Genomic DNA, 57,671 nt, shown 5'->3' on the forward strand with positions numbered 1-57,671 from the left:
CCCGACGCCCCGGGCAGACGCACCGATCAGTTACGGAGGAGCCATGGCAGACCTCACCCATCTCGACGCAGGATCCGTGACGCAGTTCGCCGACAACGAACTGCAGACCTTCCTCGGCGACATCAGGAAGATGCGGCACGACACCTCCGACGAGCCGCCGGTCGAGGCGTTGTTCACCCTCTACTCGGCCCTGAGCGCCACCCCGAACAAGCAGCTCGCCATCGGCCCCATGGGCGCTGCCGGCACCGTCCACGGCGACGCCCTGCGCACCAACCTGGTCTCGCTGGCCGACACCGTCGACGGGGTCTTCGTGAAGCAGCAGAAGCTCTTCGGCGACATGGACATGGACCTGAGGGACACCGTGACGACGCTGCTGAACACCTCCGGAGCGTCGCTGCAGTCCATCAACGGCAGTCGGTTCATCTCCGCCCTGGCCGACGTCGGCCAGGACCTCGGCGGCAGCACCACCACCCTCTGACCGCGTCGCACATATCAGGAGTCACCCACGATGGCAGAAGAGAGCGGACCCTGGGAGCAGACGGTCTACCTGGCGACCGGGTACAAGGTTCCGACCCGGGCCTCGGTCACGACCGATCTGCAGGGAAAGGGCAACCGCGGCGGCGCGGGCGAGGACAGCGCCGTCGACATGCCCTGGATCTCCGTCACCATCTCGAACGTGGGGAAGACCAACGCGACCACCGTGGCCCAGAACCTGGCCGGGGCGGGACTCACCTCCGTGCTCTTCTTCGCCGGGACCGGTGACGGCGGCCCCATGGAGAACGCCAGGAACCTGGACCTGTACGTCGTGCGGATCGGCTATCCGTGGCAGCGCGGCGAGGGCGTGGCCGGCACCAACTTCAACAAGTACTCCCTCGGCGTCGGCTCCGCCCTCACCCAGCTCTCCGCCGCACCGTGGAAGACCACCGGCTTCTCCTTCGACGGGCTGACGGTGCCCGAGGCCGACGCCGTCGATCTGGGCACCTTCTCCTACCGTGCCAAGTCCCTCGATCGCGCCGAACTCTTCTTCCGGGAGCACGAGGAGCGCCTTGAGGGCTGGGTGAACGCCATGGGGCGGGACAACGCGGCATGGCAGGGGAACGCGGCGGGTGTCTTCGTCAACCTCCTCGACACGCTCCGCAAGCAGTACAAGCACTACCACGAGCAGTTCGCGCCCCGGAACTTCACCACCTCGGCCGCCAGCGTGGTGGACGGCTACGTCAGCAGGACCTTCCAGGGCAACGGCCTGATCCTCGCCGAACAGGCCCTGGGCAAGGCCGTCAAGACGCTCAAGGACGCCCACGACAAGTGGCGGGGCGACCAGAACGGACCGGTCGCCGGAAAGGCCCCCGACGGCTCCGCCACCACCCCGGCCGCCCACTGGAACCCGGAGGCCGTCATCACGGACGTCCTCAACGAACTCAGACAGTGGATCGACACCAACAACGCCGCCAAGGTCGTCACCAAGGAGGCCCACTACGGTACGGCCTACGGCGGCGCGAACTACTCGTACGACCTGCTGGAGGGGTTCAAGGAGAACGTCCCCGCCTACGGTCCGCTCACCGACCCCAACTCCTGGGCGAAGGTCGCCCAGGAGGCCGTCGCCCGCTGGACGAACAACATCACGGCGAACCTCGACCCGGCCGCCGAGACCGCGCAGACCACCTTGAGCGCCACCTGGTCGCAACTGCTCAACTCCGACTGGGACCCCTCCTACGGCTTCGAAGAGGCGCCCCCCGCCAGTCTCACCAGCACGAGCAGCACGAGTGACGACACCAGCGGCTCGAACTTCGACGTCAACGACATCGCCAACATGTTCGGCAACCAGAACGCGTCGGTCAACAGCGCGCTGAACGACATCGCCTCGTCCACCAACGACGCCCTCAACGGGCAGAACGACGCGCTGAACGACGTGGCCTCCTCCACCGACGACGCCCTGAACGACGTGGCGTCCTCGACCAACGACGCCCTGAACGACGTGTTCTCCGGCGCCGGCGCGAACAGCGACCTCAACGGCGGCCTGGATACCGGGAGTCCGCTGCCCGACGGCGTCACCGGCGACGGTACCGGCTCCCTGACCACCGACTCCGGCCTCGGCACGTCACCGGCCTACACCTCACTGCTCAACAGTGCCCTCAACGGCGGCCTCGGCACCACGAACACCGGAACCACCAAGGTCGACCCGGACGGCAGCATCACCGTCACCAACCCCGACGGCAGCACGACGACGACCAGGCCGGACGGCACCGAGGTCACCACGTACCCGGACGGCAGCACCCTCACGACCGACCCGGACGGCCTGAGCACCCTCGTCGACGCCGACGGCAGCACCTCCGTGCAGAACGCGGACGGCTCCGTGACCACCACGTACGACGACGGCGGCCGGAGCACCGTCGACCCGGACGGCTCGTACACCACGACCAGCGCCAACGGGCAGCTCAACCAGGGGCAGTTGCGGCCCGGGGAGACCCTGACCAACGCGGACGGCAGCGTCACCACCGTCGACGCGGACGGCAGCATCACCACCACCTACCCGGACGGCCTGGTCAGCACCCTCGACCCGGACGGCACCTACACGGTCGACATGGCCGACGGCAGCACGATCGACACCTCGTCCCTGAACCCCGGCGACACGGGCACCACCGTGAGCGGCCTGAACGGCTCCTCCGATCTGTCGTCACCGTCCTACACGTCCTCGACGTCCACTCCGAACAGTCTGCTCGGCAGTGGCACCGACTCGGCCACGGACGGCGACTTCCTCTACGACGACGTCCCCTACACGTCCTCGCTCGCCGGCGCGCTCGGCGGGACGGCCACCACCGACGCCGGTCCCACCTCCCCCGCGAGCGTCAACCCCGGTGCCCTGGCCGCCGCCTCCAGAACGGGCGGGCTGAACGGGGAGATGACCGCGGCGGCCGAACGCGTCCGCTCGGGATACGCCGACACCGACAGCGCCGTCACCGGAACCTCCCGTACCGGCGCCAGGACCGCCGCCGTCGCCGACCAGGCCACCGCCAGGACCACCACCAGCTCCGGCATGCCGTTCATGCCCATGGGCGCGGGCGGCGCACCGGGCGGTCAGTCCACCCAGAGCGAGGACCGCAACCGCACCACCTGGCTCGCCGAGGACGAGGAGGTCTGGGGCACCGACGTGGCCGCGGCTCCGGCGGTCCTCGGCCGGGACGACTGAGGCGATCGGGCGAAGCCCAGCAGGCCCCCGTACCGACGCGAAACACGAGAGCGCGAGAGAAGGAGACGCAGTCATGGAACCCGTCGAAGAGCGACTGGCCAAGGCGATGGAAGCGCTGGAGACCACCAGGGCCGCCCTCGCCGGCGCCGAGCGGACACTGCGGCAGGCGTCCGTCGTCGTCATGGCGAAGGACCGCTCCGTGGAGGTCACGGTCGGAGCGCAGGGCGAAGTGACGGCGATGCGGTTCCACGACGGCAAGTACCGGTCCATGGCTCCGGCACAGTTGGCCTCCGTACTCCTGGAGACGATCGGCCGGGCGCGCTCCCTCATGGCTCGCCAGGTGCTCGACACCTACCGTCCGATCTCCGAGAGCGTGCCCCAGGTCGGCGGGGTGCCCGGCGCGGAGATCGACTGGGACGGCCTGTTCGGTTCGATGGTCGGCGAAGGCGGGGCCGGCCCCAGAAAGAACCCGGGCGGTCGACTGCGTGACGAGATCGTGGAGGACACCGCCTGAGGTGCCCGCCGCAGTACTCGGCAGACCGGTCCCGCGCGGGCACCGGACGTCCCCTCGGCACCAGCCCGACCCGGAGGAAGCATGTCCCACAGCTCGTTCGAAGCCGACCCGAACCTGACCCGCAGAGGCGCGGAGGTCCTGGCGAACATCGCGGAACACGCGCACGCCCTGGTCAACGACCTCGCCCACCACAGGTCCGCGCTCAGCGGCTGGGCCGGCCAGGACGACGACTACGCCCAGCAGGTGGGCCCGCAGATCAGGACGACGTACAAGCGGACGCTGAACTCGGGGCGGCAGATCACCGACGCCATCGTGGCGGTGGTCGACAACACGGCGGGGTCGGCACGACACGTCGAGAAGGCCCGGACGGAGGCTGTCGACGGCATCGTGGACGCACAGGCGGCGTACGACGGCAGGCACTGAGTCATGGGCGATCTGCGGGTCTCTCCCGAGTGGAACGCGTTCATCACGGCTCTGATCGGTGCCGGCTTCATCGAGGCGAGCGAGACGGGCGCGAAGGTCAGCGGCGAGACGCTGGACGGTTTCGGACGTCGGATGGCGTCGCTTGAGGAGGAGATCGCGTACTCGGTGCGGCACATCGGTGACTCGTTGCCGGGTGACGCGGGCCGTGAGTACGTACGCGCGATGTCGGTGCTGACGGGCTCGGACGGCGGCGTGAACCACCTCCAGCTGCTGGAACGCAGCCTCAAGGAGGTGGCGGCCGGGCACCGTGACCAGTCGCTGAACATCCAGGAGAGCAAGTGGCAGATCGTCGCGGAGCTGATCCGGCTGCTGATCGAGCTGACGATCCTGGCGGCGACGGCATGGTTCAATCCGGCGGCCGGTGGTCAGGCGGTCGCGGCGAAGGTGCGCAGCCGGGCCGCGTTCCTGACGGCGCTCGATCTGTTCCTGCGGCGTTCGCACCTGCTGCCGAGTCTGAGCGAGGCCCTGGAGGAGGCCTTCCAGACACTGATCGTGCGTCTGGGGCTGATGGCGTTCAACGAGCCGGACATGAAGCCACACGGAGTGGACTGGAAAGCGGTGTGGCAGAGCGCCGCGTTCGGCGGGGCGGCGGGCTGGCTGTCGGGGCCGCTGCGCGGACTGGCGGAGAAGTTCAACGGGCTGTTCGGCAAAGGGCCGGGGCAGGGGCTGACCAAGAACCTGTCGGACGACGTCGCGTCGAAGTCCGTGCGGAATCTTCCCGCGGGGAGCAACAACAGCCGGTCGGTCCTGGACTCGGTGACCTCCTCCCCGAGGAAGGTCTCGGAGTTCGTCGCGGACGGTCTGACGGAGGCACTTCCGGAGTCGCTGCTGGCGATGGCGTTCTTCGGTACGCCCTGGTCGTGGAGTGCGTTCGGGATGGCCTTCGCCCTGTCGGGGACGAGTGAACTGACGACCGGCATGCTGCACCAGGGGGTCGCGAGCGGAGTCGGCGACCTGCGGCAGGCGACGGCGGGGAACCGGGGAACGGCATCCCCGACTCCGGTCGCCAAGAGCGGGACGGTGTCCGGATCGGGCGGCCACCGCCGGAGCGCGGGCCGTGACAGCACGCCGGGCGCGGTGAACAGCCTGGACGCCCTCGACTCCCTGGGAAGGGGGTCGAGCATCGGCACGGTGCCGGATGCCGCAATGACGCAGGTCCGGACGCCACCGGCCACGACGCCCGCCTCGCACACACGGACCGAATCGGCGGAGTCACCCCGCCAAGCCACCGCCTCCGGGAGCCGGAGCGGCGCGACGTCCACCACCGACACCTCTGCGGACTCCGCCCGTCGAGCGGGCGTCACGGAAGCCGGTCGCCCTCCTGCCGCTGCCGCTACCGCTACCGCTTCGGAGACCGCCCGTACGACGACCGGCTCCGCGCCCGCCGAGGGGAGCCGCTCTCCGGCCGCGTCCACCTCGTCCACCTCGTCCACCTCGTCCGAGAGAACGCCTTCCTCCGCGACGACGGCCGGAACGAACCGTCCCGTGCCCGGAGCCCCCGCGGAGACCCCTCGACCGGCGACCGCGTCGTCATCCACGTCACCCGCGTCACCCGCGACCGGCGCCGAACCGCCACGCTCGGCGCCCCAGTCCGGACCGAACGCCGCACGGACCGGGACCACGACGACGGGAACGGCGACGGCCACGACGACCTCTGGGTCCGGCCGCCCGTCGGCCGCTTCCGCACTCCCCCCGGAAGCAACGCCCACCGACACCACCGCCACTCCCCCACCGGTTCGTCCCGCGGTCACCGAGACCAAGGCCGGAGAGGCCTCGCCGACGAACACACCCACGCCCGCTTCCGACCCGGACCCGAACCCGGACCTCGACCACGACGCCCTGCGCCGCAGGCTCTCCGACGAGTGGCGGACGAACACCCCGGGGCCGGACGATCTCGCCCTCGCCCACAACATCGTCCGCACCCACCAGGTCCTGACAGCCTTCGAGCCCGCGCTCCAGCCCGCCTTCGACGCCGTGGACCCGGGCCACCTGGCCGTCTACGCGGTAGCCCTCGACCTGCGTGTCGACAACGACATCGAGCAGGCCGAAGCCCTGTCCCGCCGACTGGCCGCGGGCCGTCCCAGGGCCGAGCGCGGCTATCTGCCCGGCGGCAGCGGCCGGGGCCTGCCCGGCGAGGCGCGAACCGCGCGGGGTGCCGGCGGTTCCGACGACACAGCCCGTACGCGCGGGCCCCGCGGCCCTCGGGGGACTCAGGAAGCCTCGTCCCGCAGGGCCGTCACCGATCCCACGACCGGGGAGCCGAACCGGCTCCCATCGGAGGCGGTGGGTGCGCCCCCGGTCGCCGCCCGGCCCCTCCCGGCCACGCCCGTACCGCCTCGGTCGCTCGAAACGACAGCGGACGTCACCGAAGCCGGACGGACGCGGACGACCCCAACCATCGAGCCGGGACGTGGCACAGCGGCAGCCGCGGCGGAGCGCCGCCGGCCCGCCGAGTCGAAGACGGCACCGACCGGTCCTCGCAGCGCCACCCGACCGGTCACCGAACGACCGTCCGCCGGAGCGGGCAGGCGCAGGCCGGATCCCGCTCTCCCCGCCTTCCGACAGCGCGATGTCGTCCGTACGGTGTCGGTCGAGGACGCGCGGTACCAGGTGCTCCAGGTGGAGCCGGACGGTGACTGCTTCTTCACCTCGGTCCTCGCCAACTCCACTCGGCAGCTTGCCGGTTCACCGCTGAGCGAGCTGAACGTCCAGCAGCTCCGCGAGCAGGTGGCCGGCTGGCTGGCCGGCGACACACCCGCCGCCGAGGCACAGCGGCAGAACCTCGACTCCGGCCCCACCCCACTGCTCACCCTGCTGAACGACCTCCCTCTCAGCCCACTCGAAGACCTCCTCGGCCACCGGGCCGCCGAGCTGACGCCGGCGCAACTGGCCAGGATCGAGGAGGATCTGATCCGTCCGCAGTACGCCCGTGAGCTGGCCCGGAGATTCGACGACCCCGCCGACCGGGCGATCGTCGGGGACTTCACGGCCGGTATGGCGGCCCGGCTCCTGCCGGATTTCACCCCCGACCCCGCGCTCGTCCGGCCGCAGGACCGCGCCCGGTTGGCGGCCGACCACCGCCTGGCCGCGCTGCGTGCCGAAGCGGCGCGGCTGCTCTCCGAGGTCACCCCCCGCAGCGAGGCCGCCTACAGCTTGCTGGCCGGCCGCTACCAGGGCATCGCAAGGCTCAAGCCCAGGCTGCGGGACCTTCTCGATCTGACGCCCAGCGCGGCGGCCCAACTCGCGCTGCACCACACCGACATGTGGGCGACCCCGTTCTACGACCAGGTGCCACAGCTCACCGCGGTCGCCCTCGGCCTCAACATCACCACCGTGCAGACGATCGAGGACCTGCCGGGTGACATGGCCTTCGCGAACCCGCTCAACCCGTCGGCGCCCCAGTCCCTGTACCTGTACTACGAGGGCGACCACTACTCGGCGATGACACAGGTGGGCGGGCCGGTCCCGGTCCACCGGACCCAGCTGGCCGCCGAGGACGCCCAGCCCACCGAGAGCCCGGAGAGCGAACTGGCCCCCGCGGCTCCGTGGAACTCCGCTGTACGGCCCGAGCTCGACGCACTCGCGGAGGCGTTGCGCGCACATGAGGCCAGCGAGAGTCTCGTCGCCCGTCTGAACGACCTGTCACCGGACGCGGTCGAGCAGCTCGGCGCCATCCTCGCGAAGGGAGCCGCGGACACCGCCGGGCCCCGCTCGCAGGACATGAAGGCCGCATCCCTCGGTGCGGCCGCGACCGCGCGCCGACGCCGTCGCGACCGCAGCCGACCCGCCCCGGCCTTCACTCCGGATCCCGTCACGATCGCCTTCCCCGAACGGTCCGCGACGATGGCCTCACAGGACCGGCCACGACTGGACGCCCTGGTCGAGCTGATCTCGGAACAGGCCCTGTTCAACCGGCTCGTGAGCGTGCCGCTCCCGGTGATCCGCCTCGCCGTCTCCCGACCCCGGCGCTCCCGCTTCGTACGGTCCGGCACGGATCCCGGGGTACTGGCCGACCTCCGTGCGCAGGGCACCGCACAATACGTGCGGGACCGGCTGACAGCCGTACTGGACGACAAGCAGCCGGCCACCCGCCGGTTCAGACTCACCGGCGACGACTTCCGCATCGAAACCGGCGCTCCCTCCGATCCGGTACCGAAGGACACGGCCGCCGTGCCCGCACACGCCGTCGCCGTCACGGTCCAGTACAGCCCCGACCTCACGCCGGCCCAGGAGGAGGCAGCTCCCGGAGTCGTCCGGGACGAGTGGGACCACCTCGCCCACGCGGTCAATCCCCGCCGGGACGCGGCTCTTCACATGGCGCTCACCCTGGTGCGCGGTCACCAGCGCGTCGAGGGATTCCGGTTCGATGCCGACCCGGACTTCGGGGAACTGCCGCTCGCCCACCGAGCCGTGTACGCGGTCGCCGTCAGTATCGTCCGCGACCCACACGACGTAGCCGCCGCGAAAGAACTCTCCCGCGGCCTGGCCGTGCATCAGCCTCAGCCACGAAGGACGACCCCGGGAGTTCCTGCTGCTTCGCCCGACCTCCCGGCCTCCTCCGAACGAGCCGCCGGCCGTTTCCTGCCGGTCTCGCCCCCGACCTCGCCGGGGGTGGCCGCGGATGTGGACACGGAGGGGGTTTCCGGTGGTGTGGTCTTCGGCAGTTCGTCCCCGGGCGTGACGGTGCACCAACTCCCTGCGGTGCCGGGTTCCGGCGAATCGACGACGGCTCTTCCGTCCCTCCCGTCGTGGGCCGATGAGCTGTCTGCGCGGGTGCGGAGCACTTCCCCCGCGGAGTTGGTGTCGTCGGTGGCGATGCTGCGGCAGGAGGAGCGGGCCTGGCTGGCCTCCGACACCGGACTGGTCTCCTCCCTGCGGAAGTCCCTGCCGGGCGCGGAGTTCACGAAGATGGCGACGGCCCTGCTGCTCGACGTGCATCCCGGCGTGCATCAGCCCGTCTCGGCGCGGCTTGAGGCATACCGGCTGATCTCCGCACTGCTCGTGAACGACGACGTGGCGACCAGGCTGCTGGCAAGCGGGTCACGGGTGGTGATCGTGCCCAGGGACACACCCATGACCGCGCTGGAACCCTTCGCCTCCCTGACAGGCCGCCCGCTGGGCGACGGCCGCGTCTGGGACGACGTACGAGGCGGCTCAGGAAAGGTCACGGCGATCACCGAGGAGAACCTCCTCGGTGAGACGACACCCTTCGCGAACAGCGTGTACGAGGACAAGTACTCGACGACGGTGCACGAAGTCGTGCACGCCGTCGAACGACACGGACTCACCGACACCGACCGCCGCCTGATCAACGAGGCCTTCGCCTTCCGACTGGCCCAAGGCCCGGACTCGGCGTGGCCGGACGGCCCACGCCGTGACCCGTCGGGCCGCGAAGTGGACAACTACTCCGCCAAGAACGCCCACGAATACTTTGCTCAGTTGACGAACGCCTATCTCGGCGTCAACCACGGACACGACCCCTTCACCGGACAGCCCCGCAACAACGGGGCCCATTGGGTCCGCACCCACGAGAAGAAGCTGCTGCCCCTGTTGCGGCGGCTCTACGGAAACAATCCTCGGGTCGTTGCGACAGCACCCGCCAATCCGGTCGCCACCACACGCGAGGAGAACGAGAAGTACGCGGCCGTCCGCGCGCTGTTCGGTGACACGTCCTCGCAGGACATGGGGGCTCCGTCCGGGCAGCCGACCGCTGCCGGGGGCGCCGGTGCGAGGCCACGCGGTGCGCGGCCGGGCACGGCGGAAGAGGGTGTGACACTGCCGCCTCCCCCGGTGTACTTCTCGTATCCGACGCAGGACATGTCGGTGGGCGATCTGACCAGGTGGAACGGACCGCTGACACCAGCCCAGACCAATTCCGTCCAGTTGCAGGTGCAGACGTTCCTCGGCACCGCGCGGCTGAGTGCCGCGCGGATCATGCTGCACCGGCTCGCGGAACGCCGTGCGGCTCTGATCCACACACCGTTCGAGGCCGAAGCGCAATGGCTTGAGCAGTGGGTGAGCCAGTCGCTGGAGGCCAGCAATCACAACCCGGTCATCTCGGCACCGCCCAAGATAATCAATTTCTTCTGGATCGGGCGTCCGATGAACCTTGGCGCCGTCGGGAACGTCCTTGACTGGGCTCAGCGGGCCAGGGACCACGGGTGGGTGGTCAATCTGTGGACGGACAGCCACCCGGCCTATCCGGGCGGACCGGCGCTGAGCACCTGGCACGAACCCACATACGAAATGCTGGTGCGCGCCGGAGTGCGTTTCCGTGATGTCGATGAAGCTCTGCCGCCCACCATTTCGGTGACACCTGGGCACCATGCGCTCACCTTGGAACAGGCACAACTGGTGAAGCTGCGCAGAATCTACAACAACGCCCGGACGGCATCCAGGGCGTTCCCCATCGGCAAGGACGTGGCGCAACTGGCGATCCTGCTCCGTCAAGGTGGCGTCTTCAGCGATGTGGACATCACGCCGGGAGAAGCGGAGATGTTCTCCGCGCCTCGCAGGATGGGCCGCTCCGACATACCGCTCATCGGACCCATGTTCCGGGACGACAAGACGTACCAGGACCAGCGTGTCGCCATGGCCGCACTGCTGGGAGTTCCGGTCGGTGGCCTGACGTCGACCGACGTGGCTCTGCATGCCATGGCGGACGGCCGGTACGGCAACGCTTTCATGATGACCGTCCCGCACACCTCCTTCTTCTCACGCGCCATTGATCTGATCGACAACGACGTCATGAGCTGGAACGGCCATGAACTCGCGAGCAGCGGTGTGATCGCGACCGGCCCGATCCTGTATGTGCGGGCGGCCGTAGCGCAGGCGAACACCTATCAACTCGACATGGCGGAAGGCGAGTACGCCAAGGGCGTCGACCTCTACGAGATGCGGCGATGGGCACGTGTCGGCTGGATCACCGACGAGAGTGAGAACCAGGTCGATCTGCCCGGCCCTTCCGGCACCCAGAACCAGTTCTCGTTCCTGCCTGTGCCTCCGCCGTCGTCGGGTGCGGGGGTGCAGGAGGTGTCCGGTGGTGTGGTCTTCGGTGCCGGGGAGTCGGGTGGTTCGTCGTCGGGTGTGACGGTGCACCGGATCTCCGCCGAACCGGCATCGGTGTCCGGGGACGCGATGTCGGGGCATGTGGCTGTTCCGTCGTGGGCCGATGAGCTGTCGGCGCGCATACGGAGCACTTCCCCCACGGAGCTGGTGTCGTCGGTGGCGATGCTGCGGCAGGAGGAGCGGGCCTGGCTGGCCTCCGACACCTCCGACACCGGACTGGTCTCCTCCCTGCGGGAGTCCCTGCCCGGCGCGGAGTTTACGAAGATGGCGGCGGCCCTGCTGCTCGACGTACATCCCGGCGTGCATCAACCCGTCTCGGCGCGGCTTGAGGCATACCGGCTGATCTCCGTACTGCTCGTGAACGACGACGTGGCGACGCGACTGCTGGCAAGCGGGGCACGGGTGGTGATCGTGCCCAGGGACACACCCATGACCGCGCTGGAACCCTTCGCCTCCCTGACGGGCCTCCCGCTGGGCGACGGCCGCGTCTGGGACGACGTACGAGGCGGCTCGGGAAAGGTCACGGCGATCACCGAGGAGAACCTCCTCGGTGAGACAACACCCTTCGCGAACAGCACCTACGCGGATAGTTATTCGACGACCGTTCACGAAATGGCTCATGCCGTCGAGAGGTACGGGCTCACCGCTGACGAACGCCGTCTGATCGGAGAGGTTTTCGCCGCCCGCCGGGCCGGGGGCCTTGACGTGCAATGGCCTGACGGCCCACGCCGTGACCCGTCGGGCCGCGAAGTGGACAACTACTCCGCCAAGAACGCCCACGAATACTTTGCTCAGTTGACGAACGCCTATCTCGGCGTCAACCACGGACACGACCCCTTCACCAAACAGCCCCGCAACAACGGGGCCCATTGGGTCCGCACCCACGAGAAGAGACTGCTGCCACTACTGGAACGGCTCTACGGCACCAACCCGCAGGGCGGCGTGACGTCACCGGCGAACCCTGTCACCACCACCCGTGAGGAGAACGAGACCTACGCGGCCGTCCGTGCGCTGTTCGGCGAGACCTCCCCGGACGAAACCGAAACGGTGTCCGGGTGGCCGACCGTGCCCACGAGTGCCGACAGCCTCTCGCACGGCGCCGGCCCGGCCACCCACCGCCAGGAAGCGGAGATACTGCCGCCACCACCCGTGGTCCATTACACGACTCCGGCACCGGATGCGTCGGTGGGCGATCTGACGAGATGGAACGGTCCGCTGACGCAGCAACAGACGGACCTCGTCATGGCCCAGGTGGGAATGTTCCTCGGCACCGCGCGGCTGAGTGCCGTACGGATCATGCAGCGCCGGCTCACGGAACGCGGTACGGCACTGGCCCGCACACCGTTCGGTGCCGAGGCGCAGCGACTTCGGCTGTGGACGGAGCAGCAGTTGATGGCCCCCCACCACAACCCGGCTCTCGCGGCACCGCCCAAGAAGATCCATTTCTTCTGGATCGGGCGTCCGATGAGCCCCGGCGCCATCGGGAACATCCTCGACTGGGCTCAGCGGGCCAGGGACCACGGGTGGGTGGTCAATCTGTGGACGGACACCTCTCCGGCCTATCCGGGCGGACCGATGCTGAGCAATTGGCACCAGGAGCCGTACACCATATTGCGGCAGGCGGGCGTGCGGTTCCGTGACGTCAACGAGGCCTTGCCGCCCGGCATCCAGGTGACTCCCGGAAACCATGGGTTCACTCCGGACCAGGCACAACTGGTGAAGCTGCGCTCGATCTACGACAACGCCCGGACGACCCCGACGGCGTTCCCCATCGGCAAGGACGTGGCGCAACTCGCCATCCTGCTCCGCGACGGCGGCGTATTCAGCGATGTGGACATCACGCCGGGACGGGCGGACATGTTCTCCGATCTCCGCAGGATGAGCCGTTCCGACATTCCCCTCATCGGGCCCATGTTCCGGGACCAAAGGACGTACGACCATCAGCGCGCCGGCCTTGCCCGACTGCTGAGAACGCCGGCCGGTCGCCTGACTCAGGCCGACGTCGCCCTGCATGCCATGGCGGACGGCCGGTACGGAAACGCTTTCATGATGACCGTCCCGCAGTCCGCCTTCTTCAGGCGTCCATCGACGCCATCCCCGACGAGGTCATGAACTGGGACGGCCAGGAACTCGCGAGCAGCGGTGTGATCGTGACCGGCCCGGCGCTGTACGCCCGGGCAGCGACGGCACAGGCCAACACATACCAACTGGACATCGCGAACGGCGAGTACGCCAACGGCGTCGACCCCTACGAGATGCGGCGATGGTCGTACGTCGGCTGGATCACCGACGAGAGTGAGAACCAGGTCGACCACGGCGTCGCCCTGGGTCCCCACGACGCGGCCGGCTTCCAGCCGCCACCGCCCGTCGACGCGCGGTCCGGTTCGCCGGTGTCGGGGGGATCGGTGTTCTCGGCGCGGGAGCCCGCCGGGGACGGCGGCGGGAACCGGAGTCCGGTGCCCGACGTCGACCCGGTCCTCATCCCGGAGACGACCGAGGAAGCCGTGCGCTCCGTGCGTCGCGCGCTGGCCGAGGGCTCGATTCCCCAACTGCCCGCCGAGCAGCGGCGGATGATGGGCGCCGACCCTCTCCTGATGGACGCCCTCATGTCGGCGCTGGGTCCTCACGGATTCGCGCGGCTGGCAGCTCAACTCATGGTCGTCGTCCCACCCGGAGCGCAGCGCGCACCCTCCGCGCGACGCGTCGCACACGACATGGTCGCCCGGGTGCTGAGCAACGCGTACGTGGCCAGGCACCTGTTGCAGAGTGGTGTCCAGGTGCTCGTCCTGCCGAAGAGCACACCTGTCACCGACTTCCCGGAGTTCCGCCACCTCCGGGACCTGACAGCCGACGACGGTCGCCCCTGGAACGGGATCAGAGCTCTTCAGGACGGTGGCCTGGTCGTGGTCTCCGAGGAGAACCTCCTGGGTGAACTCGGCCCTGACCGCGCCAGATCGCACGGCGCCTCGGATCTGCCACACGAGTTGGCTCACGCGATCCACCGACTCGTGCTGGGAGATGCGGCGAAGAGACTGATCGAGACGTCCTACGCGAACCGGCAGCAGGCCGGGTACGACGCGCCGTGGCCCGACGGTATCCGGCGTGATCTGTCGGGCAACCCGAAGGACAACTATTCCGCGACCGACGTCCTTGAGTACTTCGCACAGGTGACTACCGCCTACTTCGGAGTCAATACGGGACGCGACGGTGACACTCTGCGTGTCCGGTCGAACGGCGCCGACTGGGTCGAGGCGAACGTGCCGGAGTTGATGCCCCTGCTCGTGCCTCTCTACGGGCCGGTGGCCGAGGCACGCTTCGAGGAGGTGGCGAACCCCGTCGACCGTACGGTGCGCGAGGACGAGGCCTTCGACGGTGTCCGCGCTCTGTTCGGTGACGAGGCGCACGGGGTGAACGAGGTGGACGAGATGGACGGAGTCGTCGGACCGGACGCCCTGTCCCGGCAGTTGCGCCAGACCGCGACGCCTCCGCCGGACGCGGACCGGCTGCTGCGTGAGCTCCCGGACATGGACGGGCCGGAGCGCCTGCGGACACTCGCCTCGCTGGCCCCGGAGCACCGGCGTTGGCTGTCCGTGCACCGAGAGTTCGTGGACACGCTGCGGTCCCGCCTCCAGCCGCCTCGATTCGCCGAAACAGCTGCTCAGTTGATGCTGGACGCGCCGGACGGTCTGGCGGCCCCGGAGACGTCGACGGCGGTGGCGCGAGCGTTGTTCGCCCGCCTGCTCATGGATCCGGACGTGGCGTCGCGGCTGTTGAGCAAGGGCTCGTACCTGGTCGTGCTGCCGGACCGGATGCGACTGACCGAGGTGCCGCAACTGCGGCACCTGCGGGGGAGGTCCCACAGCGGTCTCCGCTACGACGACGAGGCCGCTCTGGGCGGCGTGATCGGCATGGTCGTGCCCGAGCGGCAGTTCCTCGGGGGCGGCGCCGAGGCCTCCGCCGAGGATCGTGTCCGCGAACACGGCAACGTCGCGCTCGCTCTGGCCGGCACGGTGTTCCTGCACGGGATCACCGAGGACGATCAGTTCCTGGTCGACTCCGCGTACCGGGCGCGAAGGGACCGGGGACCCGACGCGCCGTGGCCCGACGGCATCCGACGCGACCGGAGCGGAGCCGCGCAGGACAACTACGCGTCCATCAACCCCGCCACGTACTTCGTGCAGTTGTCCAGGACCTACCTGGGACTCAACGCGGGGCACGACCCGAACACCGGGCGTCTGCGGGCGAACACCGCCGCCTGGGTCACGGCCCACGAGCCGGCACTGCTACCGCTCCTCAACCGCCTGTACGGTTCCGCGCCCACGTCGGCTCCGGCCACGGCGAGCACGGAACCGCCACAGGACCCGTCCGCCGCGTCCGGCTCCTCGCGGCAGCGGACCCGCGACACCGGACAGCCCGGCGGTACGACGTTCACGGGCGAGCCCGTGACACACCCGGCCGCGGAGCCCGCCACCACGCCGGAGGAGCCAGCCGCGGTGGCGGTACCCCCCGCGGACTCCGTCGGGCGCGTCCTCGCCGCTCCGACCGCGGGCAACGACAACGACAGCCGGGCCGCCGTGTCCGGCGGCACGACGTACACCTCACCACCGGCCGCGGTGACGACCGGACGGACGACGGCGCCGGCTCCGGTGCTGACTCCTCTGCAGGAATCGGATGTCGCTCGCGCCGCACAGGTCACGCGTGCGCTGGCGGCGCGAGGGGAGCTGGTCGCACTGTCGGTGGAGCGCCGACGACAGCTCTCGCTCGGCGCAGGCCTGGTGGACCGTCTGAAGGCGGACCTGCCGGCCGCGGAGTTCGCCCGGCTGGCGGCGCAGTTGATGGTCGAGGTGCCGGCCGCCGTGGAGCGGGCGGCTTCGGCCCGGGTCGAGGCACACCGCATCGTGGCGCACATGCTGGCCGACGCGGATGCCGCGGCGGCACTGCTCAAGCGTGGCGTACGGGTCGTCGTCCTCCCGAAGGACATGAAGATGACCGATCTCCCGCAGACGCAGTCGTTGCGTGGACGCAAGTCCCCCACCGGCCGGTCCACAGACGGCATCAGAGGTGTCTCGATCGGTACCACGGTGGTCGTCTCCGAGGAGAACCTGCTCGGTGAGTTCTCGGCCGTCGGCGAGGGCGCCGCCTGGTCCGGGGACTCCACGACGGTCCACGAGATGGCCCACGCCCTGATGGGGCACGCCCTCACCGCGCACGAGCGCGACGTCATCGACGCGGCGTATCTGGTGAAACGCGCTGCGGGGCCCGACGCGTCCTGGCCTGACGGCATCAGACGGGACATCCTCGGCAACCCGACGGACAACTACTCCTCCCTCGACGCGGACGAGTACTTCGCGCAGGTGGTCACCGCCTACATGGGCGCTCACGCGGGATACGACCTCTCCACGTACCGGCCGGTCAACAACGGGGCCGACTGGGTCAGGGCGAACGAACGCGCGCTGCTGCCGATCCTCCAGCGGCTGTTCGGATCCGCGGACCAGGCCCGCCTGGACGGACCGGTCAACCCGACCGACCGGACAGCCGCGGAGGAGCAGGCCTTCGGCGCGGTGAGGGAATGGTTCGGGGACACCCCGGAGAACTCCACTCGCACGCGGAACGACGTCGTACGTCCCGCGAACGCCGACGAACTCCTGCGTTCGCTCCCGCAGCGCAGTCCCGACGAGCGTGCGGGCGTTCTGGCCGGCCTGCGGCCCGAGCACCGGCGCTGGCTGTCGGTCCACCACGGGTTCGTGGACGCCCTCGCATCGCGTCTCGACGCACACGAGTTCGCCGCCACGGCTGCCCGGCTCATGGTCGAGGTCCCCTCGGGATCCGAGACCGCGGGACACCAGGCCCGGGATCTGCTCGTCCGGCTCTTGGCCGATCCCGAGGTGGCCGCCCGGCTTCTGAAGAGCGGCACGACGGTCACCGTCCTGCCTTTGGGGACCCGGCTGGTGGATCTCCCGGCGTTCCAGGACCGACGCGGTATCACCGAGGCCAACGGCGTTCAGTGGGACCGGGCCAGGTCCGCCGGGGGAATCACCGACACGGTGATCGCGGAGGAGTCGCTGTCCACCCCCGCGGACGCGCTGCGGATGCTCACCCAGACCCTCTACTCGTTCGCGTCGAGTCCTGACGACCGCCGTCGTACGGCCGCCTCCTTCAGGGCGCGGAAGGCGCTGGGCCACGACGCGCCCTGGCCCGACGGAATCCGCCGTGACACGCACGGAACGCCCACGGAGAATCTGTCCTCGCGGCTCCCGCTCACCTATTTCATCCAACTCACCAGCGTCTACCTGGGGCTGAACGCCGGGACGGACGCCCACACCGGCCGTCCGCGCGAGAACGGCGCCGCCTGGATCGCGACACACGAGCCGAGGCTGCTGCCCCTCTTCCGACGCCTGTACGGTCCCACCCCGGCGGCCGGGACCGGCCGTGCCGGAGTCCCGCCCGTGCGGGAGCCCTCCGTGCCGACGGGCGGTGCCGCACCGGTGACCGGACGCTTCCTGCCCGCCCCGGAGCCCGCGACGCGGGACGGCTTCCTCCCGGTGTCCGACGGCACCGTGTTCCTGACACAGCCGGACGAGCCGGACGAGTCGAACAAGCCCGACGAGACACCGGGAACGCGGCCCGCGCCTGGGACCGACCGCCCGATCGGCAAGCCGCTGACCGTGCGCTTCCCCCGCGGGTCACGGTGGATGCAGGCCGACCAGGACCGGGACATCCGCGCACTCGCCCGGCGTACAGCGGTTCAGGCGCTGAAGGACCGTGCCGAAGGGCGGCAGCCCCAGGCCATCCACGTCAGCGGCCGGGGCAACAGCACCGACCACGCCGCCTACACGGGAAGAACCCGGGCGAAGAACACCGCCCGCGTACTCGAAAACCACCTCGCCGCCGCGCTGCGGGAGTTGCAAGGCGCGACCGCCGATCCGCTCACCACTCGCGGGCTCGACATCCGCTACGGCTTCGAGGACACCTCGGAACAGGACCGGGTCGACCCTGCCACGCGCCGTACGGCGACCGTCGTCCTCGGCGACGACGTTCCTGACGGCATCGAATGGACGTCGCTGCGCGAGCCCGGAAGCAGGGACCGTCACGAGCGCGCCGAGACAGCACTGACCGTAGTGTTCGGCAAGGGCGGCAAGGACGTGTCGGCGCGGGAGGCGCGGCATATCGAGGACCTCGCCCGGCGGATCGCGGTGCGCGCGGTGCGGGACCGGGCACGAGGGCTCCGGCCTCCGGAGATCCAGGTGGCCGGACGCGGCAACGGCCGCGACTCGGCGGAGACTACGGGCCTGCTGCGTGCGTCCAGTACGCGGGCGGAGTTGCAGCGGTGGCTGGACCTCAAGCTCGCCGAACTGCAGCCGGACGCGACCGAGCCCCTCACCGTGCGGGACCTGACCTTCAAGGACGTGTTCGACGACGCGCCGAGGGCCCTGTACGAGGATCCGCTGACCCGTCGCACGGCGACGGTCACCGTCGACTGGCCGGACGACGAGGCGGCCGACGACCGGTCGATGAACCCCGACAGCGTCATCGGCCGGCCCGCGGAGCCGGACAGCGTGGTCATGCGGGACGGCACCGTTCTCGCACTCCGCGCGGTGCTGGGTGCCGGCGACGGCTTCGTCGAGGCGGCCATGGAGGCCGTCCGGGATCCCGAACTGGAGACCGTCTGGTATCGCGCGGACGGCACCCCGGATCCGGACGTCGTCGACTCGCTCCGCGCGAGCATGGCCGCCGAACTGACCGAAGTGGACCTGCCGGAGCCTTCCCCGGATTCCCCGCCGGGGCCCTTGTCCGCCACCGCTGAGGAGCTGCGGCAGATCGGCATGACACCCCAGGAGGTACGGCTTCTGGAGGAAGAGAACGGAACCGTCACCCTCGGGCCCGCCGAGCTGACACCCCTGCGGGCCGCACGCCTGCGGCTGTTGCGGTCCGGCGGCTGGGACACGGCGACCACAGCCCTTGCCGTGACCGCCCTGGCACGGCTGTTGCTCCTCGACCTCACCGTCGTCGGCCGGGACACCGGCACCGAGACGACAGCGAACGCGGGACGTACGCGTGCGGTCCTCGTACAGGACGACGGCCGTTTCCGCTTCGCCGTGCCACACCCCGACGAGGACGAGAACCACGCACCGTCACGTCCGTAACCGGCCGTCGACCCAGCAGAGTCGACCCAGCGACAAGGAAAGACCACATCATGGCTGACAGCACGCCGCAGACCGGCGACACCCTGCCGGGCGGGCCGCCGTACCTGCTCCGGAGCCCGGGAGAGACGGCGGACGGCTCGGCCCCCACGCCGGCCGAGGCCTACGAGGACGCCATTCCCCCGATCCTCAGCCGGCCGGTCGTTCCCGAGGACCTCGCCCCGGAGCGGGAGGACGCCCTCACCGGGCCGGACCCGGTCGACAACGCCCTCGCCCAGGCCGTACCGCCGCCGCCCGAACACATCGCGCAGGCCGCCCTGCTGGCCGGTGACCACTGGTTCGCCCTCGTCGATCCCGCCTGGACCCAGGCCTGGCCTCCGCCCGAGTGGACGGTCGTGGGCGAGTGGCGTTCCGACGCCTCCGGCGAGATCGTGGAGTGGCGGCACAACCCGTCCTATGTGCGGTCCCCGGCTGCCCGTGGCTGGGCCCGGCCCACCGATCCGATCGACGCCGCCGTGCAGCGAGCCGCCGCGGGGTACGGGCGCGAGGACGAGGTGCCCGACCTTCTCGCACCGGCGGACGTGGCCGTGCTCGTCGGCCCGGACGGACGACCGGTGACAGCGGTCGCGCCGGACGGCACCCCCGTGATGCTCGTCTTCACCTCGCAGGCGCACCTGGCCGGCGCCGGGCGTCTCCTGTACGAGATCCACACGGTGTCGGACCTCGCCGAACAGCTGCCGGAGGAGCATCAGCTCTATCTGAACTGCTCCGCGCCGGTGTCCATGTGCGTCGAACCCGACGCACTCGACCGGGCACTCGACCGGGCACTCGCGAGAGTGCGGGCGAAGGCCGGGACGCCGGACACGTCACAGGACGCGGACCCCGCCCCGGAGCCGGACGGCGGACCGGAGGAGGACAGCGAGCCATCGGTCGGACCCGCTTCAAGTATCGAGACCACGGGATCCACACCCGGCCCTCTGGCGTCCACGCCCCGGTCCGAGCCGTCCGAGCCACTCCAAGAGCCTGAACAGCCCGAACCGTCCGCGGACGTCACCGAGGCGCGGTCGGCCGACAGCACCGACGTTCCGGAAGTCCCCGAGCCGCCGAACGCTCCGCCGTCCAACACCCTCTCCGAGAGCGTGGCCTCGGCGCTGATGACGACGAGGGGACGCTGACCGACAGTGTCGAGTTGGTCCCCGCGTACGTGGCAGGGACCACCTCGGCCCACTCCGCCCGACGTCGCCCACTTCGGACCGCGTCGGCGCCAGGAGTACGAGGCCGGCCGCGGCCCCTGCGCTCAGACGGACAGGTGCCGGCCGGGGTCCTGCTGAGCGGATCGCTCGGCCCGTGTCCACGCGGTGCTCGACACGTCGGGTACGTCTTCGGGCAGCAACTGCTGAAGCTCCTCGATGCCCGGGGACGTCAGGCCGCCGAGCCGCCGGGCCTGGCGTGTCGTCATCGACTGGAAGAGTTGCCGGGCGGTGCGGGCGTTGCCGAAGGACCGGTCCCGGGGCAGCGCGTCGAAGTACCGGTGCAGGACCTCGACCGTCCCGGGAACGCAGGTGTAGCCCGACTCGGTCGCCTGCGCGCGGACGATGGTGACCAGTTCCTCGGTGGTGTAGTCCTCGAAATGCACATGGCGGGAGAAACGCGAGGCCAGCCCGGGGTTCGAGGCGAGGAACCGCCGCATCTCGTCGCTGTACCCGGCGACGATCACGGCGACCTCGTCCCGATGGTCCTCCATCAGCTTCAGCAGGGTGTCGACCGCCTCCCGGCCGAAGTCCGACGGCGCGTGCTCCGGCGTCAGGGCGTACGCCTCGTCGATGAACAGCACGCCGCCGATGGCCCGTTCGAACACCTCGCGCGTCAACTGGGCGGTGTGGCCCACGTACCGGCCCACGAGGTCGGCCCGGGCCACCTCCACCAACTGTCCGCGTGGCAGCACGCCCAGCGCGTGGAGCAGGTCCGCGTACAGGCGGGCGACGGTGGTCTTGCCGGTACCGGGGGGCCCGGCGAAGACCAGGTGGTGGCCCAGTCTCGGGGCGGGCAGACCGACGGCCTCGCGCTGCTTGGCAGCGGCGAGGACACTGACCATGTCGCCGACCTCCCGTTTGACCGCGCCCAGGCCCACCATCGCCTCCAGCCCGGCGAGCAGTTCCCGCGGGTCGCCGGGGCCCGTCGCGCCCTGCCCGTCCTCGTCGTCGCCGACATCGGCCGGAAGCAGCAGCGTGAGATCGCTCTCGGCGGGGTCGACCACGGTCGCGAGCCGCACGGCCTGCCGGTCGACCATCTCCTCGAACACACGGCGCGCGGCGCGGCCGTTGCCGAATCCGGCGTCGCGTGGCATGCGCTCGTAGAGACGGACCAGCGCGTCACGCGTACTCGAATGCAGCGCGTAGCGGTGGGCCGTGCACATGTTCTCGGTGATCGTCACCATGTCGGCGTCGGAGTAGTCGGCGAACTCGATGCTGCGGGTGAACCGTGAGGCCAGCCCGGCGTTCGCGGTGAGGAAGCCTTCCATCTCCGCGGTGTACCCGGCGACCACGACCACCACGTCGTCACGGTGGTCCTCCATCAGTTTCACCAGGGTGTCGATGGCCTCCCGCCCGAAGTCGGCCCCCGAACCCTTGCTGTCGGAGAGCAGTGTGTAGGCCTCGTCCACGAAGAGCACGCCGCCGAGTGCCTCCTTGAAGGCCTCGGTGGTCTTGATGGCCGTGCCGCCGATGACCTGGGCCACCAGATCGGCCCGGGAGACCTCGACCAGATGTCCGGAGCGCAGCACGCCGAGTTCGGCGAGGATTCCGCCGTAGAGGCGGGCCACGGTGGTCTTGCCCGTGCCGGGTGGCCCCGCGAAGACCAGGTGCCGGCTCATGGGCGGTACGGGCATACCGAGTTTCGCCCGGCGTTGTGCCAACTGGTTGAGGTTGACCAGCGTGGCGACCTGCCGTTTGACGCCCTCCAGGCCGACCAGGGCCTCCAGTTCGGCCATCGGTCCCTTGGCCACCGGCGGCTGCGACCGCCGGTCGGCGAGACCCCCCGGGGCGTCGCCGCCGCGGGCGGCCGGTGCCGCGTCCCGGGCGCCTTCGCCGGTCGGTTCCGTGCCCCAGAAGTCCGGTACGGCGTTGTCACCGCTGGACAGGTCCTCGACGGCGAGCCGCTCGGTGGCACGGGTCAGGCGCAGGCCCGACCCCCGGTTCTCACGGGTGACGCAGCCGGTGACCGACACCGCTTCGGCGCTGTCGACCCGGATGCCGTCACCGAGGCCGCCGGTGATCTCGCACTGTCCGAGGGCGGCCCGTGCCCCGGCCGAGACCTGGACTCCGTGTGCGCCGGAAGCGGTGATGCGGGCCCGGGTGACGGTCACGTCCGCGCCGGTGCCCGCGACCACTCCCGAGGCGCCGCTCGCGTGGATCGCACCGTCGCGAAGCGTCACCCGGCCACCCTCGGAGACGAGGACCCCGCTCTCCTTGGCCGCGCGGAGCGTGCAGTCCCCCAGGAAGATGTTGCCGCCGTCGGTGATCCGGACGGCGTTCGCGCCCGCGTCCTCGATCAGGCAGCCTTCGAGCCGGCCGCGCCCGCCGTCGCAGACCTCCACGCCGTCGGTGCCCGGGGAGTGCACGGCCGCGCGGTGGAGCAGGGGGTTGGCGCCGGAACGGATCGAGACGGCGACCCCGGCCGCGTAACCGATCTCCAGCCGGTCGAACTCCGCGGCGGAGTCCTCGGCGAGCAGGACGGCCGCGCCCGTGTCGGCGCAGTCGCGCACCACCGCACGGTCGAGAACGGGTGTCGCTCCGCCCAGCACATGGATGGCATGGCCGGTGGACGACAGGAACTCGCACTCCTCGAAGGTCCCCCGCGACCGCTCGCCGACGAACAACCCGGTCGCCGCGGTCTGCGAAGTGCGGCAGCGCCGCAGGGTCGGATCACTCCCGGCGGCCACGACGATCCCCGCCTGCGAGGTCGCGGTGACGGTGACGTCCTCCAGCACCGGGCGGGCGCCGGAGGTCACGAAGACTCCGGTGGACACGTCGTGGACGGCGGTGCGCAGCACCGTCGTCGAACTGAGTCCCTCCAGAGCCACGGCAGGCTTGTCGGTGTCCGAGATCTCGCAGTCCTCCACGGAGCCACGGGCCTCGCCGTTGGCCAGCACACCGTTGCCGCGGGCGTCCCGCAGACGGCAGCCGCGGATCGTGGCGCGCGACTGCTCGCCGAGGACGATCGCGGACGATCCGACATGCTCGACCACGCAGTCCTCGACCACGCTCCCGCTCGAAGCGACATCCACGATGCCCGCGCCCGCCGGGTTGCTGATCCGGCAGCCTCGCACCGCCAGCGACCCCGACAGCCGGGCCAGTACCGCCGTCCACCCGGAACCCACGACGGTGCAGCGCTCCATGGCCACCTGCCCCCGGGGCACGTCGACCACCGGCATGTCCTCCTCGCCGCCGCGCAGGAGCAGGTCGGTGAGCATGACCTCCTCGGCCATGAGAACCAGGGCGCTGCCGTGGCGGGGGCAGATCTCGGCGCTGTCGCGGCCGCCGGAGGCGACGATCGTCACCCGGGTGCGCACGGTGAGGTTTTCGGGATAGCGCCCCGGAGCCACGCTGATGACGGCACCGGCACGTGCCTGCGCCAAGGCTTCGCTGATGGTGCGGTACCCGTCAGGGTGGTCCGGGCAGACGGTGAGCACCTGCCGTGACACTGTTCAAAACCTCCTGAGCCACGTACACGCGGTACGCGGACGCCGCGGTGGACCGGGGCCTTGGCCACGGAGCCGCGCCGATGGGGTCGGCTGTGGGCACCAGGATCATAGGCAGCCCGTTGTGCGTAGGAAGTGACCGCGGGACCGGACTCCCGCGGTCCCGCAACTCACGTACGCTGCCGCTGACTTGCCCGAACCGAACGCCGTCGGGCGTTCGCAGCCCCTTCGCGAGGATCCACTCCGTGCACGAGCCACTCACGCCTGCTCCCCTGCCGTGCCACAAGCACACGACTCCCCTGGTGCGTACCTCCTTCTCCGACGAGCGGTCGTGGCAGACCCTGCTCGTGCACGTGGGAACGCCTTCCGAGGACGACTTCCTGGCGAACGTCGACATCGTCGACGACGTCGCGTACGCGGACTGTTCGCCGGAGCGGATAGCGGGCCTGACACCACCGGAGGGGCGGCTGGTGGTGATCGCCGACGAGCACGCACTCACCGCGCCGGGCAATCCGCTTCTCGTCGTCCGTACCGGCTCCGCGCGGACTGCGGAACTTCGCGTCGTCGCATCGGAGTTGTGGTCGATCGAGAACAACCTCACCTGCGCCAACATGGACTGGGACGAATTCGTCGAAGCCGCGGACGAGGACGGCGTGTTCCGGGGCTTCTGACCGGACATCGGGCCGAAAGATTGAATGAGCTCGTACCCGACGACACGGACCGTCCGTGCCTCTTCGTGGCGGACGCCGTCACCTTCGCGCGGCCGACGGCGGCAGCGCGTGAGTGCGTTCTCCTCGTCGTCGATGTCGACGACGAGGGCCCGGACGGGAGCTTCCGGGCGGCTGCGTCGGCCCTCGCGGAGATCGAGGCGAACCTGTCGCCGGCGAACACGGACTTCGGCGACTACGTGGAGGGGGTCAACCCCGACGGGGTCTACCGCGGACTCGTCGGCATGTGATCACCGGCGGCGCGGTGGCCTGTCCGCCGGCCCGCCTCCGGCCGGGTGCGCCGGAGTTCTTCCGGGGGGCAACTCCGGTACATTCCCGTCCGTGCTGCGAATACGAGTCCTGGGTTCCCTGGGCGCCGACGTCGAGGGAACACCGGTCGAACTGGGCTCCCCGCGGCAGCGGGCCGTCTTCGGACTGCTGGTCGCGGCCCGGGGCGCGGTGGTGCCGGTGGACCGCATGGTGGACGCCGTGTGGCGCGGAGTTCCCCCGGCCAAGGCCATCGTCTCCCTGCACGCCTACGTGTCGAACCTGCGCCGCCTGCTCGAACCGCGGCGGCCCGCACGAGCACCCGCGACCGTTCTGGTCACCGCCCCGCCCGGCTACGTTCTGCGGTTGCCCCAGGACTCCGTGGACGCCTGGCGTTTCGAGGCCCAGGTGGGCCGTGCCCGGAGCGCTCCGGTGGACCGGGCCCGCGAACTGCTGACCGAGGCCCTCGGATGGTGGCAGGGCCCCGCGTTCCTTGAGCACGCGGACGAGGTGTGGGCCTCGTCGGAAGTGAGCCGGCTGACCGAGTTGTACGCACAGGCGCGGGAACTCGCCGTCGACGCCGATCTGCGCGCGGGGCACCCCGACGAGGCGACGCTGGCCGCCCAGGCCCTGGTCACGGACAACCCGCTGCGGGAGGAGGGGTGGCGACTGCTCGCGCTCGCCCATTGGGCGTGCGGCCGACAGGCGGGCGCCCTCTCCTCGTTGCGCCGTGCCGCGCGCATACTGCGGGACGAACTCGGCTGTGATCCCTCGCCCGTCCTGGTCGAGCTCGAACAAGCCGTGCTGGCCCGGCGGCTCGACGTGCTCCGGGTCGTCGTGCCCGAGTCGGTCACGGTGCCGCCGACTGCCGCGCAGGGCACCGGCGTCGCGTACCCCGTACCGGCATCCGCCGCGCCTGCCCACAGCGCCGCGGATGTCACTGCGGCTGCCGACTCCGTCGCCGTCACCGACCTGTCCGCGAACGGACGCGCCCCTTTCGTCGGCAGACACGACGAGTTGCGCGCGGTCGCCACCGCCGCGCTGGCCGCCCGGCACACGGCCAGCACCTCGCTGGTCACCGGTGAAGCCGGCGCCGGGAAGACGGCGCTGCTGGCCCGGTTCGCCGAACACCTGCGATCCGACGGGTGGTTCGTGGTGGTCGGCCGCTGCCCCGAGTACGAGGGAGCGCCGCCCGCCTGGGCCTGGGTGGAGGCCCTCGGCGCACTCGCCCGCGACATCCCCCCGGCCCAGCCGGGAGAACTGGCCGCGCTGTTGGGCGAGCCCGGTGCCGGGGAGGCCCCGACGGGCGACGCGGCGACCGTCGGACGCTTCCGTACGCACCGCGCCTTCGCCGCCTGGCTGCGGGACGCGGCGGGCCGACGGCCGCTCGCCGTGGTCCTGGAGGACCTGCACCGTGCCGACGCCGAGACGCTCGCCCTGCTCGAAGCCGCGGCAGCGGTCACCGGCGTCCCCCTCCTCACCGTCGCCAGCTACCGTCCGGCCGAGGTGGGGGAACTTCTGGGCAAGACCCTCGCCCACCTCGCTCCCGGCGCTCCGCACCGGATCGCGCTCACTGGTCTTCCACCGCAGGATGTCGCGACCCTCGTCGAGGCCGTCTGCGGCCGGCCCGTGGACGCGAGGACCGTGACGGCGCTCACCGACCGCACCGGCGGAAACCCCTTCTACGTCCTGGAGAGCGCGCGGCTGCTGGCCCGAGAAGGCGCTCTGGTGGCCGTCTCCGAGGTCCCGCAGGGCGTGCGCGACGTGCTGCGCAGACGTCTGGCTCTGCTGCCGGCCGACGCCCGCTCCGCCCTGCAGCTCACGGCCGTCGTGGGACTGGAGGCCGATGTCTCGCTCCTGATCGATGCGGCCGACCTGGACGAGGACACACTCCTGTGCGGACTGGAGGCCGCCCTCGCCGCGGATCTGCTGACCGAACCCGGCCCGGGACGCGTCCGCTTCGTGCATGCCCTGGTGCGCGACACCGTGTACACGGACCTGCCCGTCGTGCGGCGTTCCCGTCTGCACGACCGCGTGGCTCGGCGACTGCGCTGCCGTCGCCCGGACGATCTCGCCGCGCTGGCCCACCATTTCGCCCGCTCGGGCAGAGGCTCGACCGCGCCCCTGGCCATCGACTACGCACTGCGCGCGGCCGAGTTGGCCGAGCGGCGGTACGCCCACGACGTGGCCGTGGACCTGATCCAGCAGGCGCTGGGGGCGCACGCCGCCGCCGCATCCGACTCCGACGGCCATCGTGAGGCCACGGTGGTGCTCCTGGTGCGGCTGCTGGGTGCGCAGGTACGGGCCGGCGCGACCGACGCCGCTCGCATAACCCGGCAGCGCGCGGTCGACCTGGCCATACTCGCCAACCGCGACGACCTGGTGGCGGCGGTCTACGGCGCCTGGACCGAACCCTCGCTGTGGCGCAGCAGGCTGGAGGGCTTCTTCGACCGGACCGCGCTGACCCGGCTGGAGCACCTGGCACAGGACAGCACCCTGGACGACCCGACGCGCGCACGAGTGCTCCAGGTCCTCGTGGACGCCGTGGCGGCCGAGGACGCACCGCGGGCCGCCGAGGCCGCGCACGCCCAACTGGCCCTGGCCCGCGCGGACGGCGACCCCCGTCTGCTGGCCTCCGCCCTCATGACATCCGCGCGCCTCATGCCGCATGAGGCGCAGGACACCGCCCGCCCGCCCCTCGTCGCCGAGTTGCGCCGGCTCGCCCTGACCCACGATCTGCCCGCCTACGGCTGGGTGTGTGAGCACCTGGACTCCCTGACGGCCGCCGCACGCAACGATCCGGACCTGGTACACAGGCACACCACCGACGGCCTGGACATAGCGCGCCGCTACCGGATGCTGTGGGCACAGGGCATCAACACCCTCGCCTCGGCCATGCTGGCCACGATCACGGGCCGCTTCGGCGTGGCGGAGGCCGAGTACGCCGAAGCGGACGTGCTGTTGCAGCGCATCGGAGCGCACCAGGCCGCGGCCCCGCGCACACTGGGTCTGATGACCATCCGGCTCACGCAGGGCAGGACGGCCGAGATCGAGCAGGACGTCCGGGATCTGCACGCGGCCGTCGGTGACCCCGTCGCCGTGCTGCACGCGCTCGTACTGGCCCGTCTGGGCCGCATGGACGAGGCGCGACTGGTGTCCTTCCCGTCCCGGCCGGTGACGGACCATCTCTACGGGCTGGAGCTGGACTACCGCAGCGAACTCGCCGTTCTGCAGGGCGACACCGACACCGCGACCGTGCTGATCGGGCACCTCCTGCCCGTCCGGAACCAGTTCGGCGGCACCGCCGGCGGTGCCTACGCCAGTCGTCCCCTCGCCCACGCCCTCGGCGACCTGTACCGGCTGCTGAACGAGGAACAGGCCGCGGCCGACTCCTACGCGCGGGCCGAACGGGTCGCGCTCGCCTGGAACTCGACCCATCACCTGACCGCCGCCCGCCGGGCCACAGCGGAACTGCGAGCGGCCGGAGACCGGCACCGGACGTTCGCCCCCTAGGAAGGCGTCGGGGCCCGGAGTGCGCGGCCAACGAGGAGTGACCGCTCCTGGATGCGATCCCCTTCGCCACCACACCCCGATTTCACCGAGCCGGCCCGCGCACGTATCACTCTCCGTACGGCCCGTCCCGGGACGCGGTCGGCACCGTAATTCCTCGGGGTCCGCGTCGTCCAGGGCGGACAGGGCGACCTCCGGCTTTCCCGCAGCAGCCGGGCGTCCCGCGCCGTCTCCGCCGGAATCTCTCCCGGTCCCACTGGTCCGCGGGCTGCCTCTGCTGGATCTCTCACACTTTTTCCCACGGACTCCGCGTCCATCCAGAGGTAGACGCTGTGAACCCCGCTGGCCTCTACCTAGACGATCGAGACTCGCGCAGAGACCCCCGTACACAGCGGGTATGCTCCGTTTACGTGACTGCGCCCGCAAAGCCTCGTATCCCGAACGTCCTCGCCGGCCGCTATGCCTCGGCCGAGCTCGCCACCCTGTGGTCCCCCGAGCAGAAGGTGCGGCTGGAGCGTCAGCTGTGGCTCGCCGTGCTGCGGGCCCAGAAGGACCTCGGTATCGAGGTGCCCGACGCCGCGCTCGCCGACTACGAGCGGGTCCTCGACCAGGTCGACCTGGCCTCGATCGCCGAGCGCGAGAAGGTCACGCGGCACGACGTGAAGGCGCGGATCGAGGAGTTCAACGACCTCGCCGGGCACGAGCACGTCCACAAGGGCATGACGTCCCGCGACCTCACCGAGAACGTCGAGCAGCTGCAGATCCGGCTCTCCCTGGAGCTGGTGCGCGACCGCACGGTCGCCGTCCTCGCCCGGCTGGGCAGGCTCGCGGGTGAGTACGGCGAGCTGGTCATGGCGGGCCGCTCGCACAACGTGGCGGCGCAGGCGACCACCCTCGGCAAGCGTTTCGCGACCGCCGCCGACGAGCTGCTCGTCGCGCACGGCCGGGTCGAGGAACTGCTCGCCCGTTACCCGCTGCGCGGCATCAAGGGCCCGGTGGGCACGGCACAGGACATGCTCGACCTGCTGGGCGGGGACGCGGCGAAGCTCGCCGACCTGGAGCAGCGCATCGCCGGGCACCTCGGCTTCTCGCAGGCGTTCACCTCGGTGGGCCAGGTCTATCCGCGCTCGCTGGACTACGAGGTGGTGACCGCGCTGGTGCAGCTGGCCGCGGCCCCTTCCTCGACCGCCAAGACCATCCGGCTGATGGCCGGGCACGAGCTGGTGACCGAGGGCTTCAAGCCGGGCCAGGTCGGTTCCTCGGCGATGCCGCACAAGATGAACACCCGCTCCTGCGAGCGCGTCAACGGCCTGATGGTGATCCTGCGCGGCTACGCCTCGATGACGGGCGAGCTGGCGGGCGACCAGTGGAACGAGGGCGACGTGTCCTGCTCGGTGGTGCGCCGGGTCGCACTGCCTGACGCGTTCTTCGCGCTGGACGGTCTGCTGGAGACCTTCCTCACCGTCCTCGACGAGTTCGGCGCCTTCCCGGCGGTCGTCGCGCGCGAGCTGGACCGCTACCTGCCGTTCCTCGCGACGACGAAGGTCCTGATGGGCGCGGTGCGCGCGGGTGTCGGCCGGGAGGTCGCGCACGAGGCCATCAAGGAGAACGCCGTCGCCGCCGCCCTCGCCATGCGCGAGCAGGGCACCGAGCGCAACGAGCTGCTGGACAAGCTCGCCGCGGACGAGCGCATCCCGCTCGACCGCGCGCAGCTGGACGCGCTGATGGCCGACAAGCTGTCCTTCACGGGCGCCGCCGCCGACCAGGTGGCCGCGGTCGTCGCCCGGGTCGAGGAGATCCTGAAGCAGCACCCGGAAGCCGCGGGCTACACGCCGGGGGCGATCCTCTGACGCGGTTCACCCCCGCCGAACTGGAGGCCGCCCGCGACCGGCTCGTGCCGGATGTCGTCGCGGACGGTCTCCAGGTGCTGTTCTGCGGTATCAACCCCGGGCTGATGACGGCCGCGACGGGCCACCACTTCGCGCGCCCCGGCAACCGCTTCTGGCCGGTCCTGCACCTGTCCGGTTTCACCCCCCGGCTGCTGAAGCCCTCGGAGCAGGACGAGCTGTTGTCGTACGGGCTCGGCATCACCAATGTGGTGGCGCGGGCGAGTGCCCGGGCCGACGAGCTGAGCGCGGACGAGTACCGGGAGGGCGGGCGGCTGCTCGCCGCCAAGGTCGAACGGCTGCGACCACGGTGGCTCGCGGTGGTGGGCGTGACCGCCTACCGGGCGGCCTTCGACGACCGCAAGGCCATGATCGGCCCGCAGGAGCGGACGTTCGGCTCCACGCGCGTATGGGCCCTGCCCAACCCCAGCGGCCTGAACGCCCACTGGACGGCTGCGACGATGGCGGAGGAGTTCGGCCGCTTGCGGGTGGCGGCGCAGGGCTAGCGCCCGTCAGGGGCGCGGGGGACTGCGCGACCAGCCCCCACCGGCCGGCAGACGAATCACCACGCTTCACCCTGTTCACCCTTTTCACTGTGCTCACCCTGCTTCAGAAGCATGCTCACAGCGGAGCGAGCACGCAGGTCAGGGTTGTTCAGGGCGGAGCCAACTCCGTGACCAGCGCGAAGAGTTGGAACTCCTGGCCCTCCACCGGCTCGGAGACCCCCACGGCCACCCAGCGCCCCGTCCCGTCGGCCTCCCACAGGTCCACGTGTCCCACGTAGGCGCTGAGGTAGGCCCACGGCTTCGGTATCCGCTCCTCCGGGTCCTCGGAGCGCAGGAAGACACCGGCCAGACTCTTCGGTTCCGGCTCGCCCCAACGCTCCCCCAGCCGCTGCGAGACGCCCTCTCTGTAGGCGGTGAACTGGTCCGCGATCTCCTCCCGCCCGGACCGGTCGCCCGTCCCGAAACCGTGCGTCGTCTCCAGTACCACCAGGTGGTAGCCGGGTCCCCCCGCGCCGACCTCCGACCAGCCGTGCGCCGCGGGGAAGTCGCGGACGCACAGCTCGTCGATCGTGGCGAGGTGTCGCTCAGTGGTCATGAAGTCCAGTAAAGCGGTCACCACTGACATGTGGTGGCCCGTCAGGTGACAACGGCTGTCCGGACTCACGCGTTCCGACGGTCCGGACTCACGCGTCCCGGCGGTGCACACCCCACCATCCGGCCAGGAGTGCGGTCGACGTCCACACCGCTGTCACCGCGAGCCCCGCCCACGGTCCGAGCAGGCCGCCCCAGGTCTCGTGCAGGACCACCTGCCCCGCCCGGTCGGGCAAGAAGTCGGCGGCGTTCCCGGACATGTCGCCGACGACGAAGGAGACCAGCAGGAGGAAGGGGATGAGGATGCTCAGCGTGGTGACGCCGCTGCGCAGCAACGCGGTCAGACCGGCCGCGAACAGCGCCATCAGGGCCAGGTAGACGCCGCAGCCCACGACCGCGCGCAGCCCTTCGCCCCAGCTCAGCCCGTCGGCCCGGTCACCGAGGAGGGCTTTGCCCACGGCGAGGGCTACGCACCCGGTGAGAAGGCCGACGGCCAGGGCGGGGACGCCGACGGCCGTCATCTTCGCCGCGAACCACTGTCCGCGGCGGGGCACGGCGGTCAGCGAGACCCGCAGGGCACCTCCCTGGAACTCGGACGACACGGCCTGCGCGCCGAAGGTGATCGCCGCGATCTGCCCGAAGTTGACCCCGAAGAACGCAGTGAACAGCGGGTCGAAGTCCACGTCCGCGTCCCCGGAGCTGTCCGCCCCGGCCAGCGCGGAGAAGGCCGCGGTGGCGAGGATGACGGCGCCCAGTCCCACGACGAGCGACCGCAGGGTGCGGATCTTGAGCCACTCGGAGTGGAGTACGGGGGTGAACGACACGGTCAGACCTCCTGCGGCTGAGTCGGGGACTGGGCGGCGAACTCGGCCTCCGTGGCCGTCAGATCGAGGTAGGCCTGTTCCAGAGTGCCTTCCTCCGCCGCCAGTTCGAGCAGGGGCAGACCCGCGCCCGAGGCAAGGCGGCCGATGTCGTCCACGCGCGCGTGGTGCACGATCCACCGTTCGCCCTCGCCCCCTCCCTCGCCTTCTCCTTCGCCTTCTCCTTCGTTCCGCGCGGCCTCGTATCCGTGGTGTGCGAGCAGGTCGCGAAGGGCCGGGCCGTCCGTGGTGCGTACCCGTACCCGGGGGTCAACGCGCGCCTGGACGAACTCCCGCATCCCCATGTCGGCGAGCAGCCGGCCGCGGCCCAGCACGACGAGGTGATCGGCGAACGACGCGGTCTCGTTCATCAGGTGGCTGGAGACGAGTACCGTGCGGCCCTCGCGCGCGAGCCGGCGCAGCAGCTCCCTGATCCAGATGATGCCTTCGGGGTCGAGCCCGTTGGACGGCTCGTCGAGCAGGACCACCGGCGGGTCGCCCAGGAGGGCCGCGGCGATGCCCAGGCGCTGCCGCATGCCCAGGGAGTACGTCTTGACGCGGCGGCGGGCGACCGAGGCGAGGCCGGCCTCCGCCAGGACCTCGTCCACGCGGGTCTCGGGCAGGCGGTTGCTCGCCGCGAGCGCCCGCAGGTGGTCCCGGGCGGTCCGCGAACCGTGCGCGGCCCGCGCGTCGAGCAGGGCGCCGACGTGGCGCAGCGGCTCCTCCAGCCTCGCGTACGCCTGACCGCCGATGGTGGCGGTGCCGGAGGTGGGCCGGTCGAGGCCGAGCACGAGCCGCATGGTGGTGGACTTGCCCGCGCCGTTGGGGCCGAGGAATCCGGTGACCCGGCCCGGCTCGACCCGGAAGGTCAGCCGGTCCACGGCGCGGGTGGTGCCGTACTCCTTGGTGAGTTCTTGGACGTCAATGCTGGTCATGGCCCAAGGCTGGCTGCCGGGAGGGGAGTTGGTCGTCCCCCGCCCGGGGAGGGCGTCTCCCCCGCTCGGGGGAGGCTCGTTGTCGGTGCCGACTGGCACGATGACGCGATGGTCCGCCTGCTGCGCCCGCTGACCCGCGGGACGACGTACACCCGCTTCATCCACCTGTGGGTTCCCATGCTGGTGAGCAGCGTGTGGATATTCATCCAGCCCGCCACACCGTGGGCGCCCGCGCTGGTGCTGCCGCTGCTGGGTCTGATCCCGGCCGTGCGGCGCGGCGAGGGCGTGCAGGCGCGGTTCATGCTGATGCGGGACGAACAGGACCCGGCGATCTCGGTCGTCCCGTCGGCCACCTGGCGGGACCGGCTGCGGACCGTGCTGTGGCTGGAGATACGCATGGTGCTCGGCTGGGCGGCGGCCGGAGCCAGCGTCTGGCTCCCGCTGATCACCGTGGATCTGATCCGGATCTCGACCGGTTACGTACCGGACGACAATCCGTTCCTGCCGGTGCCGCACGCGCACTGGGCGTACGCCCTGCTCGCGCCGCTGACGCTGATCGCCTTCTACGGAGTGTTCATCGGTCTCGGAGAGCTGATCACGGTCGTCGCGCGCCGCCTTCTGGGGCCGTCGGCGGCCGAGCGGGTCGCCGCGCTGGAGGAGCGCACGGAGCAGCTCCTGGAGCGCACCCGCATCGCCCGTGAGCTGCACGACTCGATCGGTCACGCGCTGACGGTGGCCGTGGTGCAGGCGGGTGCCGCGCGGGCCGCCGGGGACCCCGAGTTCACCGACCGGGCCCTGCTCGCCATCGAGGACACCGGCCGCGCCGCGCTGGAGGACCTGGAGCGGGTACTCGGTGTGCTGCGCGAGTCGCGCAGGCCCGCGAGCGGCCGGCCGACCCTGGTGGAGGCCGACCGGCTCCTGGAGTCCGCCCGCACGTCCGGGGCGAAGATCGACGCCGAGCTGACGGGCCCCGTGGACACCGTGCCCGGCCCTGTCTCCCGCGAGGGCTACCGCATCCTCCAGGAGTGCCTCACCAATGTGCTGCGGCACGCGGGCCCGGTGCCCGCCCGCGTCCGTGTCGCCGTCGGGGAACGGACGCTCTCCCTGGAGGTGCGCAATCCGCTGACGGACGAGATACCGCGGCCCGGCCCGGGCGGCGGTGTGCGGGGCAGTGGTCTGCGGGGCATCCGGGAGCGGGCCGCGCTGCTGGGCGGCCGGGCGAGCACCGGCCCGGACGACGGTGACTGGCAGGTGCACGTCGAACTGCCGCTGCACTGATCTACGCTGGCCGGATGCCGGTCACCGTTCTGCTCGTCGACGACGAACCCCTCGTACGAGCCGGTCTGCGTGCCGTCCTGGAGGCGCAGCCCGACATCGAGGTCGTCGGGGAGGCCGCGGACGGCGCCGCGGTCATTCCGCTGGTGCGGCGGTTGCGGCCCGATGTCGTCGCGATGGACGTCCGTATGCCGCTGATGGACGGCATCGAGGCCACCCGCGCGGTGCTGCGGACCGTCGACCGGCCGCCGAAGATCCTCGTGATCACGACGTTCGAGAACGACGAGTACGTGTACGAGGCGCTGCGCGCGGGTGCCGACGGCTTTCTGCTGAAGCGGGCCCGGCCGGCCGAGATCGTGCACGCCGTGCGGCTGGTCGCCGAGGGCGAGTCCCTGCTGTTCCCGGCCTCCGTACGGCAGTTGGCCGCCGAGTACGGGGACGGCGAGGGGAATCCCGCGGCCCGGGCCGTGCTGAAGCGGGCGGCGCTGACCGAGCGCGAGGCGGACGTGCTGCGGCTGATGACACGGGGCCTGTCGAACGCGGAGATCGCCGCACGGCTGGTGGTCGGCACCGAGACGGTGAAGTCCCACGTCAGCGCCGTACTGTCGAAACTGGGGGCCCGGGATCGCACCCAGGCGGTGATCGCGGCATACGAGTCGGGGTTCGTGGCACCCGGCTGATTCCGGTTCCACTCGGCTGATTCCGGTCCGTGGCATGGCTCCGGGCCGGGCAGGTGATCCCCGGCACTCGCCGGGACCCGCCGCGCCGAGTACGATCCGGCCAACCAACACGCGCACGAGCTGGGAGGACGGACGTTGGGGCAGTTGACCGGCGGGGATCCCTCTCTGCTGCGGAGGATCAACTCCGCGGTGGTGCTGCACGCGCTGCGGGCCACGGACTTCGCGACACTCACCGAGATCACGCGGGTGACCGGCCTGTCCCGGCCCACCGTCGAGGGCGTCGTCGAAGGGCTCATGGACGGCGGGCTCGTCGTCGAGACCGCGGCCGACGAGAGCGCCGCACGGCGCCAGGGCCGGCCCGCGCGCCGGTTCCGCTTCCGGGCGGAGGCGGGCCATCTGCTGGGCCTGGAGATCGGCCCGCACCGGGTGGCCGTGCTCCTGTCGGACCTGGACGGCCGGGTGCTCGGTTCGCTCGCCAAGGACGTCTGCGAGACGGCGTCGGCGGACGAACGGCTGGATCGGCTGCGTACGGCCGTCGCGGAGCTGCTGCGCCGTGCCGGGGTCGCGCGCGGCTCCCTGCGGGCCGTCGGAGCGACCTCGCCCGGCATCGTCGAGGCCGACGGCACGGTACGCCTCTGTACGGCGCTGCCGGAGTGGACGGGTCTGGCGCTGGGCGAACGGCTGCGCCGCTCCTTCAAGTGCCCGGTGATCGTGGAGAACGACGCCAACGCGGCGGCCGTCGCCGAGCACTGGAAGGGCGCCGCCACCGAATCCGACGACATGGTGTTCGTGCTGGCCGGGCTGAGCCCCGGGGCCGGTTCCCTCATCGGCGGGCGGCTGCACCGCGGCTTCGGAGGGGCGGCCGGTGAGATCGGCGCGCTTCATCTGCTGGGCCGGGAGGTCACTCCGGAGACGCTGCTGTCCACGACCGACGAGCCGCTGCATCCGCTCGACGAGCAGGCGGTGGCGGAGGTCTTCAGGCACGCGCGCGCGGGCGACGAGCGGGCCCTCGCGGCCGTCGAGCGCTTCATACAGCGGCTGGTGCACGACGTCGCCGCGCTCGTTCTGGCCCTCGACCCCGAGCTCGTCGTCATCGGCGGCTGGGCGGCGGGTATCGACGGCGTACTGGAGCCGCTGCGCGAGGAGCTGGCCCGCTACTGTCTGCGGCCGCCCCGGGTGACGCTGTCGCTCCTGGGCGAGGCGGCCGTGGCGACGGGCGCGCTGCGCCTGGCCCTCGACCATGTGGAGGAGCAGCTCTTCGCGGTGGAGAGCACGGTGACGGCCCGCCGCTGAGCCCGGCAGCCGAAACGGCGGAACGTCGCGCTCCGGAGGTGGGAGCGCGACGTACGCACGCGGGTGTCGTCGGTTGACACCAGGTGACGCCGGTCAGGAAGCCCGGCGCTCCGGGTCGTGGTGGATCTCCACACCGCCGGAATCGCCGAAGGTCAGCCGGCAGGTGTCGGCGCGGTAGGTGGCGACGGAGACCGCCGCCGTGCGCCCCTCGGCGAAGTAGCGGGTCGTGAGAACGAGGACGGGCGCGCCGGGGAGCCGGTCCAGTTCCTTGGCGTCGTCCGCGCGCGCCGAGCCCAGCTCCACGGCGCGGTCCTCGCCCTCCAGGTCCAGGCGCGCGAGTTCCCGCAGGACGGCACGCGCGCGTGCGGTGCCCGACGGGGCGTCGATGCCGGACAGCTCGGGCACCGACGAGACGGGGATGTAGAGGAGCTCGGCGGCGACGGGCTGGCCGTGCGTCACCCGGGAGCGGCGCACGATGTGCACCTGGTCCTCGGGGTCGCTCTCCAGGACCTGGGCCACCGCCGAGGGCGGGGCCGCCGTCGCGCAGTCGGCGGGCTGCCAGGCGTCATCGGCCGCGCCCGGCCAGGTGTGCTGCTCGGACGCGACGGCCACGCCCATCCGCGGCGGTGCGACGGTCGTGCCGACGCCGCGGCGACGCTGCAGTCGCCCTTCCAGTTCCAGCTGTTCGAGCGCCTGGCGGAGCGTGGCCCTCGCGACGCCGAACCGGGCCGCCAGATCGCGCTCGTTGGGGAGGATCTCACCCACCGAGAACTCGGAGTCCAGTGCTTCGCTGAGCACGGTCTTCAGATGCCAGTACTTCGGTTCCGGCACCGTATCCAACTGCGTGGTCCCCACCGTGTCCTCCGCAATCGCCGTGTCCCGGCGGCTTTTAGCGCCCTTGTTTATTAAAGGTTCCTGCACTATCCCAGCGACCATATGGTGACCCCCACCCTTGGTCAAGACCAATCCTCGATCCGTTACAGCTCGCACAGGCGTGTTGCCGCAGAGCGTTCATACGACGTTCGCGATACGCCCCATACGTGACACAACGGCAAAGCCCCCGTCGCCTGGACGGGGGCTTCGGCATACGACCGGGCGGGGACCTGCCCGCCGACGGCCGTCAGTCGACGGTGAGGGACAGCAGCTTCTCCGGGTTGCGGACGATGTAGACGCACTGGACGCGGCCGTCGGCGATGTCGAGCTGGAAGACGCTGTCGGGCTTGTCGCCGGAGAGCACCAGGAACGCCGGTCCGCCGTTGACCTCCAGGAAGCGGAACGTCACGTCCGGCACCCCCTTGCGCATGACTCCGCCGAGGAAGCGGCCCACCTTGTCGGCCGACTCGATGACCCGCACCGGCGCCTGGGCCAGCCCACCGCTGTCGCCGATCAGGCGCACGTCCGGGGCCAGCAGGGACATCAGCCCGTCGAGGTCCCCCTCCGTCGCCGCCGCGAGGAACCGCTCGGTGAGGTCGCGCCGCTCCACGGGGTCGACCTCGTAGCGCGGCCGCCGCTCCTCGACGTGCCGACGGGCCCGTCCGGCGAGCTGTCGCACGGCGGGCTCACTGCGGTCGAGCGTGACGGCGATCTCGGCGTACGGATAGCCGAACGCCTCCCGGAGCACGAACACCGCGCGTTCCAGCGGAGAGAGGGACTCCAGGACGACGAGGACGGCCAGGGAGACCGAGTCCGCGAGGACGGCCCGCTCGGCCGTGTCGGCGACGGTGTCCCCGAAGTCGGTGACGTACGGCTCGGGCAGCCAGGGCCCCACGTAGGCCTCGTTACGGGCCCGGGTCTGCCGCAGCCGGTCGAGGGCGAGCCGGGTGGTGACCCGCACGAGATAGGCGCGCGGTTCGCGGACGTCGGAGCGGTCGGCCCCGGACCAGCGCAACCACGCCTCCTGGACCACGTCCTCCGCGTCGGCCACCCGGCCGAGCATGCGGTAGGCGACGCCCATCAGGACGGAACGGTGTTCTTCGAAGACCTCGGTCACGGTGTCGGTAGCCACAGGGCCATCCCAACCCGACGCGTCGGGCCGTGTCCAGACGATATGAGAACGGGGGCTACCCGTCAGTAGTAATTGCTGACAAGCTGTCCAGGAGTCAGCCGGTTCCGAGTCCACCGGTTCCAGTCGAGGAGCAGCCCATGGCCGCCACGGTCTCCTTCAGCGTCCCCTCTCCGCACGGTCCGCGGTCCGTGACCCTCGCCTACCGGCGCGTGGGCACCGGCGAACCGCTTCTGCTGCTGCACGGGATAGGCCATCACCGGCAGGCGTGGGACCCGGTCGTCGACCTCCTGGCGACCGAACGGGACGTGATCGCGGTGGACCTGCCCGGCTTCGGTGAGTCGCCCGCGCTGCCCGAGGGGCTCACCCACGACCTGGCGACGATGAACGCGGCGCTCGCCGCGCTGTGCGAGACGCTGGAGCTCAACCGGCCGCATGTGGCGGGCAACTCCCTGGGCGGGCTGCTGGCCCTGGGACTGGGCCGGGAGAAGCTCGTCCGGTCCGTCACCGCGCTGTCGCCCGCCGGGTTCTGGTCGCCCGGCGAGCGGCGGTACGCGTTCGGCGTGCTGCAGGCGATGCGGCGGGCCGCACGGAGCATGCCGCTCCCGCTGGTCGAGCGGCTGTCGCGGTCGGCGGCCGGGCGCGCGGTGCTGACCAGCAGTATCTACGCACGCCCCGCCCGCCGTTCACCGGAGGCGGTGGTCGCCGAGACCCTCGCGCTGGCCGGCGCCCAGGGATTCACCGAGACCCTCAGGGCGGGCACCTCGGTCCGGTTCACGGACGACGTCCCCGGCCTGCCTGTGACCGTCGCCTGGGGCACCCGGGACCGGATCCTGGTCCGCCGCCAGGGAGTCCGCGCCAAGCGGATCATTCCCCGGGCCCGGCTGGTGAAGCTGCCCGGCTGCGGGCACGTCCCGATGAACGACGATCCCGCGCTCGTCGCGCGCGTCCTTCTGGACGGCAGCCGCCGTACGGCCTCCCCCGCGCCGCAACGCGCCTGATCCGAGGACCACTCCGGCCCCCACCAGGGCGCTTCCCGCGACCTGGGCCGGCCCGTAGGAGCCCGTTCCGACGAGCGGGGCCGTGCAGGCCGCGGCCACCGGGATGAGGCCGGAGAAGAGCGTCGCGCGCTCCGCGCCGATGCGCTGCATGGCCATGTACCAGCAGACGAAACCGACGACCGTGACGATCGCCGCCTGCCACAGCAGTGCGACGGCCTCGGTGGCGTCCGGGGTGCGCAGCCAGGCACGGCCGTCGAGGACGATCCCGGCCGTCGCCGACCCGGCCGCCGCGAGCCCGCACACCGTCGCGGAGAGCAGCCGCGGTCCGAGCGGCCGGAGGACGGGCACGGCGAGCACCGCGAAGCCGATCTCGCCGACGAGCGCGCACAGGGAGAAGGCGATTCCCGCTCCGTCGGTACGCCCCCAGCCCTGGACCGTGAAGGCGCCGCCGGCCACGAGCAACGCCCCGTACAGGACGATCCGTTGGGGCCGGCGGCCCTCCACCAGGGGGACGAGAACGGCGACGGCGACCGGGGCGCAGCCTACGAAGACACCCGGTATCGCGGGTTCCGCGGTGTGTTCCGCGGCGATGACCGCCAGGTTGAAGCCGACCATGCCGACGGCCGCGAGCAGCGCGAGCCGTACCCATTGGCGGGGCGTCAGCGTGCGCAGCGGTGCCGCGCCGCCCCGGCCGACCAGCGGCAGGAGCAGCAGACAGGCGAGGCCGTACCGCACGAACTGGCCACCCGCGTACGGGTAGTGGCCGAGGACGCTGTTGGCGGTGAAGGAACCGCCGACGAGGACGGCGGCGAGGGACGCGAGCAGGGTCCCGCGCGTGGTGGAGGCGTTCATGGAAGTGACGCTATGAAGAACGGTGGTCCGGATTAAGGTCCACTTCCATGACGTCATCGGGGACCAATCCACCTGCGCCACCGGCGGCGGGCCCCTCCGGCGCCTGGGAGACGCTTCTGCCCGCCGTCTCGGCACCGGCACGCGCGCGTGGCCGCGCGCTGCAGGCCGCGCTGCGGGAGTCGGTCCGCTCGGGCCGCCTCGCGCCGGGCACCCGGCTGCCGTCCAGCCGCGAACTGGCCGCCGATCTAGGGGTGTCCCGGGGGCTGGTCACGGAGGCGTACGAGCAGTTGACCGCGGAGGGCTACCTGCGCAGCGGCCGGGGCGCAGGTACCTGGGTCGGCGGGGCCGCCCGGGCCGCCCTGCCCCGCGTACGCGACCTCGCCCCCCGCTCCCCGGGCGCCGTGGCGGACTTCCTGCCCGGCACTCCCGACCTGTCGCTGTTCCCGCGTGCGGCCTGGTCCGCGGCACAGCGTGGCGTGCTCGCCGAACTGCCCCACCACGCGCTGGGCTACCCGGACCCGCGCGGGCTGCCGCGGCTGCGTACCGCCCTCGCCGAACTGCTGACCCGGCGCAGGGGGGTGGTCGCGGATCCGGAGCGGGTGGTCGTCGTGTCCGGGGTGGCCCAGGCGACCACACTGCTCGGATTCGTGCTCCACGCGCGCGGGGTGCGCGCCGTGGGCGTGGAGGATCCCGGAAGCCCCGAGCACGGGACCTTGTACGCGTCGGCCGGCCTCGATGCCGTACCGCTGCCGCTGGACGACGAGGGGCTGGACACCGGGGCGCTGCGCGCGTCGGGGGTTCGGGCCGTGGTGACGACGCCCGCGCATCAGTTCCCGACGGGGATCGCGTACTCCGCGCGGCGGCGTGCCGAACTCCTCGACTGGGCCCGTGCGGTGGACGGGCTCGTCGTCGAGGACGACTACGACGGGGACTTCCGCTACGACCGGGCACCGGTGGGCGCCCTTCAGGGGCTCGACCCGGAGCACGTCGCGTACACCGGTTCCGTCAGCAAGTCGCTGGCACCGGGGCTGCGGCTCGGCTGGCTGCTGGTACCGGCGTCGCTCGCCGAGGAGGTCGTCGAACGCAAGCGCACGATGGATCTCGGTAACCCGGTCATCGACCAGGCGCTGCTCGCGCGCTTCGTGGAACGCGGCGACTACGACCGGCAACTGCGGCGTTGCCGGCGCGAGTACCGGCTGCGTCGTGACGCGCTCGTCGCTGCGCTGGCGGAACACTTTCCCGGCACGGAGGTATCCGGCATCGCCGCCGGTCTGCACGCCATCGCCGCGCTTCCGGAGCGGTACGGGCCGCGGGGCCGCTTCCTGGCGTCCGCGGGGGCGGCGGGGGTCGCTGTCCGCGCGCTGACGTCGTACACGCGCGCGCCGGTCCCGGACGACGTGGTCCGCCTCGTACTGGGCTACGCCCATGTCTCCCCGAGCCGTATCCGGGAGGGCGTCCGGGCGATGGCGACGGCGACGGCCCGCCGGGGGGTCTGAACCGGTCCGGATGCCGTCTGCGGGTCCGGTGGGGGTCGCCTGCGCCGTTCCCCGCGCCCCTTGAGGGGCGCGGGGAACGGCGCAATCTTTTGTCTTCAGGGGCGCGGGGAACGGCGCAATCTTGCAGGGGTGCAGCGCGATGTTCACTTGTGGTTTGCGCGTGCGCTGCGGCACACCAGTAGGTGTAGCCATGCACACCGGCCGAACCCGCCCCAGGAGGCGCCCCATGTCCCTCAGCCCGCCGAGCCCGCTCCCCGGCCGCCGCACCGTCCTGCGCGGCTCACTCGCCGCGTCGGCGGCACTCGCCCTGCCCTCCGCCCTCGGGGCCGTCGGCGCGGCCCCGGCGTTCGCGCTGTCGGGGCGGCCCCGGGCGCGGTGGGGCGTACAGGCCGGAGACGTGACCACGGACTCCGGTCTGGTGTGGGTCCGCTCCGACCGCCCCGCCCGCATGATCGTGGAGACCTCCGCGACCGAGTCCTTCCACAGGTCGCGAAAATGGCACGGCCCCCTCCTGGGCGCCGACACGGACTTCACGGGCACGGTCCCGCTGCGCGGCCTGCCGTCCGGGGAACAGATCCACTACCGGGTGACGCTGGCCGACCCGGACGACTACCGCCGTACCGGCGAACCCGTACCCGGCACTTTCAGGACCGCGCCCGCCAAGCGACGCCAGGACGTCCGCTTCCTGTGGTCCGGCGACATCGTGGGCCAGGGCTGGGGCATCAACCCGGACATCGGAGGCCTCTACGCGTACGAGGAGATGCGCCGCCGGAACCCCGACTTCTTCCTGTGCAGCGGCGACACGATCTACGCGGACGGCCCGCTGTCGGCCTCCGTGACACTCCCGGACGGCCGGGTCTGGCGGAACGTCACCACCGAGGAGAAGTCCAAGGTCGCGGAGACCCTGGCCGAGTACCGCGGCAACTTCCGCTACTCGCTGCTCGACGAGAACGTACGCCGCTTCAACGCGCAGGTCCCCACGATCACCCAGTGGGACGACCACGAGGTCACGAACAACTGGTACCCCGGCGAGATCCTCACCGACACCCGCTACACGGTGAAGGACGTCGACACGCTCGCCACCCGCGCGCGCAAGGCCTTCAGCGAGTACTTCCCGATCTCCACCCTGCCCGCCACGGGCGAGGACGGCCGGGTGCACCGGGTCGTACGCCACGGTCCGCTGCTGGACGTCTTCGTGCTCGACATGCGCACGTTCCGCAACGCCAACTCCCCCGGCCGGCAGCCCGACGACACCGTCGGCATCCTGGGCGCGGAGCAGCTGGTCTGGCTGAAGCGGGAGCTGGCGCGCTCGCGTGCGGTGTGGAAGGTGATCGCCTCCGACATGCCGCTCGGCCTGGTCGTACCGGACGGCGCGACGGACATCGAGGCCGTCGCCCAGGGCGACCCGGGCGCACCGCTGGGCCGCGAGCTGCAGATCGCGGAGCTGTTGCGGTTCGTCAAGCACCGCCGGATCACCGGCACGGTGTGGCTGACGGCGGACGTGCACTACACCTCGGCGCAGCACTACGACCCGTCGCGGGCGGCCTTCAAGGACTTCGCGCCGTTCTGGGAGTTCGTCTCCGGTCCGCTCGCCGCGGGCGGTTTCCAGGCGAACGCGCTGGACGGCACGTTCGGGCCGGACCGGGTCTTCGTCCAGGCACCCGACAGGGCGAACGTCTCGCCCATGGAGTCGCCCCAGTACTTCGGCGAGGTCGACATCGACGGGCAGAGCGGCGAGCTGACGGTCCGCCTGCGGGCGACCGGCGGAGCGGTGCTGTTCACGAAGGTGCTGCAACCGGGGCGCGTGGGGCAGTAGTTCACGATCGGGCAGTGGTTTCACCGAGGTCACGTGAAGGGCTCCGGCTCCCGTAATCTTCTGCCTCGTGCCGCGTACCGGCGTCATCCCCCGGTACGCGGCACGTCGGGTTGCCCGGGTCTCTCGAAATTCCCACGTCTTCCCACGTCTTCGCAGGTCAGAGCGATTGTCAGTGGTCGCCTCTACGGTCTTTCCATGACGCGATCCTTGCAGGCCGTGGCCTACACCCGATCCTCCTCGCTGGAATCCGCACCGGGCGGCCGGCGCCTGGGACTTGAGACCTCTCGGGGTTCGACGCCCCGTGGCGTCGAGGACCATCCCCGTTTCTTCGCGGGTTTCCTGACGTCACCTCAGATCGCGTCGGCAGGGCTGCTCGCGGTGGCCGATGTGGCGGGGACGCGCTACTACCAGCAGCAGCTGCGGTCGTCCCTGGACCCGGTGGTCACGGGCAACGGCGACCGGCTGCGTTTCGAGTCCTTCTCCGGCTGCGGCGGGGTGTACGCCCGGCTGGACGTGCTGGCGGCGGGTCTCGACGGCGGCCAGGTGGGACACGGCACGACGAACGTCGACGTCAACAACCCCCTGCGCGACGCGCTGTCGAGGATCGGCTCCGACGACCCGCTGCACCTGCGCGTCGGGCCGGACGAGATGGCCGTGACCACCCTGGACGGGCCGGTCGTGGAGAAGAAGGTGCCCCTGCCGGACCGCTGGCTGCGAGGTTTCGCCGAGGCGCAGGTGACGGCGGCCTCCTTCGACCTGCGCGCCGAACTGCCCGCGGCCGAGGCCGTACGGTTCCTGCGCTCGCTGCCCCGCTCCGGCGCGCGCGGCTCCTCCCAGGGTGTGCGGTGGGTGGTGCCCGCGGGGCGCGTTCTGCGGCCGACGACCCGGCCGGTGCCGGGAGCGGTCTGCCTCCCCGGCCCGGAGCGGCTGGCCGCTCTCCAGAGGGTGCTCCGGCACGCGTCGGCCCTGCGGGTGTACGGTCCCGCGCTCACCGGGGCCGCCGCGGCGGCCAGTGCCTGGGAGGTCGTCCTGCCCGGGATGCGGCTCACGCTGACACTGTCCCCGGAAGCCTCCCGAGGCTTCTCCGGGGAGGGCGGAGTACTCGACGCGCTGGCCACCGACGAGGCCGCCGAGGACGCGGAGCTGATCTCGGTGCTGCTGGCGTGGGAGCCCAGGATCGACGTCGGTGATCTGTCCGCCGCCTCGGGACTGCCCGCCGAGCGGGTGCGGGCGGCCCTCGTCCGGCTGGGCACCTCGGGGCGTGTGGGCTACGACACCGCGGAGGCCGCCTACTTCCACCGTGAACTTCCCTACGACGCCGAGCGCGTGGAGCGGCACAACCCCCGGCTGCGGGCGGCCCGGGACCTCGTCGGCGCGGGCGCGGTCGTCCTGGACGGCGCCCTCGGCACGGTGACCGCGCAGGACGGGCACGTGCACCGGGTGCGCGACGACGCGGGAGTGCTGAGCTGCAGCTGCCTGTGGTGGGCGAAGTACCGCGGCGGGCGCGGGCCGTGCAAGCACGCGCTGGCGGTTCGGATGGTCCGCCGCGGCGCGGTGTCCGGACAGGCGGAGGTTCTGGTCGACGGGGGTGCGCGATGAGCGGTGCGATGTCGGTGGTGCGGGACGCGGTGCCGGTGAACGGGCCGGCGGGTGGGGCGACTTCGAGGAACGGAGTGGTGTCGGTGAACGGGGTGGTGTCGGTGGGCGACGTGTTGTTGAAGGCCGTGCGGGCGGGGCGGACGGGTGAGGCCGCGGGCCTGCTCGACGGGATGACGGATCCCGAGCGACGGCTCTGTCTGCCGGCGCTCAAGGAGCTGCGCAAGGAGTTGCGGGTGGCGCCCTGGGACGCCACGTCCCGCAAGGCGTACCCCACGCTGCACGCGGCCGGAGCGGCCTGCCACACCGGAGCGGCCGGTACGGCGGCGTGGATCGGCGCGGCCGACATGCGCTGGTCCCAGGCCTCCCCCGCGGTCCTGCTCCATGTGCTGGGCGACCGGGAGCGGGACTGGCTGGGCAACCTCGCGCAGCGACTCGCGGACCGCCCGTCGACCTCCCAGGTGTCCTACGAGCTGATGGCGGGGCTGGTACGGCTGTCCGGTTGCCCGGTGCCGACGACGGAGACCTACGTGGTCGGCTGGGTCGAGCAGATCGGCAGCCTCTGGCAGCGCGGTGACAGCGTCCTGGACCGGCTGCGCCAAGATCCGTACACGGCGCGACTCGTGCCCGCCCTCTTCGAGATCCCGGACATCGGCAGCCACCTGGACTGGCTGTTCGGTGACGGCCCCGAGAGCTGGATCAACGCTCTGGCGAGACTCACCGAGGAAGGCGTCCTCGACCGCAAGACCATGATCGACGCCTGCGTCGCCCGGCTGCTGCGCGGTGTCGCGGCGTCCGACTGCCGGGTCTTCCTCAGGCTGTTGACCGCGCTTGAGCCGGCCGGGGACGAGGAGCGGGAGCGCGTCGCGGACTGGCTGGCGCTCGCCTCCCACCCGGCCTCCACCGTGGCGTCGCACGCCCGGTCGGTGCTGGGATCGCTGGCGCTGGCCGGCGACATCACGCACGGGCAGCTCGCCGAGATGTCCGCCGTCGTGCTGTTCCGCACGGAGAAGAAGCTGGTACGTGCCCAGCTCGTGCTCCTCGGGAAGGTGCTCCGGCGCGACCCGTCGAGCGCGGCGGAGCTGCTGCCCGCGGTGGCGCACGCCTTCGGCCACGAGGACACGGACGTGCAGGAGCGGGCACTGAAGCTCGTGGAGCGGTACATCGGCGCGGCCGGCACGGCGAACCCGTGGGCACGCGACGAAGTGGCCGACGGCGTGGCCCAGTTGAGCGCAGGTCTGCGAGCACGCGCGATCGCGGCCCTGGGACTGGACGCGGACGAGCTCGCGGCGCAGCCGTACCTGGAGCTGCTGCCGCCCGCGCCGGAGCCGTCACGGCTCACGCCCGCGCCCGACTCGGTGATCGAGCTGGCCGAGGAGGTCGGAGCCCTGATGGTGTCCGCCGACACCGGCATGGCGGTGTTCGAGCGCGCCCTGGACGGCCTGGTACGGCACGCGTACCTGCGTCGGGAGGAGCTGGCCGAGGCACTGGAACCGGCGGTCGCCCGCAGGTGGTGGATGGGCACCGATCATCACCACCACTCGTCGGACGAACACTTCCGGCGCGATCCGTACGGCCTGGAGGTGGTGCTCGCGGCCCTGCTGGGCCGGGTGCGCACATCCACGCTGCACAAGGCCCATCAGCACGGTCCGCTGTCGGATCCCTGTGTGCACAGCGCGCTGTCCGCCGTCTTCAACGCGCGTCTGTGGGAGGCCGCCTACCGGGTGCGGACCGACCCGATGCCGTTCCTGCTGGCCACGCCCACCTGGTCGTCGGGGTTCATGGAGCCGGACGAGTTGGTGGCCCGCCTCACCGAGTACCAGCGGCTCGGCGCCCGGCCCGGCGAGGCCGACTTCACGCAGGCACTGTTCCGGGTGCGCCGCGACGACCGGGCCGTGAGCGCTGCCGCCGCCGGACATGCCGCCGCACTCGGCACGGTGGAGGGTGAGCGGCTGGCCCGCTGGCTCCTGAGCGAGAGCCCGGCGACACCCACGAGCACCCGCCGCGTCGCGGCGGAGCGCGTCCTGCTCGAACTCGACGAACTCGACGGGCTGCCGGAGGAGCTCCCCCTGGCGTTCCGCCGGCTCGGCCTGCCCATGAGTGTCTTCGAGGCACGCAGATACTGCCCCCACTACTGGAACCGGGTCGAGCGGCAGCACTGGCTGGCCGTGATGCCCGGGCGGCGGGAGGTGGTGGCCGCGCGCCTCGTGCGCGAGATCTCCACGGTCGCGGTGGAGGACACCCGTGGTGTGGCCGCGGTCCTGCCGCTGCTCGCCGAGGCGGAGGGCGCGGCGGGTGAGGCCGTGCACCTGTGCGTGGCGTACGGGCTGGGCGCGCGTCACCCGGAGGACCGGATCAGCGCGGTGGACGCCCTGCTGGTGCTCGCCGCGCGGGGGCAGTTGGACGCCGCGGGGCTCGGCGGGGATCTGGGACAGCTGGTGCGGAAGGGGGCGGTGAAGCCGCTGCGGCTCGCCGAGTCCGTACGGACCGCGGCGACGACCGGAGCGTACGCCACCGTCTGGTCGATACTCGGGGCGGCGCTGCCCGCCCTGCTCGCGGGCCTGGCCGCGGACGGCGCCGCTCAGCCCGCCCGGGGAATGGGCGAACTGCTGGCCGTCGCCGCCGAGCGGACCGGCGCGCACGGGGATGTGGAGCATCTCGCACAGGTGGCGGAGCGGAGCGGTTCGTCGCGGCTCGTGGCCCAGGCCCGCCGGCTGCGCGCCACACTGGAACAGGGGGTGGCCGCCTGACGCGGACAGCCGCGACCGACCAGGTCGTTCAGCCAAGTGGACGAGTTGCGCAGGGGGAATCGTAAAAAATGCAACAAACAAGACAGATGCATACTTAACCGATCAGTCACAAAGCGTTCGCGATCACGCAACACCCGTACTCCACAGTGACTGTATGACTGCAGACATGTCTGATGTGACGCGTGCGAAAAACGGCCGGCCGGTCCACCACTGGCGCAGGGACCTCGTCGAACTGGCCGCTCTGTTCACGGCGGTGGCGGTCGCCGACGCCGTGGCGAATGTGATCGGGCACGGCCCCGACGGGCCCGCCCTCCTCGCCATCTCGGCGGTCGCGCTGATCGCCACGGCGGGCTTCCACACCTGGTGGTCACACCGCCACGGTCACGCCCCGCCGACAGGCGATACAGGCGCCCGGCCGGCCGCATCCGCGCGGCGGGCCGGGACGGCCGAGGGCGACCTGACGGCGCCGGAGACCGATGCCGACGACGGCTCCGGTTCAGGCTCGGGCTCGGGCTCGGGCGGGACCGTGTTGTGGCGGATGCGGACCACCGTGCGGGACGAGCCGGGTTCGCTGGCCGCGCTGTGCATGGCGCTGGCGGAACTGCGGGTCGACATCCTGAGCCTGCAGACGCATCCGCTGGCCGAGGGCACGGTGGACGAGTTCCTGCTGCGCGCCCCCGCGCCGGTGGCGGCGTCCGAGGTCACGCGGGCGGTGTCCCTGTCGGGCGGTTTCGGGACCTGGATCGAGCGGGCCGACGCGCACGACCTGGTCGACGCGCCCACCCGGGTACTGGGTCTCGCGACCCGCACGGCACTGGACGCGGCCGAACTGCCGCTGGCGCTGCGGCAGTTGCTGGGACGGTGCACGATCCGTTCGCTGCCCGCCACGTCGGTGCGCGGGGACCGTCCGGAGGCGGGGGCGCCCGTCGAGGGGGCGCTTGAGGACACGGTGATGCGGTTGCGCGCACCGGAAGGCGGAGTGATCACCGTGGAGCGGCCGTATCTGCCCTTCACGCCGACGGAGTTCGCCCGGGCCCGGGCGCTGGTCGAGCTGGACGCGCGGCTCGGCCCGCGGGTCCCGCGCAGCCGGGACGTACTGACGCTGCCGCAGGGCAAGGACATCATCGTTCGCCGTGCCGACGCCGGTGACGTCGAGGCCGCGAAGGCCATGCACGAGCGGTGCTCGCAGCGGACGTTGAGCATGCGGTACCACGGGCCCGTCGGCGATGCGGACAAGTACCTCAAGCATCTCCTCAGCCCGCACTTCGGCCGCACGCTCGCCGTGCAGACCGCGTCGGGGCGCGTCGTCGGACTCGGACATCTCCTGTGGGACGGCGACGAGACGGAGATCGCCCTGCTGGTGGAGGACGACTGGCAGCGGCGCGGGATCGGCGGCGAACTGCTCGGCCGCCTGGTGGCGATGGCCGTAGAGGCCGGCTGCGACAGCGTGTACGCCGTCACGCAGGCCGCCAACACCGGCATGGTCGCCGCGATGCGCGGCCTCGACCTCCCCCTCGACTACCAGATCGAGGAGGGCACCCTCGTCATCACTGCCCGTCTGGAGACGGCGGCCCCGCACGCGGAGGACGCCGGGCACGAGCGCGAGCACTCCGTGCGCGACTGACGGGGCAGGACAGCCCATGAGCCCGTAACGGCGGCAGGCCCGGTGACTGTGCCGGGCCTGCCGCCGTTACGGGCTCGCGTCAGAGGCTCGGGTTCGCGTCAGACACTCGGGGTCATGCCAAAGTCCCGGGTTCGCGTCAAAGGCCAGGGTTCGCGTCAAACGCTCTCGGCGCTCACTGCGCCGCGGCGCTCCGTCGCCGCCAACGCCCGATCCAGGTCCCGCCAGAGGTCGTCCACGTCCTCCAGTCCCACCGACAGCCGCAACAGCCGGTCACCCACGCCGCTCCCCCGCCGGTCCTCCGCGTCCACGACCCGATGGCTGATCGAGGCGGGGTGCTGGATCAGCGTGTCGACGCTGCCGAGGCTCACCGCCGGGGTGATCAGCCGGACCGCGGCGATCACCTGGTGCGGGTCGCCCTGGACCTCGAACGCGATCATGGCTCCGCCGATCCGCGGATAGTGGACGCGGGTGACCCGCGGATCGGCGGACAGCCGACGAACCAGTTCCGCGGCGTTCGCGGAGGCGGCGCGCACCCGTACGGGCAGCGTCGACAGTCCGCGCAGCAGCAGATAACCGGCCAGCGGATGCAGCACGCCGCCCGTGGCGAACCGGATCTGCCGCAGCCGTCCGGCGAACTCCTCGTCGCAGGCCACCACTCCGGCCATCACGTCACCGTGTCCGCCCAGGTACTTGGTGGCGCTGTGGAGCACGAGCCGCGCCCCCTGCTCGACGGGCCGTTGCAGCACGGGAGTGGCGAAGGTGTTGTCGGCGAGCAGCGGAACGCTCCCACAGGCGTGGGCGATCGCCCGCAGATCGAGTTCGGCAAGTGTTGGATTGGCCGGTGACTCGACCAGGACCAGACCGGTGTCCGGCCGCAGGGCGTCCTGTATCCCGGCGGGGTCGACCCACGTCACCTCGGAGCCGAGCAGCCCGGCGGTCAGCAGGTGGTCGCTGCAGCCGTACAGGGGCCGTACGGCCACGACATGGCGCAGTCCCAGGGAGTTGCGTACGAGGAGCACCGCGCTCAGCGCGGCCATGCCGCTCGCGAAGGCCACGGCGCTCTGCGTGCCCTCCAGCCGGGCGAGCGCCGTCTCGAAGCGGGCGACGGTCGGGTTGCCGAGCCGACCGTAGACCGGCGGGCCGTCCGGCTGGGCCCCGTCGGTGGCGAAGGCGTCGATGCGGGCCGCCTCACCCCGGCTGTCGTACGACGGATAGGTCGTGGACAGATCGATCGGCACGGCGTGCAGGCCCTGCCGGGCGAGATCGTCCCGCCCCGCGTGCACGGCTTCGGTGTCCAGGGCCCGTACACCGGGCCCCGACCCCTTGCCCGCTTCGCCCGCCTTGCCTGCCTTGCCTGCCTTGCCCGCCTTGCCCGCCGCGTCCGCCACGCCGTCGCACACGTCGCGCATGTCGCCCATATCGCGTATGTCTGTGCTACCGAGATCCATGGACGGAAGCCTGAACAACAACCGGGGTAACGGGGCGAGACCCCGTGTTACGTTCGGCACATGGCCGAATCCGTCGTACTGGACCCGGTGGACCTGCATCTTCTGCGCCTTCTGCAGAACGACGCCCGGACCACGTACCGGGATCTCGCCGCGCAGATCGGGGTGGCGCCCTCGACCTGCCTGGACCGGGTCACCCGGCTGCGCCGCTCGGGCGTCATCCTCGGCCATCAGCTGCGGCTCGATCCGGCGAAGCTGGGACGGGGCCTGGAGGCGCTGCTGTCCGTGCAGGTCAGGCCGCATCGGCGGGAGTTGGTCGGGCCGTTCGTGGAACGGATCAGGTCGCTGCCGGAGTCGCGTACCGTCTTCCATCTCACCGGGCCCGACGACTATCTGGTGCATGTCGCGGTCGCCGACATGGCGGATCTGCAGCGGCTGGTTCTCGACGGCTTCACCGCGCACCGCGAGGTGGCGCGCGTCGAGACCCGGCTGATCTTCCAGCAGTGGGAATGCGGCCCCCTGCTGCCGCCCGACCCGCAGGGCGCCACAGGTGCGGGCGCCGCGAGCTCGGGCGCCACGCCCTCGGCGAAATCGGGCTGAGACGGCAAAACGCCTGGAGAACCGGGCTGACGCGGCGGCCGTCCGCGTATGAGGATGGCCGTATGTCACAGACGAAGAACCCGCTGCCCCGTGAGGTCGCCGACACCTACGTCGACGAACTCATCGCCCTCGACCCGGTCACCGGTACGTACCTCGGCGTGAAGGAGAGTTCCGGCAGGCTGCCCGACACCTCGCCCGGCGGACAGGAGGCGCTCGCGCAACTGGCGAGGACCACGCTGGCCCGGCTCGACGAGGCGGAGCGGCAGTCGGGCGCGGACAGTGACATCGAGCGCCGGTGCGCGCGCCTGCTGCGCGAGCGCCTCACCGCCGAACTCGGCGTGCACGACGCCGAGGAGAGCCTGCGGGCCGTCGGCAACATGCACACGGCCGTGCACGCGGTGCGCGAGGTGTTCACCGTGACGCCGACGGACACCGACGAGGACTGGGCCGCGATCGCCGAGCGGTTGCGGGCGGTGCCGGCGGCCCTCGACGGCTACCGCGAGTGCCTCTCCCTCGGTCTGGAGCGCAAGCTGTACGCGGGTCCGCGCCCGACCGCGACCTTCGTCGAGCAGCTCACCGAGTGGTCGGACACGGACGGTTCCGGCCGCGGCTGGTTCGAGGACTTCGCGTCGGCCGGACCGGAGACCCTGCGCGCTGAACTCGACGAGGCCGCCCGGACGGCGACCACCGCCGTGGTCGCGCTGCGCGACTGGATGCGTGACGTGTACGCGCCCGCGATCGAGGGTGCGCCGAACACGGTGGGCCGCGACCGGTACGCGCGCTGGTCGCGCTACTTCAACGGTACGGATCTCGACCTGGACGAGGCGTACGCGTACGGCTGGGCCGAGTACCACCGGCTGCTCGCCGAGATGAAGAAGGAGGCCGAGAAGGTACTGCCCGGCGCCGCGACGCCGTGGGTGGCGCTCGCCCACCTCGACGAGCACGGTCGGCACATCGAAGGGGTCGACGAGGTCCGCGAGTGGCTGCAGAGCCTGATGGACCGGGCCATCGAGGAGTTGGACGGCACCCACTTCGAACTCGCCGAGCGGGTACGGAAGGTGGAGTCCCGCATCGCCCCGCCGGGCAGCGCCGCCGCCCCGTACTACACGGCACCGACGGAGGACTTCTCCCGCCCCGGCCGTACGTGGCTGCCGACGATGGGGCAGACCCGCTTACCGGTGTACGACCTGGTGTCGACCTGGTACCACGAGGGCGTCCCCGGCCATCACCTCCAGCTCGCCCAGTGGGCCCATGTCGCCGAGAACCTCTCGCGCTACCAGGCGACCATCGGTGGCGTCAGCGCCAACTGCGAGGGCTGGGCCCTGTACGCGGAACGGCTCATGGACGAACTCGGCTACCTCAAGGACGCCGAGGAGCGGCTCGGGTATCTGGACGCGCAGATGATGCGCGCGGCCCGTGTCATCGTCGACATCGGCATGCACCTGGAGCTGGAGATTCCGGCGGAGTCGCCGTTCCACTCGGGCGAGCGGTGGACTCCGGAGCTGGCCCAGGAGTTCTTCGGCGCGCACAGCAGCCGTCCCGCGGACTTCGTGGAGAGCGAGCTGACCCGCTACCTGTCCATCCCCGGCCAGGCCATCGGCTACAAGCTCGGCGAACGTGCCTGGCTGCTGGGCCGGGCGAACGCGCGCGAGCGTCATGGGGACGCCTTCGACGCGAAGGCGTGGCACATGGCGGCCCTGTCCCAGGGGTCGTTGGGCCTCGACGACCTGGTGGACGAGCTGTCCCGGCTCTGACAGGACGTGGCACGCGGCGCATGCCGCAAGTCGCATTTCGCATGCCGCATTTCGCATGTCGCACAGCGGCCGGGTCGGCGCTGTGCGACATGCGACGTGAGTGTCAGGGTCGGCGGCCGATGACCACGGCCCCGCGAAAGCTGCCTGTCGGAGCCGTCGCGTTTGTCAAGGCCGCCGGAGCCGTCGTGTCTGTCGAGGCCGCCGGAGCCGTCGGGGCCGTAGACATGCTCGACATCGCGTCGAGCGACCGGTCGGGGACCGGCAGCAGGTGGGCGTCCACCCAGGTGTCCCCCGTCGCCGCGTTGGCCCACGGGTCGTCGATCACGACGGCACCGGGTACGACGCCGTGGCAGAGCACCCAGTGCGGTACGTCGAATCCCTGCATCGCGGCGAGCGAGACGAGGAGCAGCACGTGCTCCCGTCGGCCGATCGCGTGCCGGATCGCGGTCAGGGAGAGGCGGTCCGGATCGATCGGCACGCCGGTCCGTACGGCCTCCGTACGTGACGTGCGTTGGAGCAGGGCACGCCACTCCCGCTCGTTCTCCGGGTAGTGGTCGAGCAGGACGGGCCGGTCCGTGTCGAGGTGGACCGTGACGGGGGACGACGGCCACGATCGGCGTACGGCGACGCCCAGGCCTACGGGTTCGCACGCGGGGAAGTTGGTCGCGCCGCGCCACAGGGTCAGCTCCGCCTCGCGGTCGAGCGCCTCCCGCGACAGCGTCCCCTCGTGGGCCTGCGCGACCAGGGCGGTGACGGCGCCGCAGGTGAAGTGCGTGCTCTGGCCGTAGTACGGAGGGGCGGGGTACGAGGGTTCCTGGTACGGGGGTTCCGGGTTCGGGGCGTCGGTCACCGGGTCGGCGTGCAGCCAGCGGACGTAACCGGCAACGGGACCCGCCGCGCCCTCCGACTGCGCGAGCGGAGGCCGCAGCGGCGTGAAGCCGGCGGCAGCGGCGGCCTCGGGTGTCGCCGTCCATCCTTCCCACTTGACCTGCGCGAGCCCCCGCTCGCGTGCGTGGGCGACGACGGCCAGGACGGCTGCCGGTACGTCGCCGACGGCGTCGACGATCTTCCAGTAGGCCGTGCCCGGGCGGGCCGTCACGAGGGCGGCGGCGGTCCAGGCCGCCCCGTCGGCGCCCGGCACCTCCACGATGTGGGGGGCGTGGGCGGAACGGTCGACCGTGTGCCAGCGCTCCGGCACGGCCAGGTGTCCGGGCAGCGGGCTCGGGATGTCGCGCTCGAACGGGACGACGACACTCTTCAAGAACATCTCCTGTTGTCGCATCACGGCGGTGGTCCGGGATCGGCCCGGCGTCACGCGCGGGACTTCCGGAGCACCCAGACGAAGTACGGGCCGCCGACCAGGGCGATCATGAGGCCCGCCGGTACCTGGGCGGGTGCCACGACCGTGCGGCCGAGGGCGTCGGCCACGCAGACCAGCAGTCCGCCGAGGAGCATCGCGACCGGGATCGCGCGGCCGTGCCGGGCGCCCACCAGTGACCGGGCGAGGTGCGGGGCGACGAGCCCCACGAAGCCGACGACTCCTACGGCGACCACGCTGAGTGCCGCGAGCACCGCGGCGATCGCCAGGGCCGCGAAACGAGTGCGTACCGGCCTGACACCGACTATGCGCGGCGTGTCCTCGTCGACGGCGAGCAGGTCGAGCCGCTCACGCATGGCGAGCAGCACGGGGAGCGCGAGCGCCAGGGCCACCGCGACCGGTACGACGTCAGGGAAGGTGCGCCCGTACGTCGTACCGGAGAGCCAGGTGAAGATCCGGGGCGTGTTGTACGGGTCGGCGCGCAGCAGCAGGAACGTGGTGACGGAGCTGAGTCCGTACCCGCAGCCGATGCCGATCAGTACGAACCGGTCGGGCAGGAAGCCGCCCCGCCAGGACAGCAGGGCGATCACCGCGAACGTGGCGAGCCCCGCCGCGACCGCGACCACGATGAGCAGGGGCCGTCCGCCGGACAGACCCGAGGTGACGACGGCCGCCGCACCGAGCCCGGCGCCGGCCGTGATGCCGAGCACGCCCGGTTCCGCCAGCGGGTTGCGCACCGCGCTCTGTACGACGCAGCCGGCCAGCCCGAGCGCCGCGCCGGCGAGGACCGCGGCGAGCACGCGCGGAACCCGGTCGTCGAGTGCCTGTCCGATCAGGTCGGGGGCGGCGCCCCGGGCCCAGAGCGCGATGTCTCCCGTCCGCAGCCAGAGGCTGCCCGCCAGGACCGCCACGAGGGCCGCCGCCGCCAGGAGTGTCACCGAGCCGAGCACGACGAGGAGGTACGCGCGGCGCGAGCGGGCGGCGACCCGCGCGTGCGGGGGCTGCCTGAGCTGCCCCGTGTCGCGGAGGCGGAGCGCCAGGACCACGATCACGACGGAGCCGAGGAGCGCGGTGGGCACGCCGGTGGGAATGGCGGCGGCCCCGTCCGCGCCCTGCACCGCGCGCAGTGTCGCGTCCGCGAGCAGGATGAGCAGCGCGCCGAGCAGCCCGGCCGCGGGCACCAGCAGCAGGTGCCGGCGCAGGGCCCGGACCCGTCCCCCGATCAGGCGGGCCAGCACGGGCGCGCCGAGGCCGACGAAGGCGATCGGGCCCGCGAGGGTGACCGCCGTGCCGGTCAGGAGCACCGCGCAGATCACGGCGGTCACGCGGGTGGTCCGGATGGGCACACCGAGGGTGGCCGCGGCGTCGTCGCCGAGGTTCATCACGTCGAGCCGCCGGGACAGCGCCAGGGCGACGCCCAGCACCATGACCACCAGGGGCAGGGCGCGTACCGACGCGTCGATGTTCAGCTGCGCGAGCGAACCGCTCCCCCAGGCGAAGAGGCCGGTCGTGTTCTGCTTGAACAGGATGAGCAGCATCCCGCTCGCCGCGTCCAGGGCCATCGCCGTCGCCGATCCGGCGAGGACGAGGCGGGTGCCCGTGGTGCCCGCGGCCCGGCCCGCGAGGAGCAGTACGAGCGCCGCCGCGACCAGGCCGCCGGCGAAGGCGACGGCGCCCGACGCCCAGAGCGGGACGGCGAAGCCGAAGGCCGCGACGAGCGTGAGCGTGAAGTAGGCGCCGGCGGTGACCGCGAGGGTGTCGGGGGAGGCGAGCGTGTTGTGCGTGACGGACTGGAGCAGGGCGCCCGCGCAGCCGAGGGCGAAGCCCACCGCCACGCCCGCGAACAGACGCGGCAGGCGCGAGCCGATGAGGATCTCGCTGACCGACGCCCCACCGGTGTCCGCCCGTTCCCCGGCGAAGTACCGCACGAGGTCGCCGACGCCGACGCCCGACGTCCCCTGCGTCAGATGCCACATGCCCACCAGGACGGTCAGGGCGAGAAGGAGTGCGAGGACGGCCACCCCGGAGGGACCGCCGCCGCGCTCGACGCGCGGCGGCGCTGCTTCCCTGCGGGGCGCCGATGCGTGCGTTGTGCTCACTTCTTGTCGAGTACGTCGACGTAGGCGTCGATCGCCTGCGCGCAGGAGCGCGGACCGCCGGCGCCCCACACCCGTGCCGGGAACGCGTGCGCGCGGCCTTCCTTGACGGCCGGCATGGACTTCCAGAGCGGGTTCTTCTGCAGCGCGGCGACGTATCCGCCGGCCCCTTCGTCATTGGCGTAGAAGAGGTTGGCGTCGCCCACCGAGGTGAGTCCCTCGACGTCGGTCTGCGCCAGGCCGTAGGACTTGTCGACGCCTCCGTCCCCGTGGGCCTTGTTGACGTCGTCGGTCCACACGGGGTTCATGCCCAGCTCCTTGCCTATCTCGGTGAACAGGGCGCCGTCGCTGTAGGGGCGGACCGTGAGGTTGCCTCCCTCCAGCCATCCGTCGAAGAACAGGAAATCCTTCGTGGGCAGATCGGCGTCGGTGACCTGCTTCTTCGCCGTCGCGAGGTGGTCGTCGAACTCCTTGAGCACCTGGTCGGCCCGCTCGGTGCGGCCCGTCGCCTCGCCGATCATGCTGAACACGTCGCGCATGTTCCCGATCGGGTCCTTCGGGTACGCGCCGCGCGTGGCCATCACGGGGACGCCTCGCTTCTCCAGCTTCTTCAGGGTCTCGTCGTCGGCGTCGAACGCCTCCACGACGATGAGGTCGGGCTTCGCCGCGTAGAGGGTGTCGAGGTCGGGCTCCTCGCGGGTGCCGATGTCGGTCACGCC

33 protein-coding genes and 1 pseudogene (1 of these 34 only partly in view) are annotated in these 57,671 nt (G+C 71.6%); 23 read left to right on the forward strand and 11 right to left on the reverse strand.

Annotation, left to right across the window (positions count from 1 at the left end; translation table 11 throughout):
* The first annotated feature begins 43 nt into the window (after nucleotides 1–43).
* From ACH4DZ_RS24655 to ACH4DZ_RS24685, 7 genes are all read left to right on the forward strand, one after another.
* On the forward strand, nucleotides 44–478 hold the full coding sequence (locus ACH4DZ_RS24655) for a type VII secretion system-associated protein (RefSeq protein ID WP_398289467.1): 435 nt from the start codon (nucleotides 44–46) through the stop codon (nucleotides 476–478).
* 30 nt (nucleotides 479–508) lie between these two features.
* On the forward strand, nucleotides 509–3,187 hold the full coding sequence (locus ACH4DZ_RS24660; RefSeq protein WP_398289468.1) for an AAWKG family protein: 2,679 nt from the start codon (nucleotides 509–511) through the stop codon (nucleotides 3,185–3,187).
* Nucleotides 3,188–3,260: 73 nt separating this feature from the next.
* Nucleotides 3,261–3,701 (forward strand): YbaB/EbfC family DNA-binding protein, encoded by a 441-nt coding sequence (locus ACH4DZ_RS24665; protein WP_398289469.1) that lies wholly within the window; start codon nucleotides 3,261–3,263, stop codon nucleotides 3,699–3,701.
* An 81-nt stretch (nucleotides 3,702–3,782) separates the two neighbouring features.
* A complete protein-coding gene (locus ACH4DZ_RS24670; protein ID WP_398289470.1) occupies nucleotides 3,783–4,124 on the forward strand; it encodes a hypothetical protein in 342 nt (113 codons plus the stop codon).
* Between the two features lie 3 nt (nucleotides 4,125–4,127).
* Nucleotides 4,128–13,364, forward strand: a complete 9,237-nt coding sequence (locus tag ACH4DZ_RS24675; RefSeq protein WP_398289471.1) for a hypothetical protein — start codon at nucleotides 4,128–4,130, stop codon at nucleotides 13,362–13,364.
* Nucleotides 13,361–19,396 carry a hypothetical protein gene (locus ACH4DZ_RS24680; RefSeq protein ID WP_398289472.1) on the forward strand — a complete coding sequence of 2,012 codons (6,036 nt, stop codon included), beginning with the start codon at nucleotides 13,361–13,363 and terminating at the stop codon, nucleotides 19,394–19,396. Before ACH4DZ_RS24675 ends, ACH4DZ_RS24680 begins: the two co-directional genes overlap by 4 nt.
* Before the next feature lie 50 nt (nucleotides 19,397–19,446).
* Nucleotides 19,447–20,568, forward strand: a complete 1,122-nt coding sequence (locus ACH4DZ_RS24685; RefSeq protein ID WP_398289473.1) for a type VII secretion system-associated protein — start codon at nucleotides 19,447–19,449, stop codon at nucleotides 20,566–20,568.
* A gap of 122 nt (nucleotides 20,569–20,690) precedes the next feature.
* Here the strand turns inward: ACH4DZ_RS24685 and ACH4DZ_RS24690 are convergent, their stop codons facing one another.
* On the reverse strand, nucleotides 20,691–24,095 hold the full coding sequence (locus tag ACH4DZ_RS24690) for a right-handed parallel beta-helix repeat-containing protein (RefSeq protein ID WP_398289474.1): 3,405 nt from the start codon (nucleotides 24,093–24,095) through the stop codon (nucleotides 20,691–20,693).
* Nucleotides 24,096–24,337: 242 nt separating this feature from the next.
* Between ACH4DZ_RS24690 and ACH4DZ_RS24695 the strand changes: the two genes are divergently transcribed.
* From ACH4DZ_RS24695 to mug, 5 genes are all read left to right on the forward strand, one after another.
* A complete protein-coding gene (locus ACH4DZ_RS24695; RefSeq protein ID WP_398289475.1) occupies nucleotides 24,338–24,763 on the forward strand; it encodes a DUF6924 domain-containing protein in 426 nt (141 codons plus the stop codon).
* Nucleotides 24,670–25,050, forward strand: coding sequence for a DUF6924 domain-containing protein (locus tag ACH4DZ_RS24700; protein WP_398289476.1), 381 nt, complete (start codon nucleotides 24,670–24,672; stop codon nucleotides 25,048–25,050). Before ACH4DZ_RS24695 ends, ACH4DZ_RS24700 begins: the two co-directional genes overlap by 94 nt.
* A gap of 91 nt (nucleotides 25,051–25,141) precedes the next feature.
* The gene (locus ACH4DZ_RS24705) at nucleotides 25,142–28,579 is read left to right on the forward strand and encodes a BTAD domain-containing putative transcriptional regulator (protein WP_398289477.1); all 3,438 of its coding nucleotides are present in this window, start codon (nucleotides 25,142–25,144) and stop codon (nucleotides 28,577–28,579) included.
* Nucleotides 28,580–28,986: 407 nt separating this feature from the next.
* Complete coding sequence (purB, locus tag ACH4DZ_RS24710) at nucleotides 28,987–30,426, forward strand: adenylosuccinate lyase (protein WP_398289478.1); 1,440 nt, start codon at nucleotides 28,987–28,989, stop codon at nucleotides 30,424–30,426.
* Complete coding sequence (gene mug, locus ACH4DZ_RS24715; RefSeq protein WP_398289590.1) at nucleotides 30,423–30,968, forward strand: G/U mismatch-specific DNA glycosylase; 546 nt, start codon at nucleotides 30,423–30,425, stop codon at nucleotides 30,966–30,968. The genes purB and mug overlap by 4 nt, the downstream gene beginning before the upstream one ends.
* A 148-nt stretch (nucleotides 30,969–31,116) precedes the next feature.
* On the opposite strand, the gene ACH4DZ_RS24720 is transcribed toward mug, so the two are convergent.
* The 3 genes from ACH4DZ_RS24720 to ACH4DZ_RS24730 all read right to left on the reverse strand — a co-directional run bounded on the left by ACH4DZ_RS24720 (nucleotide 31,117) and on the right by ACH4DZ_RS24730 (nucleotide 33,354).
* On the reverse strand, nucleotides 31,117–31,563 hold the full coding sequence (locus tag ACH4DZ_RS24720; protein ID WP_398289479.1) for a hypothetical protein: 447 nt from the start codon (nucleotides 31,561–31,563) through the stop codon (nucleotides 31,117–31,119).
* Between the two features lie 88 nt (nucleotides 31,564–31,651).
* Complete coding sequence (locus ACH4DZ_RS24725; protein WP_398289480.1) at nucleotides 31,652–32,383, reverse strand: ABC transporter permease subunit; 732 nt, start codon at nucleotides 32,381–32,383, stop codon at nucleotides 31,652–31,654.
* A gap of 2 nt (nucleotides 32,384–32,385) precedes the next feature.
* Entirely contained in the window at nucleotides 32,386–33,354 is a 969-nt protein-coding gene (locus ACH4DZ_RS24730) for an ABC transporter ATP-binding protein (RefSeq protein WP_398289481.1), read from the reverse strand.
* 108 nt (nucleotides 33,355–33,462) lie between these two features.
* Between ACH4DZ_RS24730 and ACH4DZ_RS24735 the strand changes: the two genes are divergently transcribed.
* The 3 genes from ACH4DZ_RS24735 to ACH4DZ_RS24745 all read left to right on the forward strand — a co-directional run bounded on the left by ACH4DZ_RS24735 (nucleotide 33,463) and on the right by ACH4DZ_RS24745 (nucleotide 36,602).
* A complete protein-coding gene (locus tag ACH4DZ_RS24735) occupies nucleotides 33,463–34,632 on the forward strand; it encodes a sensor histidine kinase (RefSeq protein ID WP_398289482.1) in 1,170 nt (389 codons plus the stop codon).
* Between the two features lie 14 nt (nucleotides 34,633–34,646).
* Complete coding sequence (locus ACH4DZ_RS24740; RefSeq protein ID WP_398289483.1) at nucleotides 34,647–35,309, forward strand: response regulator; 663 nt, start codon at nucleotides 34,647–34,649, stop codon at nucleotides 35,307–35,309.
* Between the two features lie 135 nt (nucleotides 35,310–35,444).
* Complete coding sequence (locus tag ACH4DZ_RS24745) at nucleotides 35,445–36,602, forward strand: ROK family transcriptional regulator (RefSeq protein ID WP_398289484.1); 1,158 nt, start codon at nucleotides 35,445–35,447, stop codon at nucleotides 36,600–36,602.
* A gap of 93 nt (nucleotides 36,603–36,695) precedes the next feature.
* Here the strand turns inward: ACH4DZ_RS24745 and ACH4DZ_RS24750 are convergent, their stop codons facing one another.
* Together ACH4DZ_RS24750 and ACH4DZ_RS24755 are read right to left on the reverse strand one after the other, a co-directional pair.
* Entirely contained in the window at nucleotides 36,696–37,457 is a 762-nt protein-coding gene (locus ACH4DZ_RS24750) for a GntR family transcriptional regulator (RefSeq protein ID WP_398289591.1), read from the reverse strand.
* A gap of 265 nt (nucleotides 37,458–37,722) precedes the next feature.
* Entirely contained in the window at nucleotides 37,723–38,607 is an 885-nt protein-coding gene (locus ACH4DZ_RS24755; protein WP_398289486.1) for an RNA polymerase sigma-70 factor, read from the reverse strand.
* A 137-nt stretch (nucleotides 38,608–38,744) separates the two neighbouring features.
* Here ACH4DZ_RS24755 and ACH4DZ_RS24760 point away from each other — a divergent pair, with 137 nt between their 5' ends.
* Nucleotides 38,745–39,605 carry an alpha/beta fold hydrolase gene (locus ACH4DZ_RS24760; protein ID WP_398289487.1) on the forward strand — a complete coding sequence of 287 codons (861 nt, stop codon included), beginning with the start codon at nucleotides 38,745–38,747 and terminating at the stop codon, nucleotides 39,603–39,605.
* A 15-nt stretch (nucleotides 39,606–39,620) separates the two neighbouring features.
* On the opposite strand, the pseudogene ACH4DZ_RS24765 reads toward ACH4DZ_RS24760, so the two are convergent.
* Nucleotides 39,621–40,514, reverse strand: a pseudogene (locus ACH4DZ_RS24765) (DMT family transporter); the annotation flags it as partial.
* On the opposite strand from ACH4DZ_RS24765, the gene ACH4DZ_RS24770 reads away from it, so the two are divergent.
* From ACH4DZ_RS24770 to ACH4DZ_RS24790, 5 genes are all read left to right on the forward strand, one after another.
* The gene (locus ACH4DZ_RS24770) at nucleotides 40,505–41,953 is read left to right on the forward strand and encodes a PLP-dependent aminotransferase family protein (RefSeq protein ID WP_398289488.1); all 1,449 of its coding nucleotides are present in this window, start codon (nucleotides 40,505–40,507) and stop codon (nucleotides 41,951–41,953) included. The pseudogene ACH4DZ_RS24765 and the gene ACH4DZ_RS24770 sit on opposite strands and share 10 nt — an antisense overlap.
* 226 nt (nucleotides 41,954–42,179) lie before the next feature.
* Nucleotides 42,180–43,769, forward strand: a complete 1,590-nt coding sequence (locus tag ACH4DZ_RS24775) for an alkaline phosphatase D family protein (protein WP_398289489.1) — start codon at nucleotides 42,180–42,182, stop codon at nucleotides 43,767–43,769.
* 195 nt (nucleotides 43,770–43,964) lie between these two features.
* Nucleotides 43,965–45,368, forward strand: coding sequence for an SWIM zinc finger family protein (locus ACH4DZ_RS24780; protein WP_398289490.1), 1,404 nt, complete (start codon nucleotides 43,965–43,967; stop codon nucleotides 45,366–45,368).
* Nucleotides 45,365–48,115, forward strand: coding sequence for a DUF6493 family protein (locus tag ACH4DZ_RS24785; protein WP_398289491.1), 2,751 nt, complete (start codon nucleotides 45,365–45,367; stop codon nucleotides 48,113–48,115). Before ACH4DZ_RS24780 ends, ACH4DZ_RS24785 begins: the two co-directional genes overlap by 4 nt.
* Before the next feature lie 166 nt (nucleotides 48,116–48,281).
* Nucleotides 48,282–49,739 (forward strand): GNAT family N-acetyltransferase, encoded by a 1,458-nt coding sequence (locus ACH4DZ_RS24790; RefSeq protein WP_398289492.1) that lies wholly within the window; start codon nucleotides 48,282–48,284, stop codon nucleotides 49,737–49,739.
* A 155-nt stretch (nucleotides 49,740–49,894) separates the two neighbouring features.
* Here ACH4DZ_RS24790 and ACH4DZ_RS24795 read toward each other — a convergent pair whose 3' ends face one another.
* A complete protein-coding gene (locus ACH4DZ_RS24795) occupies nucleotides 49,895–51,187 on the reverse strand; it encodes a trans-sulfuration enzyme family protein (RefSeq protein ID WP_398289493.1) in 1,293 nt (430 codons plus the stop codon).
* A 60-nt stretch (nucleotides 51,188–51,247) separates the two neighbouring features.
* Here ACH4DZ_RS24795 and ACH4DZ_RS24800 point away from each other — a divergent pair, with 60 nt between their 5' ends.
* Nucleotides 51,248–51,784 carry an Lrp/AsnC family transcriptional regulator gene (locus ACH4DZ_RS24800; protein ID WP_398289494.1) on the forward strand — a complete coding sequence of 179 codons (537 nt, stop codon included), beginning with the start codon at nucleotides 51,248–51,250 and terminating at the stop codon, nucleotides 51,782–51,784.
* 62 nt (nucleotides 51,785–51,846) lie between these two features.
* On the forward strand, nucleotides 51,847–53,538 hold the full coding sequence (locus ACH4DZ_RS24805) for a DUF885 domain-containing protein (RefSeq protein ID WP_398289495.1): 1,692 nt from the start codon (nucleotides 51,847–51,849) through the stop codon (nucleotides 53,536–53,538).
* A 103-nt stretch (nucleotides 53,539–53,641) separates the two neighbouring features.
* On the opposite strand, the gene ACH4DZ_RS24810 is transcribed toward ACH4DZ_RS24805, so the two are convergent.
* The 3 genes in view from ACH4DZ_RS24810 to ACH4DZ_RS24820 are tightly spaced (at most 44 nt apart) and all read right to left on the reverse strand, a layout consistent with a single transcriptional unit that may run on beyond the window.
* A complete protein-coding gene (locus tag ACH4DZ_RS24810; RefSeq protein ID WP_398289496.1) occupies nucleotides 53,642–54,805 on the reverse strand; it encodes a peptidase C39 family protein in 1,164 nt (387 codons plus the stop codon).
* 44 nt (nucleotides 54,806–54,849) lie between these two features.
* A complete protein-coding gene (locus ACH4DZ_RS24815) occupies nucleotides 54,850–56,955 on the reverse strand; it encodes an iron ABC transporter permease (protein WP_398289497.1) in 2,106 nt (701 codons plus the stop codon).
* Nucleotides 56,952–57,671, reverse strand: the 3' portion of a protein-coding gene (locus tag ACH4DZ_RS24820) for an iron-siderophore ABC transporter substrate-binding protein (RefSeq protein WP_398289498.1). 348 nt of this gene lie beyond the right edge of the window; 720 of the gene's 1,068 nt are visible here — the last part of the coding sequence; the start codon falls outside the window, past its right edge; the stop codon is at nucleotides 56,952–56,954. The genes ACH4DZ_RS24815 and ACH4DZ_RS24820 overlap by 4 nt, the downstream gene beginning before the upstream one ends.

The sequence above is a fragment of the Streptomyces sp. NPDC017991 genome (assembly GCF_044328075.1).
GTDB lineage: Bacteria > Actinomycetota > Actinomycetes > Streptomycetales > Streptomycetaceae > Streptomyces.

Bases quoted from the DNA above. Each gene is read 5' to 3' on its own strand.
- ACH4DZ_RS24655 (WP_398289467.1), top strand. From the start codon at position 44: ATGGCAGACCTCACCCATCTCGACGCAGGATCCGTGACGCAGTTCGCC.
- ACH4DZ_RS24660 (WP_398289468.1), top strand. From the start codon at position 509: ATGGCAGAAGAGAGCGGACCCTGGGAGCAGACGGTCTACCTGGCGACC.
- ACH4DZ_RS24665 (WP_398289469.1), top strand. From the start codon at position 3,261: ATGGAACCCGTCGAAGAGCGACTGGCCAAGGCGATGGAAGCGCTGGAG.
- ACH4DZ_RS24670 (WP_398289470.1), top strand. From the start codon at position 3,783: ATGTCCCACAGCTCGTTCGAAGCCGACCCGAACCTGACCCGCAGAGGC.
- ACH4DZ_RS24675 (WP_398289471.1), top strand. From the start codon at position 4,128: ATGGGCGATCTGCGGGTCTCTCCCGAGTGGAACGCGTTCATCACGGCT.
- ACH4DZ_RS24680 (WP_398289472.1), top strand. From the start codon at position 13,361: ATGAACTGGGACGGCCAGGAACTCGCGAGCAGCGGTGTGATCGTGACC.
- ACH4DZ_RS24685 (WP_398289473.1), top strand. From the start codon at position 19,447: ATGGCTGACAGCACGCCGCAGACCGGCGACACCCTGCCGGGCGGGCCG.
- ACH4DZ_RS24720 (WP_398289479.1), bottom strand. From the start codon at position 31,563: ATGACCACTGAGCGACACCTCGCCACGATCGACGAGCTGTGCGTCCGC.
- ACH4DZ_RS24730 (WP_398289481.1), bottom strand. From the start codon at position 33,354: ATGACCAGCATTGACGTCCAAGAACTCACCAAGGAGTACGGCACCACC.
- ACH4DZ_RS24735 (WP_398289482.1), top strand. From the start codon at position 33,463: ATGGTCCGCCTGCTGCGCCCGCTGACCCGCGGGACGACGTACACCCGC.
- ACH4DZ_RS24740 (WP_398289483.1), top strand. From the start codon at position 34,647: ATGCCGGTCACCGTTCTGCTCGTCGACGACGAACCCCTCGTACGAGCC.
- ACH4DZ_RS24760 (WP_398289487.1), top strand. From the start codon at position 38,745: ATGGCCGCCACGGTCTCCTTCAGCGTCCCCTCTCCGCACGGTCCGCGG.
- ACH4DZ_RS24770 (WP_398289488.1), top strand. From the start codon at position 40,505: ATGACGTCATCGGGGACCAATCCACCTGCGCCACCGGCGGCGGGCCCC.
- ACH4DZ_RS24775 (WP_398289489.1), top strand. From the start codon at position 42,180: ATGTCCCTCAGCCCGCCGAGCCCGCTCCCCGGCCGCCGCACCGTCCTG.
- ACH4DZ_RS24780 (WP_398289490.1), top strand. From the start codon at position 43,965: ATGACGCGATCCTTGCAGGCCGTGGCCTACACCCGATCCTCCTCGCTG.
- ACH4DZ_RS24785 (WP_398289491.1), top strand. From the start codon at position 45,365: ATGAGCGGTGCGATGTCGGTGGTGCGGGACGCGGTGCCGGTGAACGGG.
- ACH4DZ_RS24790 (WP_398289492.1), top strand. From the start codon at position 48,282: ATGTCTGATGTGACGCGTGCGAAAAACGGCCGGCCGGTCCACCACTGG.
- ACH4DZ_RS24795 (WP_398289493.1), bottom strand. From the start codon at position 51,187: ATGGATCTCGGTAGCACAGACATACGCGATATGGGCGACATGCGCGAC.
- ACH4DZ_RS24800 (WP_398289494.1), top strand. From the start codon at position 51,248: ATGGCCGAATCCGTCGTACTGGACCCGGTGGACCTGCATCTTCTGCGC.
- ACH4DZ_RS24805 (WP_398289495.1), top strand. From the start codon at position 51,847: ATGTCACAGACGAAGAACCCGCTGCCCCGTGAGGTCGCCGACACCTAC.
- ACH4DZ_RS24810 (WP_398289496.1), bottom strand. From the start codon at position 54,805: ATGTTCTTGAAGAGTGTCGTCGTCCCGTTCGAGCGCGACATCCCGAGC.